This window comes from Bradyrhizobium sp. 87 (assembly GCF_023073015.1).
Classification (GTDB): Bacteria; Pseudomonadota; Alphaproteobacteria; order Rhizobiales; family Xanthobacteraceae; genus Bradyrhizobium; species Bradyrhizobium canariense_D.
In genome coordinates this window covers 57,672-114,439 of the sequence record NZ_JADPIQ010000148.1, presented here as the reverse complement: position 1 = coordinate 114,439, position 56,768 = coordinate 57,672, and the positions used below count along the sequence as shown (strand labels likewise).

Genomic DNA, 56,768 nt, shown 5'->3' with positions numbered 1-56,768 from the left:
TCCACGCTGATCAAGGTCGTGACGGGCGTATTTCCGCGCGATGCCGGCATCGTCAGACTGGGCGGCGAAGAGGTCGCGCCGCGCTCGGCCAAGGCGGCGGTTCAGGCCGGCATTGCGACGGTCTACCAGGAAGTCAATTTGCTGCCGAATCTCTCGGTGGCGCAGAACCTGTTCCTGGACCGGCAGCCGACGCGCTTCGGCGTCGTGCGCGAGGGCGAGATGCGACGGCGCGCGAAGTCGCTGCTCGCGGATTTCGGTCTCGACATCGACGTATCAGCGCCGCTTGGCAATTACTCGGTGGCGATCCAGCATGTCACCGCGATCGCGCGCGCCGTCGATCTCTCCGCGCGCGTGCTGATCCTGGACGAGCCGACCGCGAGCCTCGACCGCCATGAGGTCGAGATCCTCTTTCGCATCATGCGTCAGCTTGCCAAGCGCGGCATTGGCATCGTCTTCGTCAGCCATTTCCTCGACCAGGTCTACGAGATCTCCGATCGAATCACCGTTTTGCGAAATGGTCGCCTTGTCGGCGAGCGCGAGACCGCGTCGCTGTCGCGGCTCGAGCTGATCCGGATGATGCTCGGCCGCGAACTGGCCGAGACCACCAGCGCGCGGGCCGCGACGCGCGACCATCAGGCCCGCGAAGTCTGCGCAAGCTTCGAGAATTATGGCAAATCAGGCTATGTCGCGCCGTTCAATCTCCAGCTGCGCCATGGCGAGGTCGTCGGCCTCGCCGGCCTGCTCGGTTCGGGCCGGACCGAGACGGCGCGGCTGGTGTTCGGCGCCGAGCGCGCCGATGGCGGGCAGGCGAGGGTGGAAGGCGCGCCTGTCCGGCTTCACTCGCCGCGCGACGGCGTGCGCCACGGCTTTGGCTATTGCCCTGAGGAGCGCAAGACCGACGGCATCGTCGCCGAGCTCACCGTGCGCGAGAACATCGTGCTCGCGCTCCAGGCCAAGCGCGGTCTACATCGGCCGCTGTCGCGACGCGAGCAGGACGAGATCGCAAGCCGTTACGTCAAGATGCTCGACGTTCGCCCGCCCGATCCGGAGCGTCCCGTTGGCCTGCTGTCCGGCGGCAATCAGCAGAAGGTCCTGCTGGCACGGTGGCTTGCGACCTCGCCACGGCTGCTCGTGCTGGACGAGCCGACCCGCGGCATCGACGTCGGCGCGCATGCCGAGATCATCCGCCTGATACGCGAGCTCTGCGACGACGGACTTGCGCTGCTCGTGATTTCCTCCGAGCTCGACGAGATCGTGACCTATTCCGACCGCGTGGTGGTGCTGCGCGACCGCGCTCATGTCGAGGAGCTCGCCGGCGAGGCCATCGACGTCGGCAGCATTCTCGCCGCGATCGCCGCCGATGGGGCCAGTGTCGCGCATGAGGGCAGGGCATGACCGCGCTGTTGCCGCGCCGCGGCCTTGCCCAGATCCTCGCGTTGATCGTCATCCTGGCGGTCGATCGCGTGGTATCGCCGCAATTCTTCGATCTGCGCCTCCAGGACGGCCGGCTGTTCGGCAGCCTGATCGACGTGCTCAACCGCGGCACGCCGGTGGCGCTGCTCTCGCTCGGCATGGTCCTGGTGATCGCGACGCGCGGCATCGATCTGTCAGTTGGCGCTGTGATGGCGATCTCGGGCGCGATCGCGGCGAGCCTCGCCGACAACCACAGTCTGGTCGTGGTGCTGGCGGCTGCGCTCGGCACCGGCCTGATCTGCGGGTTGTGGAACGGATTTCTCGTCGCGGTGCTCGGCATGCAGCCGATCGTGGCGACCCTTATCCTGATGGTTGCGGGGCGCGGCATCGCCCAGCTCATTACCGAGGGCCGCATCGTGACCTTCTCCTCGCCCGATCTGGTCTGGCTCGGCAACGGCTCCATCCTCGGCGTGCCGGTGCCGGTCGCGATTGCGCTGGGCATGCTGATCCTCACCGGCGCGGTGGTGCGCGGCTCGGCACTCGGATTGCTGATCGAGGCCACGGGCGGCAATGCGCGGGCAAGCGAACTCGCCGGCGTCGGCACGCGCGCGATGATTTTGGCGGTCTATGTCTGGTGCGGCGTTTGCGCTGCGCTTGCCGGCGTCATCGCGGCGGCCGACATCATGGGGGCGGATGCCAACAATGCCGGCCTCTGGCTCGAGCTCGACGCCATCCTCGCGGTGGTGATCGGCGGCACCTCGCTGTTCGGCGGCCGCTTCAGTCTCGTGCTGGCCGTACTTGGCGCGCTGATCATCCAGACCATGAACACCGGCATTCTGCTGTCGGGCTATCCGCCGGAGTTCAATTTGCTGGTCAAGGCGGTGGTGGTGCTCGCCGTGCTGCTGCTGCAATCGCCGAAGCTGTCCGGCTTTGCCGGCGTCGTGACGCGGCTGCGGAGGACCAAGGCATGAAAGGCCTGCCGCCCGTCCTCATTACCGCGGTCGTGCTCGTCGCGGGATTTGCGCTCTGCGCGATGCAGTTTCCCAACATCGCTTCCACTCGCGTGGTCGGCAATCTCCTGACCGACAATGCCTTCCTCGGCATCGTCGCGACCGGTATGACCTTCGTCATCATTTCCGGTGGCATCGATCTCTCCGTCGGCTCGGTAATCGGCTTCACCACGGTGTTCGTCGCGCTGGCGATCGAGCGCTGGGGAATGCCGCCCCTGGTCGCCTTCGTCGCTATTCTCGCGCTCTCGGCCGCCTTCGGAGCGGCGATGGGCGCGGTGATCCATGTCTTCGATTTGCCGCCTTTCATCGTGACGCTCGCCGGCATGTTCTTGGCCCGGGGTGCCAGCTTCCTGCTCTCGACGGAATCGGTGCCGATCACAGCACCTGTCTATTCCACCGTGTCGGACTTCGCACTGCGACTACCCGGCGGTGGACGGCTGACGGCGGTCGCGATCATCATGCTTGCGATCGTGATCGGCGGCGCATTGCTGCTGCAGCTCACCCGGTTCGGCGCCAATGTCTATGCGCTCGGCGGCAGCCGGGCGACCGCTAGCCTGATGGGGGTCGCCGTCGGCAAGATGACGGTGAAGATCTACATGCTGTCGAGCCTGCTCGCCGGCATCGCCGGCATCGTCTTCTCCTTCTACACCAGCGCCGGCTATTCGCTGTCCGCCGTCGGCGTCGAGCTTGACAGCATCGCGGCCGTCGTGATCGGCGGCACGCTGCTCACGGGCGGGCAGGGCTCGGTGATCGGCACCTTCCTGGGCGTGCTGATCCAGGGCATGATTCAGACCTATATCAATTTCGACGGAACACTGTCGAGCTGGTGGACCAAGATCGCGACCGGCGTGCTGCTGTTCGCCTTCATCGCCTTGCAACAGGGGTTGGTCGCGCTCGCGCGCCGACCCGTGGCAAAGCGCCTGGGAGCAGTCTCATGACCACCTCGCGCATCCTCGTCATCCCGACGCGCCGGGCGCACTCCAATCACGCGGAGGTGGCCCGCTCGATCGGCGTTGACATCATCGCCGGTCGCTACGCGGAGGGAACGCGCCTGCCTGGCGATGCCGAAATGATCGCGATGTTCGGGGTGTCGCGGCCGGTACTACGGGAGAGCGTCAAGACGCTGGTCGCCAAGGGCCTGCTCACCACCAAGGCCCGCGTCGGCACCGTCGTGCGCGAACGCGTCGCCTGGAATATGTTCGACGCCGACGTGCTGGCCTGGCACCTGGACGCCGGGATCGACAAGCGTTTCCTCAACGACCTGGCCGAGATCCGCCTCGCGGTCGAGCCGCGCGCGGCGATGTTGGCGGCGGCGCAGCGGTCGGAGCAGGATCTATCCGAGCTTCGGCGCTGCATGGAGCGGATGCGACTTGAAGCCTCCGACTCCGTTGGCTTCGCCGATGCCGACCTCGCGCTCCACGTCGCCGTAGCGCGCGCCTCCGGAAATCTGTTCATGCGCTCGATCGGGCACGTCATCGAGGCTGCGTTGCGCGCCTCATTCCTGCTCAGCGCACCGGTCGAACCGGAGGACCGCGACACCGTTCTGCTCTGGCATCAGAAGATCGTCGATGCCATCGCCGCCGGTGATGCCACGACTGCGTCGGAGGCGATGGTCTACGTCATTCACAACGGCATGCGCCGCCACGAGGGTACAGTGATCGAGACTGTACCGGCCGAAGCGCTGCCGTCCGCGGAAGCTGGAGAAACATCGTGACTGAACTTCGCATCGCCATCGTCGGCTTCGGCAAGATCGCGCGCGACCAGCATGTCGGCGCCATTGCAGCGGTTCCCGGCGCGACGCTGGCCGCCGTCGCCAGCCGCAATGCCTCGTTGCCGGATCTGCCGCATTTCGCGACCATCGAGGAGCTGCTGGAAAAAGGTCCGCCGATCGACGCGGTGTCGCTCTGCACGCCGCCTCAAGTGCGCCGCGCCCAGGCGGTCGCAGCGCTGAGGGCCGGCAAGCACGTCATGCTGGAGAAGCCGCCCGGCGCCGGCGTTGCCGAGCTCGATCCGCTGATCGCGATGGCGGGTGAGACCAAGCGAACGCTGTTTGCGACCTGGCATTCGCGCCATGCGCCGGCAGTCGAGCCGGCGCGCGAGTGGCTCGCCGCGCGCCGCATCCGTTCCGTGCACGTCAACTGGAAAGAGGACGTCCGCGTCTGGCATCCCGGGCAGGCATGGATCTGGGAGCCGGGCGGGCTCGGGGTGTTCGATCCCGGCATCAATGCGCTGTCGATCCTGACCAGGATCCTGCCGAAGCCCGTGTTCGTCAACGCGGCCGAGCTCGCCTTCCCCGCCAATTGCCAGGCGCCGATCGCCGCGAAGCTGACGCTGACCGACATCGACGGCCTACCTGTGACCGCCGAGTTCGACTTCCGCCAGACCGGGCCGCAGAGCTGGGATATCCTCGTCGAAACCGACCAGGGCCGGATGACGCTATCACGCGGCGGCCGGATCATGGCGATCGACGGCAAGACCGTTGCCGAGGCGCCCGATGAGGAATATCGGGAGCTTTACCGGCACTTCGTCGCGCTCGCCGCGACAGGCGCGAGCGACGTCGATTTGGCGCCGCTTCGTCTCGTCGCGGACGCCTTCCTGCTCGGCAGGCGCACGATCGTCGAACCGTTTGTGGGTTGATCATGGCTGGATCGAAAACAGAAAGAGACGTGTTCGGAACGCTGCCGGACGGCCGCAAGGTGGACCGCATCGTGCTGCGCGGCGAGGGCGGGTTCGAGGCGCGCATCATCACCCATGGTGCAGTCTTGCAGGCCTTGATCGCGCCGGACGGCAAGGGCGGCCACGACGACGTCGTGCTCGGCCATGATGGGTTTGCCGGCTATCTCGCCGAACGAAAGTTCTTCGGCGCCACCGTCGGCCGCTACGCCAATCGCATCGCCAACGGACAATTTTCGCTGGACGGCGAGACGGTGCAGCTTCCCGTCAACAACGGTCCGAATGCGCTGCATGGCGGCCTCGACGGCTTCGACCGCAAGCTCTGGGACATTGCGGAGGTCGACGATGGCGCCGAGCCCGCGGTCACGCTGACCTACACGAGCTCGCATGGCGAGGAAAACTATCCCGGTCGGCTCGATGTGCGCCTGACCTATCGTGTTACCGGCCCGGCTGAGCTATCCCTGATCATGGAGGCGCGGACCGACCGGCCGACCATCGTCAACCTGACCAACCACAGCTTCTTCAATCTGGAGGGCGCGACATCAGGCACGCCCATACTCGATCACAAGCTGACGGTCGCGGCCGGGCATTTCCTCGCGATCGACCCCACGGCCATTCCGTTGCCGGAGCCGCCGCGCAGCGTTGCCGGCACGCCGTTCGATTTCCGGGAGCCTCGGCCGATCGGCGAGCGCGTCCGCGAGAGCGACCAGCAATTGCGCAACGGCAGGGGCTACGACCATACCTACTGTCTCGCGCGCGACGGTAAGCTCAGTCTCGCGGCGCGACTGGAGGCGCCGCGCTCGGGGCGCATCATGGAGCTGTTCACCGATCAGCCCGGTCTGCAGGTCTATTCGGGCAATTATCTCGACGGCACGATTTCGGGCAAGGGCGGCAAGCTCTACCGGCAGTCGGACGCGATGTGCCTGGAGCCGCATATCTGGCCGGACGCACCGAACCGGCCGGATTTCCCGAGCCCGCGCCTAGCGCCCGGCGAGGTCTATCGCCATCATACGGTCTATCGCTTTGCGGTGAGGACGTCCTGATGGAACAGGTGCCGACCTCGGTTCTTTCGGACGATCCTTGCCATCTCGGCGAGGGGCCGACCTATGACGTGACCACGGACACCGCCTGGTGGTTCGATATCCGGGAGGGGCGACTGTTCGAGGCGCAGCTCGGCAGCGGCAGCATTCGCGTTCATGCGCTGGGCCGGATGGCGAGCGCGCTTGGGCGGATCGATGCCGAAAGGCAGTTGATCGTCGCGGAAGACGGCCTCTATATCCGCAAAATTGCCGACGGCGCGATGAGGCTGCTCTGTCCGCTTGAAGCCGACAATCCCGCGACCCGCTCCAACGATGCCCGCGTGCATCCCTCCGGCACGTTCTGGATCGGCACTATGGGCCGGAAGGCGGAAGCAGGGGCAGGCGCGATCTACGCGTTCCATCACGGCGAGATATCGATGCTGTTTCCGCGCATCAGCATTCCCAACTCGATCTGCTTCTCGCCCGATGGCGCCACGGGCTACTTCGCCGACACGGCGCGCGCGGTGCTCTACGCGGTGCCGCTCAATCCCGTCACCGGCCTGCCGCGCGGCGAGCCGGAGGTGCTGCTGCGCCACACCGGCGTTGGCGGCCTCGACGGTTCGGTGTGCGATGCCGACGGGCAGATTTGGAACGCGTGCTGGGGCGCGAGCCGCATCGACGTCTACTCTCCGCAAGGCGAACGCCTGCGTTCGCTGAGCGTGCCGGCAAAGCAGGCGAGCTGCCCCGCTTTTGTCGGTCCTGGTCTGTCGCGTCTCCTCGTCACCTCGGCCTGGCAGGACATGGATGCGGCGGCGCGTGCCGCCGATCCGCAAGCCGGCTACACCTTCCTGTTGGAGGCCACCGCGCGCGGTCGCGCGGAGCCTGACGTCAAGCTCGCATAGGAGGCTAGAAGCCGCACACCAAATTTCTCGACGACACGAAAAAACAGTCTGACATCCAAGGGAGTGAAACATGTTGAAACTGAAGACCACCTTCCTCGCGCTGGCGCTGGCCGGCGCTGCGACGATGGCCGCGGGCGTCACCGCCTCGGCCCAGGACAAAGCAACAGTCGGCATCGCCATGCCGACCAAATCGTCGGCGCGCTGGATCGACGATGGCAACAATATGGTGAAGGTGCTGAAGGAGCGCGGCTACAACACCGACCTGCAATATGCCGAGGACGACATTCCGAACCAGCTCTCGCAGGTCGAGAACATGGTGACCAAAGGCGCGAAAGCGCTGGTAATCGCCGCGATCGACGGCACCACGCTCTCCGACGTGCTCAAGCAGGCGAAAGCAAAAGGCATCACCGTGATCGCCTATGACCGCCTGATCCGCGGCACGCCGAACGTCGACTATTACGCCACCTTCGACAATTTCCAGGTTGGCGTGCTCCAGGCCGAATCGATCGTGCAGGGCCTCGGTCTTAAGGACGGCAAGGGCCCGTTCAACATCGAGCTGTTCGGCGGCTCGCCCGACGACAACAACGCCTACTTCTTCTACAACGGCGCGATGAGCGTGCTGAAGCCGTACATCGACAGCGGCAAGCTCGTCGTCGTCTCCGGCCAGACGGGCATGGATAAGGTCGCGACCTTGCGCTGGGACGGCGCCACCGCGCAGGCCCGCATGGACAATCTGCTCAGTGCCTACTACGGCAACAAGAAGGTCAACGCGGTGCTGTCGCCGTATGACGGCCTGTCGATCGGCATCATCTCCTCACTGAAGGGCGTCGGTTATGGCAGCGCCGGCCAGCCGATGCCTATCATCTCGGGCCAGGATGCCGAGGTGCCCTCGATCAAGGCGATGCTGCGCGGCGACCAGTATTCGACCATCTTCAAGGACACCCGCGATCTCGCCAAGGTGACCGCCGACATGGTCGACGCTGCGCTTGCCGGCAAGCAGGTCACCGTGAACGACACCAAGACCTACGAGAACGGCGCCAAGACCGTGCCGTCCTATCTGCTCAAGCCGGTCGTGGTCTACAAGGACAATTGGGAGAAGGTCCTGGTCGACAGCGGCTACTACAAGAAGTCGCAGTTCCAGTAGGCTTCTTTTCTTTTCCCTCTCCCCGCTTGCGGGGAGAGGGTTAGGGTGAGGGGAAGCCTCCGCGAGGAAGGAAGCAGTGCGTCTCGCGGAGACTCCCCCTCACCGGATCGCATCGAACGATGCGATCCGACCTCTCGCCGCGAGCGGGGAGAGGTGATCTAACACTGATTGAGGGACGTGAAATCATGACCGCAATGCTGGAGATGCGTAACGTCAGCAAGAGCTTTTCCGGTGTGCAGGCGCTGCGTGATGTCAACTTCTCGGTTGAAGCCGGGCAGATCCACGCCCTCGTCGGCGAGAACGGTGCCGGCAAGTCCACGCTGATGAAGGTCCTCAGCGGCGTCTACCCGGCCGGCAGCTACGAGGGCACCATCATCTTCGATGGCGAGGAGCGCCGCTTCCGCGACATCAACGATTCCGAGGCGCTCGGCATCATCATCATTCATCAGGAGCTCGCGCTGATCCCGCTGATGTCGATTGCCGAAAACATCTTCCTGTCGCATCCGCCGTCAAAGCTTGGCGTCATCGACCGCGACGAGGTGTATCGGCGCACGCGCGACCTGCTCGCGCAGGTCGGCCTCAAGGAATCGCCGGATACGCTGATCACCGATCTCGGCGTCGGCAAGCAACAGCTGGTCGAGATCGCCAAGGCGCTGTCCAAGCGGGTGCGGATGCTGATCCTGGACGAGCCGACCGCGAGCCTCAACGAGGCCGACAGCGCCGCACTGCTGGAGCGGCTGATGGCGTTCCGCGCGCAGGGTATCGGCTCGATCCTGATCTCGCACAAGCTCAACGAGGTCGCCAAGGTCGCTGACCACATCACGGTGCTGCGCGACGGCCGCACCGTCGACAGCATCGATTGCCACGCCGAGCCGATCCAGGAAGACCGCATCATCCGCAGCATGGTCAACCGCGATCTCGCCCACCGCTTTCCGGAGCGCAGCGCAAAGATCGGCGAGCCCGTTCTCACCGTCGAGAGCTGGTCGGTCTACCATCCCATCCATCCCGAGCGGCAGGTGATCAAGAACGTCGATTTCAGCGTGAAGCGCGGCGAAGTCGTCGGTATTGCCGGATTGATGGGCGCCGGCCGCACCGAATTCGCCATGAGCCTGTTTGGCCGGTCGTGGGGCACCACGATCAGCGGTCGCATCCGGCTCGAGGATCATGAGATCGTGCTGCCCAACGTGGCGGCCGCGATCGACGCCGGCCTTGCCTATGTCACGGAGGACCGCAAGCAGCTGGGACTGATCCTCGCCGACGACGTCCGCAAGAACATCACGCTCGCAAGCCTCGACCAGGTCGCTCCTCGCCACGTCATCGACGACATCGCCGAGCTGAAGGTCGCCAGCGACTACCGCAACCGGATGCGCATCCGCTGCTCCGACGTCTATCAGGAGACCAGCCAGCTCTCCGGCGGCAACCAGCAAAAGGTCGTGCTGTCGAAATGGCTGATGACCGACCCCAAGGTCTTGATCCTGGACGAGCCGACCCGGGGCATCGACGTCGGTGCCAAATACGAGATCTACTGTATCATCAACGAGCTTGCAGAAGCCGGCCGTGGCGTGGTGGTGATCTCCTCGGAGATGCCCGAGCTACTCGGCATCTGCGACCGCATCTGTGTCATGAACGACGGCGCCTTCGTCGGCGAGTTCAAGGGACGTGATGCGACGCAGGAAAAGATCATGCGCGCCATCATGCGCAACGACAGAAATTATGGAAGCAGCGCCCTTGCGGGTGCGGAGATGGGAGGATCACAGCCATGACCGACAAGACGGTTTCGCTGCCCGAGGAGGGTCGGCACGGCAGCTTCATCAAGAACAATCTGCGCAATTACGGCATGCTGATGTCGCTGATCGCGATCATGCTGTTCTTTCAGGTCATGACTGGCGGCACGCTACTGCAGCCGCTCAACCTGACCAATCTGGTGCTCCAGAACAGCTACATCGTTATCATGGCGCTCGGCATGCTGCTCGTCATCGTCACCGGCCATATCGACCTCTCGGTCGGCTCGGTCGCGGGCTTCGTCGGCGCGGTGGCTGCCGTGCTCATGGTGACCTACAAGGTCGACTACACGCTCGCCTTTATCGCCTGCCTGCTGCTGGGCGCGGCAATCGGCGCCGCGCAGGGCTATTGGGTGGCCTATTTCAAGATACCGTCCTTCATCGTGACGCTGGCCGGCATGCTGGTGTTCAAGGGCCTCGCGCTTGCGGTATTGCAAGGCCAGTCACTAGGACCGTTCCCGGCCACCTTCCAGAAGCTGTCCTCCGGCTTCATTCCGGAGATGCTGCCCGAGGCCGGCACGCTGCATCCGACGTCGATGCTGGTCGGTGCGGTGCTCGCGCTCGGCCTCGTCTACGCCAGCTCCAAGGGGCGCTCGCGCGAGCAGCTGCACGGCATCGAGGTCGAGCCTTACGCGTTCTTCCTCGGCAAGAGCATTCTCCTGGCTTGCGCTGTGCTCTATTTCACCTATCTGATCGCCTCGCATCGCGGTCTGCCGAACGTGCTGGTCATCATGACCGCGCTGATCGCGCTGTACGGTTTCGTCACCCGCCGCACCGTCATCGGTCGGCAGGTCTACGCGGTTGGCGGCAATGCGAAAGCGGCAAGCCTGTCGGGCATCAAGACGGAACGGTTGACCTTCCTCACCTTCGTCAACATGGGCGTGCTCGCTGCGCTCGCCGGCCTCGTTTTCGCCGCGCGCCTCAACACAGCAACGCCGAAGGCGGGCCTCGGCTTCGAGCTCGACGTCATCGCGGCCTGCTTCATCGGCGGCGCCTCGGCCTATGGCGGTGTCGGCCGCGTCGGTGGCGCCGTGGTCGGCGCCATGATCATGGGCGTGATGAACAACGGCATGTCCATCCTCGGCATCGGCATCGACTATCAGCAGGTCATCAAGGGCCTGGTCCTGCTCGGGGCGGTGTGCATCGACGTTTATAATCAGCGGAGATGAGGCCGCCGACTACGATCGGCTTCAGTGAGCTATTGCTCAACAGGTGAGCATATGATCGAATGGCCGGATGGATCCTGGTCAGTTCGATCTCATTATCTTCGATTGCGACGGTGTGCTCGTCGACAGCGAGCTGTTGAGCTGTCAATGCCTGTCGGACGAGCTGTCCGAATCCGGGATATCGCTGACACTTGCACAAGCGCTGGAGCTGTTCCTTGGACGAAGCACGAGCGCAATTACTCGGCATTATCGCGAGCTCGGCCACGCAATGCCGGTCGATTTTCCGTCCCGGCTGAAGTCGCGCGTGTTGATGGCGTTCGAAAAGGCGCTTCATCCGGTTTCTGATGTCGATATGATCTTGTCGGGCCTGCGGGCACCATTCTGCGTGGCTTCCTCCAGCGACATCGACCGTGTCGCGCTCTCCCTTGACGTCACCGGCCTGCGGGCGCATTTCGGCGACCGGATCTACACCGCGCAGATGGTCAGGCACGGCAAGCCGGCGCCCGATCTCTTTCTCTACGCGGCCGAGCAGATGGGCGCGAAACCTGCGCGCACGCTGGTGATCGAGGATAGTGCGAGCGGCGTGCAGGCGGGCAAGGCGGCCGGCATGACGGTCTGGGGATTTGCCGGCGGCAGCCATTATCGCGGACGCGACGGGCAGGCTATATTGTCGGGTGCGGGGGCCGACCGGGTCTTCGCGCGCATGATCGATTTCTGGAAGGATGACTGACGCCTGCCATGGCCGCCGAGAACGAAAAGTCCAGGCTCGACGACGCCGCGCGTGCCGGCTGGCTCTATTTCATTGCCGGTCACACCCAGGACGAGATCGCGAAGATGCTCCAGGTGTCGCGCGCGTCGGCGCAGCGGCTGGTGTCGCTATGTCTCGCCGAACGGCTCATCACCTTCCGGCTCGAACACCCCATCGCCGCGTGCATGGAATTGGCGGCGCGTCTGAAGGAGCGTTTCGAGCTTACCTATTGCGAGGTGGTGCCGGCTGATCCCGCCGCGCCGCAGGCCACAGCGGGCATAGCCGAACGCTGCGCCAACCTGCTCGATTCCACTCTGCGTTCGGAAACCCCCGTCATCGTCGCGCTCGGGACGGGACGCGCCGTGCGCGCCGCGGTCGAGCGCGTCACGCCGATCGACCGGCCCAATCACCAGATCGTCTCGCTCGTCGGCAACATCTCCGCCGACGGTTCTGCGAGCTTCTACGATACCGTCGGCCGGCTCGCCGATCGCACCGGCGCACGGCATTACCCGATGCCGCTACCGTTCCTGATGTCGTCCGAGGACGAGCGCAACAAGATGGTCCGGATCGAGCCGATCGCGAAGGTGAAGGCCGTCGCGGCCAAGGCGGATTTGCGCCTCGTCGGCATCGGCCAGATGGACCAGAAGGCGCAGGTCCATGTCGACGGCTTCGTCACCCGCGACGAATTGTTCGAGATGATGCGGCAAGGGGCGATCGGCGAGATCACGGGCTGGGCCTATGATTCCAAGGGCCGCCTGCTGAAGGCCGGCACCAACAAACGGTTGACCAGCATTCCGCCGGAGGTCCCGGCGAAGACCACGACGATCGGCGCCGCCGTCGGCGCAGCCAAGGTGCCGGCGATCGCGGCGGCGCTGAATGGGCGGCTGATCAACGGTCTGATTACGGACGAGGCGACCGCAAGGGCGATTCTGGAGCGCTGAGGCGGTTCGTCGTTTCCGCGCGGGGCGCGAGGCAGGGATTTCGCCACCCACGCCGCTGTCGTCGTCCGCGACCCGGCTACGCCAAGGCTTCGCCGGGGTTGAGGTCTGGGGGCGCCGAAGGTTTAGCGAAGGCGGCAGGCGGACGATCCAGGACGCCGCAGCGCCGCTGAGGCAAACCGACAGACGGCACGGAGTACTGGATGCCCCTTCGCGGGGCATGACGGGGAGGGCGACGCACGAGCTCCCCCGCGTCGCAGCACTCATAAGTTGCCGAAACGTCCGCGCGCCTGCTTGACAACGGCCCGCCCTCAGCCGAACATACGCCCAACGCGTGGGCATATGCTCAAAAGCGCGAGCTTAGGGAGGTCACCGTGAAACACGTCCTCGGCGCCGTCTGTGGCGCGTCTGTCCTGCTGGCTGTCCCCGCGATGGCCGAAACGACCCTGACGATTGCCACCGTGAACAACGGCGACATGATCCGCATGCAGGGGCTGACGGGTGAATTCACCAAGAAGAACCCCGATATCAGCGTCAAATGGGTGACGCTGGAAGAGAACGTGCTGCGCCAGCGCGTCACAACCGACATCGCCACCAAGGGCGGCCAGTTCGACGTCCTCACCATCGGCACCTACGAGGTGCCGATCTGGGCCAAGAAGGGTTGGCTGGTGCCGCTCGCCAATCTCGGCGCCGACTACGACGTCGCCGACCTCCTGCCCAAGATCAAGGATGCGGTCTCGGTCGACGGCAAGCTCTACGCCGCGCCATTCTACGGCGAGAGCTCGATGGTGATGTACCGCACCGACCTGTTCGACAAGGCCGGCCTCAAGATGCCGGAAAGCCCCACCTGGGATTTCGTCGTCGACGCCGCCAAGAAGCTCACCGACAAGAGCGCCGGCGTCTACGGCATCTGCCTGCGCGGCAAGGCCGGCTGGGGCGAGAACATGGCGTTCCTCTCCGCCATGGCCAATTCCTACGGCGCGCGCTGGTTCGACGAGAAGTGGCAGCCGCAGTTCAACACGCCGGAATGGAAGGCGACGCTCACGACCTATGTCGACCTGATGAAGCAGGCCGGCCCTCCCGGTGCGAGCTCGAACGGCTTCAACGAGAACCTCGCGCTGTTCAATGCCGGCAAGTGCGCAATGTGGATCGATGCCACCGTCGCGGCGTCGTTCGTCACCAACCCGAAGGACTCCAAGGTCGCCGACAAGGTCGGCTTCGCGCTGGCGCCCAACACCGGGCTCGGCAAGAACGCCAACTGGCTGTGGGCCTGGAGCCTCGCAATTCCCGCCGGCTCGAAGAAGGCCGAAGCCGCCGAGAAGTTCATCGCCTGGGCCACCAGCAAGGATTACACCAAGGTCGTGGCTGCGAAGGAGGGCTGGGCGAACGTGCCGCCGGGCACCCGAACCTCGCTCTACCAAAACCCTGATTATCTGAAGGTCGCCCCGTTCGCCAAGCTGACGCTGGCCTCGATCGATGCCGCCGATCCGAACAAGCCGACGGTGAAGCCGGTGCCCTACGTCGGCGTGCAATATGCGGCCATCCCCGAATTCCAGGGCATCGGTACGCAGGTGGGCCAGCAATTCTCGGCCGCGCTTGCGGGATCGATGACGGTCGATGCCGCGCTCACCGCGGCGCAATCTTCAACCGAGCGCGAGATGAAGCGCGCGGGTTACATCAAGTGAGCTCGAGCTCTCCCTCCTGAGCTCAGACTTGCGGCCATCCACCGCTCCAGGTGGATGGCCGCCTTCTTCCCGCAAGCGGAGAAGCCAAGAATGGCAACCCGGCAGACGCAGCTTCTCGCACGGACGCTCCTGACGCCGGCCGTCGGGCTGCTGTTCATCTGGATGATCGTCCCGCTCGCGTTGACGATCTATTTCTCGACGCTGCATTACAGCTTACTCGATCCCGGCTCGGAAGCGTTCGTCGGGCTGGAAAACTTCCGCTACTTCCTCACCGACCCCGCGTTCCTCGCCTCGCTACAGAACACGCTGGTGCTGGTCGGCTCGGTGCTGGCGCTGACCGTCCTGCTCGGAATTCCGCTGGCGCTATTGCTCGACCAGCCGGTGATCGGCCTCAACATCGTGCGGTTGATGGTGATCGCGCCGTTCTTCGTGATGCCGACGGTGAGCGCGCTGGTCTGGAAGAACCTGCTGATGCATCCTGTGTCCGGGCTGTTTGCCTGGATCGCCTCGCTGTTCGGGTTGACGCCGATTGACTGGTTTACCGACGCGCCGCTGCTCGCCGTGATCCTGATCGTGTCCTGGCAATGGCTGCCGTTCGCGACCCTGATTTTGCTCACCGCGATGCAGTCGCTCGACGAGGAGCAGAAGGAAGCCGCTGAAATGGACGGTGCCAGCGCGGTCTCGACCTTCATCTACATCACGCTGCCGCACCTCGCGCGCCCCATCACGGTGGTGATCCTGATCGAGACGATCTTCCTGCTCACCGTCTTTGCCGAGATCTACGTCACCACGGGCGGCGGCCCGGGACTCTCGACCACCAACATCGCCTTCCTGATCTATTCGCAGGCACTGATCCAGTACGATGTCGGTACTGCCTCGGCAGGCGGCCTCGTCGCTGTCGTGATCGCCAACGTTGTTGCCTTTTTCCTCGTCCGTATCGTCGGTCGCAACCTGGAGGCATAAGACATGGCGCGTACGGCGACGAGGCAGCGGGTGGTGGTCTCGACCATCGGGGCGTGGTTCTTCGGCTTCCTGATCTTCTTCCCGATCCTCTGGATGGTATTGGCGAGCTTCAAGACCGAGCTCGAGGCTTTCGCGATCCCGCCGTCCTTCCTGTTCTTCCACTGGACCACGGAAAACTACGCGACGGTGCAGGAGCGCAGCGATTATGTCCTCCACGCGATGAACTCGATCATCATCGCCGGCGGCTCGACCTTGATCGCGCTTTTGATCGCGATCCCCGCGGCCTGGTCGATGGCGTTCTCGCCGACCAAGCGCACCAAGGACATCCTGCTCTGGATGCTCTCGACCAAGATGATGCCGCCGGTCGGCGTGCTGGTGCCGATCTACCTGATCTACAAGTCATTCGGCCTGCTCGATTCCCGCATCGGCCTCGTCTTCATCCTGTGTCTCGGAAACTTGCCGATCGTGATCTGGATGCTGTTCACATATTTCAAGGAGATTCCGCGCGACATCCTGGAAGCCGCGCGCATGGACGGCGCCACCATCGGCCGCGAGCTGATCTACGTGCTGACGCCGATGGCGATCCCGGGGCTCGCATCGACCATGCTGCTGAACCTGATCCTGGCCTGGAACGAGGCGTTCTGGACGCTCAATCTGTCGACCTCGAACGCTGCGCCGCTCACCACGTTCATCGCGTCCTATTCGAGCCCGGAAGGGCTGTTCTGGGCAAAGCTGTCGGCGGCTTCCACGTTGGCGATCGCGCCCATTCTCGTCCTCGGTTGGTTCAGCCAGAAGCAGCTCGTGCGCGGGCTCACCTTTGGCGCGGTAAAGTAGGAAGGGCTGCCGGATCATGGGTCAGATCACACTTCAGGACGTGCAGAAATCCTTCGGCCCCGTGCACATCATCAAGGGCGCGGACCTGGAGATCGCCGATGGGTCGTTCGTGGTGTTCGTGGGGCCGTCGGGCTGCGGCAAGACCACGCTCTTGCGGCTGATCGCGGGGCTCGAGGACGTCTCCGGCGGCAAGATCCTGATCGACGGCAAGAACGTGGTCGACACGCCGCCGGCCAAGCGCGGGCTCTCGATGGTGTTCCAGTCCTATGCGCTCTATCCGCATATGAGCGTGCGCGGCAACATCGGCTTCGGCCTGAAGATGGCGGGGCTGGCCAAGGACGAGATCAACCGTAAGGTCGAGGCCGCCGCCGCAACGCTGAACCTCACGCCCTATCTCGATCGCAAGCCGCGCGAGCTCTCCGGCGGCCAGCGCCAGCGCGTCGCGATCGGGCGTGCCATCGTCCGCGAGCCCAAGGCGTTTTTGTTCGACGAGCCGCTCTCCAACCTCGACGCGGCGCTGCGCGTGCAGATGCGGATCGAGGTGACGCGGCTCCAGAAGCAGCTCGGCACCACCGCGATCTATGTCACCCACGACCAGGTCGAGGCCATGACCATGGCCGACAAGATCGTGGTGCTCAACGGCGGCAAGATCGAGCAATACGGCTCGCCGCTGGAGCTCTACGAGAAGCCGGCCAACCTCTTCGTCGCCGGCTTCATCGGCTCGCCCAAGATGAACTTCGTGACCGGCGAGCACGCCTTGCAGAAGAGCGCAGCAACGATCGGCGTACGGCCTGAGCATCTCAAGATCGAGCGCGACGGTGCCGGCGGCTGGCAGGGAACGATCGCGGTGGCCGAGCACCTCGGCAGCGACACCTTCCTTTATGTCGATGCCGGTCAGCTCGGCATGCTGACGGCGCGCTACATCGGTGAGTTGAGCCTGCACGCCGGCGACCATGTATCGCTGCTGCCGGAGCCCGCGCGCATCCATCGCTTCGACGCAAGCGGCAGCGCCATCCGGGGCTGACAAGAAACGGCAAGAATCGGAAAAAGCAACATGTACCTGGAAAAATTCAAGCTGAACGGCAAGACCGCTTTCATCACCGGCGGCGGGCAAGGCATCGGCTTCGCCTGCGCCGAAGCGCTGGCTGAAGCCGGCGCCAGGGTCGTCATCGGCGATCGCGACAGTAAGGTCGCCGACAGTGCAAAAGCCAGCCTGAAGGCGAAGGGGTATGACGCCGAGACGGCGATCATGGACGTCACCGATACCAAGCGCGTGGCGGAAGTGGCCAACGACGTCGTTGCCCGGCACGGCAAGGTGGACATCCTCGTCAACAACGCCGGCATCGCCCGCAGCGAGACGCCGGCGGAGACCGTGACCGACGAGCACTGGCTCAATGTGATCGACGTCAATCTCAACGGCACCTTCTGGTGCTGCCGCGAGTTCGGCAAGCACATGCTCAAGGCGAAGAGCGGCGCCATCGTCAATGTCGGCTCGATGTCCGGCTTCATCGTCAACAAGCCGCAGGAGCAGTGCTTCTACAATGCGTCCAAGGCCGGCGTGCACCATCTGACGAAATCGCTCGCCGCCGAATGGGGCGCGCGCGGCATCCGCGTCAACGCGGTGGCGCCGACCTATATCGAGACGCCGCTCAACGCCTTCGTGAAGAGCAATCCGAGAATGTACGACGCCTGGATCGGTGGAACCCCGATGGCGCGGATGGGGCAGGTCGAGGAGATCGCCTCCGTGGTGCTCTTTCTCTCGTCCGAGGCCGCGAGCCTGATGACCGGCAGCATCGTGCTGGTGGATGGCGGCTACACTTGCTGGTAGGCTTGCGTCAAAACTGACGAGAGCTTCCGGGGGCGACAATGCCGCGAGCGTATATCGGCGTCGATGTAGGGACCACAAGCACGCGGGCAGGGGTGTTCGACGAGGCGGGCACCTTGCTGGCTATCGCACGGCATCCGATCAGGATATGGCCCGAGGCCGGTGACATCGTCGAACAGTCGTCCCAGGATATCTGGGACGCTTGCACGGCGTCGGTGCGGGCCGTGATGGCGGAAGCTGCAATCGCGCCCGACAGCGTCGGCGGTATCGGTTTCGACGCCACCTGCTCCCTCGTGGTGCTCGACCGGCAAGGCGAGCCGCTCACCATCAGCGCCTCCGGCGACCGGCAGCGCAACGTCATCGTCTGGATGGATCACCGCGCCACGGCCGAGGCGCGGCTGATCAACGAAACCGGTGATGCCGTGCTGCGCTATGTCGGCGGCTCGATCTCGCCCGAGATGGAGATGCCGAAACTGCTGTGGCTGAAGCGGCACATGCGCACGAGCTTCGACGCCGCAGGGCACTTCTTCGATCTGGCGGATTACCTGACCTGGCGCGCCACCGGCTCGTTGCAACGCTCGACCTGCACGGTCACTTGCAAATGGAACTACCTCGCGCATGACGGCGGTGGCTGGAGCGCGCCATTCTTCAAGCGCATCGGCCTGTCGGACTTCGTCAACGAGAAATACGCCCGCATCGGCACCGAGATCGTCGCGCCTGGCACGCGGCTCGGCGCCGGTCTAACCGGTACGGCAGCTGCCGATCTCGGCTTGTCACCGGGCACGCCGGTCGGAGCGTCCCTGATCGATGCCCATGCCGGCGGCATCGGCGCCATCGGCGGCCGCGATGAATCGGAGGGCGCGACAGATGTCTGCGACCGCCTCGCCTACATCATGGGAACGTCGGCCTGCATCATGGCGACGACGAAAGAACCGTGCTTCGTACCGGGCGTGTGGGGTCCTTACTATTCGGGCATGGTACCAAATTTCTGGCTCAACGAGGGCGGGCAGTCGGCTGCGGGCGCTGCGATCGACCATCTTCTCAAGTCGCATCCCGGCCACGCCGAGGCGAGCGTGGCGGCGCGCAGCGAGGGCCTCGACCTCATCGAGTTTCTCGAGCGCCGCATCATCGCGCGCGCAGGCGGCGCCAGCCGCGCCGTGCTGCTGGCCCGCAACGTCCATGTGCTTCCTGAGTTCATCGGCAACCGCTCGCCCTATGCCGACCCTGACACGCGCGCGGTGATCGCGGGCCTCGATCTCGACACCGACATCGCCTCGATGGAACGGCTGTTCGTCGCCGGTCTGTGCGGGCTCGCCTATGGGCTTGCCGAGGTGATCGAGGCCTTTACCGCGCATGGCGTCCATTCCAGCATCATGATCATGGGCGGCGGCGCCAGCCGCAGTCCGCTGGTGCGGCAGATCATGGCGGATACGACTGGCCTCACCGTGGCGCTGCCGCAGACCAGGGAGCCCGTGCTGCTCGGCGCCGCGATGCTCGGCGCAGTCGCCGGCGGCGCCTATGCCTCGATCGGCGAAACCATGGCCAAGATGTCGGCGTTGGGACGGAAGAGCGAGCCCACTACGCCCGACATTGCCGCCTTTCACGCCCGCAAGCGCGAGGTCTACAAGTTGCTGCGCGAGGTCGATCGCGGCAGCCGCGCGGCGATGCGTGGAATGGCCGGAGGTTGAAACGGATGTTGATTTCCTGCGGCGACGCGCTGATCGATTTTGTCCCGACGCGAAATACCGACGGGCGCGAAGCGGTGATGCCGGCGGTCGGCGGCTCCTGCCTCAACGTCGCAATCGGCATGGCGCGGCTCGGCGCGCCGACCGGCTTTGTCGGCGGGATCTCGACGGACATGTTCGGGCGCATGATCGCCGACCACGCCGCTGTATCCAATGTCGAGCTCGGTCTCGCCACAAGCAGCGATCACCAGACCACGCTCGCCTTCGTGCGTATCGTTGCGGGAGAGTCGCATTATGCTTTCTACGACGCCGAGACCGCGACGCGGAATTGGACCTACCGGCGCGGCTCTATTCCCTTCGATACGGTCGAAGTTCTCCATGTCGGCTCGACCACGCTGGTCAATGACCAGGGCGCGAGCGAGACCATGGCCCTGATCGTGGACGCACGAGCGTCCTCGACAATCTCCTTTGATCCGAACTGCCGGCCCAACCTCGTGAAGGACAAGCCGGCTTATCTCGCCCGCATGGCCGAGTTTGCCGGCTGTGCCGATCTCATCAAGATGTCAGACGTCGATTTTACCTATCTGTTCGCCGACGAGCCGTATCACCAGCGTGCGAGCACGCTGCTTGCACGCGGCGCGAGCCTCGTCGTCATCACCCGTGGCGACAACGGTGCGATCGCGTGGCATGCGGGGGCAGGACAGATCGAGGTCGCCGCCCCCAAGGTCGTGGTCGCCGACACCATCGGCGCGGGTGACAGTTTTCAGGCGGCGTTGTTGTTCGCCCTGCACAAGCAGGGACGCCTCGCCCGACAGCAACTGAAGGATATCGGCGCGGACGAGCTTCGCGGTGCACTATCCTTTGCTGCCAATTGCGCCGGTCTCACCTGCACCCGTCCCGGTGCCGATCCGCCGTGGAGTCACGAGATTATCTGGAGCTTGTAGCGTCGCGTCACAGCGGTGCCACGACCTTCTCGGCGCATTTGAGGAAGGTCCGGATCAGCGGGCTGTGAGAATCCCGCCGCCAGCAGACCGCGATGTCGATGGAATCGGTCGCATCCCGCAACGGCCGGAACACGATGCCGCGCGGCGCCCCGAGCTGGGCGCAGGCGGGCAGGATGGCGAGGCCTTCACCGGCGAGAACCAGGTTCATCGCCGAATGCACTGTCTCTACCCGGCTCGCAATCGGCATCACGATCTGATGCCGCCGCAGCAGGGCCGCGACCGCGGAGGAGGAGGGGTCGCGCTCCGGCGGCGGCAACGCGATCAGCGGACGGCCTTGTAGTCGTGTCATTGACACCGCGCTCAGGCGCGCAAGCGGCGAACGGTTTCGCACCGCCAGCACGAACGGCTGCGCGCCGATTCGGGCCACCTGGATCTCGGGATGGTGGATCGCCGGCATGCACAGCGCGACCGTGACGCTACGGTCGAGCAGACGCGGCTCGCGCGTCGTGGCACTGAGCTCGGCGAAATCGAGATCGACGCCGGGAACGGATCGCCGCAACTCGGGGATGAGACGCGGCAGCATCGCGTTCGCCAGTACGAACATGTAGCCGACGGACAGCCGACCACGGCTGCCGGCCGCGACCGCGCGCGCGGCCTCGATGCCGTCGGCCGCCAGCGCCAGCGCCTCGCCGGCGCGCGCCAGCAGCGCCTGGCCCGCTTCGGTCAAATCCATGCCGCGCGTGCCGCGGCGGAACAGCGGCGCGCCGACCTCGGCCTCCAGCTTGCGGATTTGGACCGAGAGCGGCGGCTGCGCCATCCGCAGCCGCTCGGCCGCCTTGCCGACGCTGCGCGCCTCGGCGACGGCAACGAAATAGCGGAGCCGGCGAAGATCCATTGGCATACCGAAATCGTATGGGTTGGTGCTCAAAATCGTATTGGACGGCGAGTTAACAAAACTGTCATCCTGGCTGTCAATGCTATCGGCCAACGGCGGCCCGCTTCGGAGCGATGTGACGATGAACGGCGATCCTTGCCTGCTATCCGCAACCGTGCTGCGCGGTCTCATCGCGACAAAGCAGATCTCGCCCGTCGAGCTCACCCGCGCGGTGCTCGCCCGCGCCGAAGCGCTCCAGCCTGAGCTGAACTGCTTCATCACGATCTGCGGCGACGAGGCGCTTGCCGCCGCGCGCGAAGCCGAGCGCAAGCTGATGGCGGGCGAGCCGCTCGGCCTGCTGCACGGCATCCCCGCAACCGTCAAGGACATCGTCAACACCAGGGGTGTCACGACCAGTTTCGGCGCCATTCCCTACAAGGATAATGTTCCGAACGAGGATGCCGTCGCGGTTGCAAGGCTGCGTGCGGAAGGCGCCATTCTGATCGGCAAGACCACGACGCCCGAATTCGGCAGCAAATGCCTGACCGACTCGCCGCTGTTCGGCCGCACCCGCAATGCGTGGAGCGCCGAGCGCTCGTCGGGCGGCTCCAGTGGCGGCGCGGCGGTGGCGGTGGCGAGCGGCATCGCGCCGCTTGCGATCGCAACCGATGGCGGCGGCTCGACGCGGATTCCCGCCGCTTGCAACGGCGTGGTCGGGCTGAAGCAGAGCAATGGCGTCATCCCGCATAGCCAGGCGCTGGACGTGTTCGGCAACCAGACCTATGTCACGCCGATGACGCGGTCCGTCCCCGACACCGCGCTGATGATGCAGGCGATGGCCGGCGAGGATTCTTGCGATCCCTGGTCGATCGGCGTTCCCGTGCCCGACTTCATCGGCACGGCCGCCCCGCGTGGCGATCTGCGTGGGCAGAAAATCCTGTATTGCCTGTCGCCACCCGGACGCCCGGTATCTGTCGACGTCGAGGCCGGCTTCAAGGCGAGCCTCGATCGACTTGCGGGCCTAGGTGCCGAGCTCGAGGAGTTTTCGGGCGAGGGGTTCGACATCGAGCCGATCTGGCGCGCCATCAATCACACGGTCTGGCGGACGCGCTTTGCAAAATTCGCGGCCGAGCATGGGGACGCGCTGAGCGAGGCCTTCCTCAGGCAGCTTGCGCTCGCCACCGACTTCAGTGGCGTTGCCTATCAGGAGGCGATGTTCGCGCGCACGGCGCTGTTCCGCCGGGTGCAGTCCCTGCTTGCGCATGGGCATCTGCTGGCGATGCCGACCCTCACCCGCACCGCCCTGCCGATCGATCAGGACCTGTTCGGCACCATCGAGATCGACGGCAAGCAGTTTGACAGCGTCCGGCCGCACTGGTTCCCCTGGACCATGCCGTTCAACATGACCGGACACCCCGCGCTCAGTCTGCCCTGCGGCTTCGGCCGCGACGGCCTGCCGATCGGCTTGCAACTCGTCGGCCGCTTCCGCGCTGATGCGGACTTGCTGCGCGTGAGCGCGCTGTTCGAGGCGTCGCATGACCTCCTGTCCCGCTGGCCCGGCTGAGGTGAGGCACATGCCGCAAGGGACTTGTTTGCAAAGCACTTGCCTCCGATGCTCGGACATGTTGATCGTGCTGCGGATGAGCCCTGAATCCGAGCGCGCATGAGCGTATTTGTCCTCCGACGTGTGCTGACCCTGCTGGCGACGCTGGTCGGCGCGTCCGTGATCATTTTCCTGGTGCTGGATGCGCTTCCGGGCAACGCCGCGCAGATGCTGATGGGCGCCGACGCCTCGCCAGATGCGGTCCGCGCGCTCACCGTCAAGCTCGGGCTCGACCAGCCGCTGGCGGTTCGCTATCTGCATTGGATCAAAGGGCTGCTCGTCGGCGATCTCGGCAACTCCTATGTCTACGGCACACCGGTCGCCAGCCTGATCGTGGAGCGGCTGGTGTTGACCATTCCGCTCGCGATGATGTCCATGCTGATCACGGTGACGCTGGCGCTCTCGGCCGGCATCTACACCGCCGCCAACCACAACAAGCTCGGCGACGTCGGCGTGATGTCGCTGACGCAGATCGGCATCGCGCTGCCGAATTTCTGGTTCGCAATCCTGCTGGTGCTACTGTTCTCGGTACGGCTGCAATGGCTCTCCGCGGGCGGCTTTCCCGGTTGGGAGGACGGCGTCTGGCTCGGCATCAAGTCGCTGCTGCTGCCGGCGGTGTCGCTTGCGGTCGTGCAGGCCGCGATCCTCGCACGCGTCACGCGCTCGGCTGTGCTGGAAGTGCTGCGCGAAGACTTCGTCCGCACGGCGCGCGCGAAGGGCCTCGGCAAGCGCGAGGTACTGTGGAGTCATGTGCTGCGCAACGCCATGATCCCTGTGATGACGGTCATGGGCCTGCAATTCGCCAATCTGCTCGCCGGCACCATCGTGATCGAGAACGTGTTCTATCTGCCGGGGCTCGGCCGCCTGATCTTTCAGTCGATCGCCAACCGCGACCTCATCGTGGTGCGCAACTGCGTGATGCTGCTCGCGACCATGGTGGTCATCGTCAATTTCGTGGTCGACGTGCTCTATGCCTTCGTCGATCCCCGCATCAAGGTCCACGATCTGTGAGCGCGCCGTTGACCACCCTCGTCGACGCGCCGGCCGTAGCGCGCCCTCTGCCGGCCCGGACCTTCTGGCGCCGCGCGCTGCGTCATCGCAGCTTCGTGCTCGGTGGCGCGCTGAGCCTGCTGGTTCTCGCCTCGGCGCTGCTGTCGCTGGTGTGGACGCCCTGGTCGCCCTATGAGATCGACATCGCGTCAAAGCTCCGGCCGCCCTCGGCCGCGCACTGGCTCGGCACCGACGTCTTCGGCCGCGACATCGTTTCGCTGCTGCTCGCCGGCGCCCGCTCCACCATCATGGTCGGCATCATCGCGGTCAGCATCGGCCTCACCTTCGGCGTCTGTCTCGGCCTCATCGCGTCGGCCAGGCGCGGCTGGACCGAAGAGATCATCATGCGCTTCTCCGATTTCACCTTCGCCTTTCCGGCCGTGCTCTCGGCGATCATGCTCGCCGCGGTCGTCGGGCCCGGCATGGTGACCTCGATCGTCGCCATCGGCATCTTCCAGATCCCGACGCTGATCCGGCTGACGCGCGGCTCGGCCAACGCGATCTGGGCGCGCGAATTCGTGCTGGCCGCGCGCGCCGCGGGGAAAGGGCGCTTTCGCATCACCATCGAGCACGTGCTGCCCAACATCATGTCGATTCTGATCGTACAGGCGACGATCCAGTTTGCGCTCGCGATCCTTGCCGAAGCCGCCTTGTCGTATCTCGGTCTCGGCACGCAGCCGCCGCAGCCGTCCTGGGGACGGATGCTGAACGACGCGCAGTCGCTGCTGTTCCAGTCGCCGATGCTCGCCGTCTACCCGGGTGCTGCGATTGCAATCGCGGTGCTCGGCCTCAATCTGCTCGGCGACGGACTGCGCGATCTGCTCGACCCTCGACTGGCGCGGGAGCGATGATGATGAGCGAGCGCTCGTCCATGCCGTTGATCGAGGTTGTCAATCTCGGCGTGCGCCTCAACACCAGCCGCGGGCCGGCGCAGGCCGTGCGCGGCGTCAGCTTTGCGCTGAAGCGCGGCGAGACGCTCGGGCTCGTCGGCGAATCCGGCTGCGGCAAGTCGGTCACCGCGTTGTCGCTGATGGGGCTGCTGCCGGATAGCGCGTCCGTCACCGGCAGCATCAAGCTGGATGGCGGCGAACTCGCTGGTTTGTCGGACGCGGAATATTGTCGGCTGCGCGGCAATCGCATCAGCATGATCTTCCAGGAGCCGATGACCGCGCTCAATCCGATGCACACGATCGGCAACCAGGTCGCCGAGCCGCTGCGGCGTCACAGGAAATTTTCGGCATCGCAGGCGCGGCGAGAGGCGATCGCCTTGCTCGACCGCGTCGGGTTGCCTGATCCGGCCAGGCGCGTCGACGCTTATCCGCACCAGTTTTCCGGCGGCCAGCGTCAGCGCGTCACGATCGCGATGGCGCTCGCCTGCGAGCCCGACCTTCTGATCGCGGACGAGCCGACCACGGCGCTCGACGTCACCATCCAGGGCCAGATCCTCGACCTCATCGCCGATCTCGTCGAGGAGCGCGGCATGTCGATGATCCTGATCTCGCACGATCTCGGCGTCATCGCCGAGAACGTGCAGCGCATGATGGTGATGTACGGCGGCACGATCATCGAGAGCGGACCGACCGACGAGGTGTTCCGCCGGATGGGCCATCCCTACACGCAGGGCCTGTTCCGCGCCCGACCGAAACTCGGCGCACGCAAGGGGACGCGGCTGACGACGATATCGGGCACGGTGCCGGAGCTCGCCGATCTGCCTTCCGGTTGCACCTTCGCCGATCGGTGTCCGCTCGTGATCGAGCAGTGCCGGGCTGCGCTTCCAGCAATGGTGGACGTCGGACCGGGCCATTTCGTGCGCTGCATCCGGACGGACGTGTCGATGGCCGAACGCGTCGGAGCGCTGACCGTATGAGCACGGCGCCTCTTCTCGACGTGAAGGATCTCGAGCAGCGCTACACGTTGCCGCGCGAAAGCGTGTTCCGCCCGCCCGGGCAGGTGCGCGCGCTCAACGGTGTCAGCGTGCGGGTCGACGCCGGCAAGAGCCTCGGCATCGTCGGCGAATCCGGCTCCGGGAAGTCGACATTCGCGCGGGTGGTGATGGCGCTGGAGCGGCCGACATCGGGGCAGGTCGCGCTGCTCGGCCGCGACCTCAACCGCATCTCCGCCGACGAGTTGCGCCGCGCCCGCCGCGATTTCCAGATGGTGTTCCAGGATCCCTACGGATCGCTCGACCCGCGCCAGACCATCGCGCGCATCGTCGCCGAACCGCTCACCGTGCTGGAGGGGATTGATCGCACGACGCTACGTGCCCGCGTCTCCGCAGTGCTACGGCAGGTGGGTCTGCGCGATGCCGACATGGAGAAATATCCACACGAGTTCTCCGGCGGCCAGCGCCAGCGCATCGCCATTGCGCGCGCGCTGATCACCCAGCCGAAGCTGATCGTCGCCGACGAGCCGGTCTCCGCGCTCGACGTTTCCGTGCAGGCGCAAGTCTTGAACCTGATGCAGGACCTCCAGGAGCAGTTCGGCCTCAGTTACGTCCTGATCAGCCACGACCTGGCCGTCGTCGACTATCTCTGCGACGAGGTCGCGGTGATGTATCTGGGCCGGATCGTCGAACAGGGCAGGCCTGAGGATTTGTTCGAGCGTTGCGCCCATCCCTATACGCGAGCGCTGCTGGAGGCCGTGCCGCGGGTGCGCGCCGGCGGAGGCCGGCGGCGGCGCGGAGCCCAGGCGATCGCCTCGCAATCGGCGGCCGCGACCGGCTGCCCCTATGTCTCGCGGTGCGCGCTAGCCGACCAGCATTGCCGCGAGGTTCTGCCTGAGCTACGCAAGGTGGGCGAGACGCATCTGGCCGCTTGCCACAAGGCGGAAGCCGTGATGGCGTTGCCGCAATTGCCCGTGGAAGGTTAGCGTCCGCGGCAGGATTGGCGTAGGCTTGAGACAAGACAAGGCCGGGGAGTTACGCATGTTCAGGAAACTATCGATCGTCGCATTCGCCGCCGCACTTGCCGCTGCTCCGTTGCCGGTGCTGGCTCAGAGCAAGAAGGACAGCGTCGTCATGGCGATGGCGCTGGAACCGCCGGGGCTCGATCCCACCAACGCCGCCGCCGCCGCGATCGCCGAGGTCACGCTCTACAACATCTATGAGACCCTGACCAAGATCAACGAGGACGGCACCACCTCGCCCCTGCTGGCGGAGAGCTGGACTGCAGCGCCCGATCTGAAGACCTATACGTTCAAGCTGCGCAAGGGCGTCAAGTTCCACAACGGCGAGCCGTTTGACTCCGCAGCCGTGAAGTTCTCGTTCGAGCGCAACGCGGTCCCCACCAGCACCAACAAGGACAAGAGCCTGTTCCAGAGCTTCGAGAAGGTCGATGCGCCCGACGCCGACACGGTCGTGATCAGCCTGAAAAATTCCGAGCCGAACCTGCCGTTCCTGCTGGGGCAGGCGAGCGGCTCGATCGTCGAGCCGAAGAGCGCTGCCACCAATATCACGCAGCCGGTCGGGACCGGGCCCTATCAGCTGGGCGCCTGGGCCAAGGGCTCCTCGATGACCCTGACCAAATGGGCTGACTATCGCAACGCCGCCGCGATCAAGCTCGCGAAGGTGACGATCCGCTTCATCTCCGATCCGTCCGCACAGACGGCGGCGCTGCTGTCGGGCGACGTCGACGCGTTTCCCCGGGTGTCGGCCCAGCGCACCATCGCGCAGTTCAAGGCGGATCCGCGCTTCAACGTTATGGTCGGCGGCTCCAGGGCCAAGACCATCGTCGGTATCAACCATCGCAAAAAGCCGCTCGACGATGTTCGCGTGCGCCGTGCCATCCTCGCCGCGATCGATCGCAAGGCGATGATCGACGGTGCGGTCGACGGTTTCGGCACGCCGATCGGAAGCTTCTACGTGCCGGGCGCGCTCGGCTATGTCGACACGACAGGCATCAACCCCTACGATCCCGAGAAGGCCAAGAAGCTGCTGGCCGAAGCCGGCGTTACCACCCCGCTCGAGCTGTCGTTGAAGCTGCCGCCGCCGTCCTATGCGCGCCAGGGCGGCGAGGTCCTCGCGGCCCAGCTTGCCAAGGTCGGCATCATCGCCAAGATCGAGAACGTCGAATGGGCGCAATGGCTGTCGCAGGTGTTTGCCGGCAATGGTCCGCATAATTTCGACCTCACCATCGTCAGCCATGTCGAGCCGTTCGATCTCGTCAAGATCACCGAGCCGGACTACTATCTCGGCTACAACAACGACGCCTTCAATGCGCTCTACAAGCAGATCGTGTCGACGCCGGATGAAGCCGCCCGTGCCAAGCTTCTCGGCGACGCCCAGCGCATGCTGGCCACCGATGCAGTCTCGGGCTATTTGTACCAGCCGCAGCTGATCACCATCACCAACAAGAAGCTGAAGGGCGTCTGGAAGGACGTACCCCAATACGAGAACGATTTCTCGACATGGGCGTGGGAGTAGGGCGCGCATGTCGATTGCGCGATGTCGGTGACGATCTCTCCCAACGGAAGAGATCGTCACGAGACCGGTCCAAACAAAAAACCTGAAGAACAACCCCATGCACAGTAGCCGAGGGTAGTGATTTCAATGACTTGCGCGCGACGCGATTGATGAGTTGCGCGTCGCGCGATGCCGTTGACGCGTCGGGCAAAACACTGGCATGATGGCATCATCGAAGAAGGCCGCGCCCGCTTGGTTTGATTGGGCCGCTCGATGCTCCCCCGACTTTGAACGTTCGGAACCCTCATGCGTTAGCTCGGCGCAGGATGGCCGCAGGCCGTGCGATCCGGCGCGAGGGTATGCGGAGTTCGGTTCTTGCTCAAACTATACAGGTGGCCATCCGACGACTGGCAGAAGATCGGCGCGGAGATGCCCTCCGAGATCATCTGGGCTGATCTATTGGACGCAACCGCGGAGGAAAAGCAGTTCGTCGAACGATTGCTCGGGATACGCGTTCCGTCCGAGGATTCGCTCAGCGAGATCGAAGCGTCGAGCCGCCTGATCCTCGACAACGGCACGCTCTATCTCAGCTCGCCGGCGGTCCGGCTCAACGAGAACAACGAGGCCGAGATCACGCCGGTGGGATTCGTCATCGGACCGCACGTGCTGGTGACGGTGCGTTTCGCGCAGCTGCCGATCTTCGAGCACATCGGCAAGCGCATCGGTTCCGATGACAGCCTGGAGAACGGCATGTGCGTGTTCACCAGCCTGATCGAGGCCATGGTCGACCGCGGCGCCGATGTCCTTGAGCATCTCGGCGCGAAGGTCGACAGGCTCTCGCGGGACGTCTTCAAGGGCGGGCTCGTTCGCAGCAAGCGGCCGGTCCGCTCCAGCCGGCGGATGCGCGAGGCGCTGGAAAACATCGGCGAGTTGGCGGATCGGCTCGCCAAGGCGCGCGATGTCCTGCTTGGCGTTGGCCGCATCGCTTCATTCGCCGGCGATGTCGGGGGTGAATGGATCACCGCCGCGTCGAAGAAGCGGCTCGAAGCCGTCTCCAAGGATGTCGCTTCGCTCGGCGATTACGAGACGCGATTGTCGGACAAGATCCAGCTTCTGCTCGATGCCGTGCTCGGCTTCATCAACATCCAGCAGAACGAGCTGTTCAAGATCTTGACGATCGTCTCGGTCGTCGGCGTGCCGCCCACGATTCTGGTCGGCATCTGGGGCATGAACTTCAAGCACATGCCGGAGCTGGACTGGACCTTCGGCTATCCGCTGGCGTGGCTCGCCATCATTGCCAGCGGCGTGCTGCCGCTGATCTGGTTCAAGCGGCGCGGCTGGTTCGAATGAAGCCGCGGCGCACCGTTCGAAATCGATGCGCCGCTTCTTCTGTCAGGCGACTTCGGCGGCGAATTTGCCGATCCAGTCGCGGGCAAGCGTCAAATCGGCCTGCGATAATTGATGGCCCGCCGGCAGGACCTTGTGACCGACCTGCGCGCCCGCTTCGGAAAGCAGTGATGCGAGCCGGGCCGAATTGCTCGCCGGCACGATCGGATCAGCCTGCCCGGACAACAGCAGGATCGGCTTGCCTGCGAGGTTGACCTTGGGCGGATCCGACAGCGGCACCATGGCGCGGAGCAGGATCGCACCAGCAAGCGCGTCCGGCTTCAGCAACAACAGCGCGGCTGCGATGTTGGCGCCGTTGGAGAAGCCGACCGCGACCGGCGCGGCGAGGCCATATCGCTGCCGCGCTTCCGCAACGAAGTCGCCGAGCTCAAGGGCGCGGCGGCGCACGTCGTCCTCGTCGAACACGCCCTCAGTGAGGCGGCGGAAGAAGCGCGGCATGCCGTGTTCGAGCACGCGGCCGCGCGGCGATAGCAGGGCCGAGCCGGGCGAGATCATCTTGCCGAGCCCGAGCAGGTCGTTCTCGTCGCCGCCGGTGCCGTGCAGCAGCAGGAGAGGAGGAGAGCCCGCGTCACGCGCGGGCTCGAAACGATGGATGAATGAACTCTCGGTCACGACACCCTCTCTTCCAGGTTCGGCAACACGCCCTCGATCTGCTTGCGCTGTGCTTCGAGGAAGCTCGGCAGCTTCAGGTCGTGTCCCAGCGTTGCCACGGGCTCGTCGACGGCGAAGCCTGGGATGTCGGTCGCGATCTCGAACAGCACGCCGCCGGGCTCGCGGAAGTAGATCGAGCGGAAGTAGTTGCGGTCGCGCTGTTCGGTCGGGTGCAGGCCGTGATTGCTCACGAGCCTTTGCGCCATCTTGCCCTGCTCGGCGTCATCGGCCGCGCGGAAGGCGATGTGATGCACGGAGCCGCCACCTTGGTGTCCGCGCAGGAAGCCCTTGGCTTCGTAGATGTCGACGACGCTGCCTTCGGCATCGCCCGGTGCCTTGAAGCGGATCACCGAGCCTTCGCGCGCCGTCTCCTTGAAGCCGAACACGTCGGTGAGGACGGCAGCCGTTTTTGCCGCGCTGTCGAGCAGCAAGGTCACGCCATGGAAGCCGCGGATCGCATGCTCGGCCGGCACCTCGCCATTGCTCCAGCCGGGCTCGCTCTCGGCGCCGGGGATACCGACGAGCGCGAGCGCCATGCCATCAGGGTCTGTGAACGGCAGCACGGACTCGCCAAAACGCTTCTCCAGCGCCTCATAAGCGATGCCCTTCTCGACGAAGCGTTGCGTCCAATAGCCGAGCGAGCTTTGCGGCACGCGGAAGGCGGTCTGGTGCGTCTCGCCGACGCCGCGGCGCCCGGCCGGCACGCCGGCCCAAGGAAAGAACGTCAGGATGGTGCCGGGGCGGCCGGTCTCGTCGCCATAATAGAAGTGATAGGTGCCGGGATCGTCGAAATTGACCGTCTTCTTGACGAAGCGCAGACCGAGATCACGGGTGTAAAAGCCGAAATTCCTGATGGGGTCGCCCGCGATCGCGGTCACATGGTGCAGTCCAGACATTGTCGGTCCTCCAAAGCTCGGGGAGCGGTCTTGCTCTGCAGGGAAATATCGTTCCGCTTTGGATTGGAGACAATCCATGCAAATATGACGGCTATGTCTACGATTTGGAAACAATCGCCGGCGCCAGCCCGTGGATAAGGTCGCCAGCCTGCGAGCCTTCGTAAAGGTGGTCGAAAGCGGCAGTTTTGCCGAGGCGGGCCGGCAGTTGCGGCTGTCACGCTCGGCGATCAGCAAATACATCGCCGACCTCGAAGAAAGCCTCGGCGTGCAGCTCCTGAACCGGACCACGCGCCATGCGAGCCCGACCGAGAACGGCCAGCGCTATTTCGAGCGCGCGGTCGTGATCCTGTCGGAGATCGAGGCGGCCGACCAGGCCGTGGCGCAAGCGCAATCGGCGCCGCGCGGCCTGTTGCGCGTCAACGCGCCGATGTCGTTCGGCACCCTGCGGCTCGGGCCGGTGCTTGCCGATTTCATGGCGCGATATCCGGAGCTGCAGCTCCAGCTCGTGCTCAGCGACGACCTGCTCGATCCCGTGCAGGACGGTTTTGACGTGACCTTGCGCATCGCGGAATTGGAATCGTCGAGTTTGATCGCGCGAAAGATCATCCCGGTGGCGCGCATGATCTGCGCTTCGCCCGATTATCTGGCGCGTCACGGCACCCCAAAACATCCGCAGGATCTGCGCGAACATGTCTCGCTGACCTACGGCTTCCTGCTCACTGGCAATCAGTGGAAGCTCACGGGAGCGGGCGGCGACCACTGGATCCAGCCGGCCTGGTCGCTCTGCGTCAACAATGCCGAGGTGCTGCGCGATGTCGCGATCAAGGGCAGGGGGCTCGCGCTGCTCCCGGAGTTCATCGCCGCCGACGCCTTGAGGACAGGCGAGCTGCGGACGGTGCTGGACAAGTATTCTGCGCCGCCGCTTGCGCTCTATGCGGTGTATCCGCCGACCCGACATCTGTCGGTGAAAGTGCGGCTGTTCATTGATTTCCTGGTCGAGCGCTTTGGCCGGGAGGGCGAGGCGTCAACCCGATCAAAATGACCCGCGCGGAAGGGCTGAGCCGAGATATGTCGGCTCCGCGCGGCTCGCTGCTCTATTTTTTGGTATCGAGGAATTGGCGTAACGCCTTCACGGTCACCGCCGGTTGCTCTTCCATCAGCCAATGACCGGCGTCCGGAATGACCAATTCGGTGACGTCAGTCGCGGCGTTTCGCATCACGACGGCCTCTGTCGCACCGAAGGATTTTTCGCCCCCGACAGCCAGCACGGGAATGGTCAACTTGGTCGCGATCGCCTTCTTGTTGTCCTCGGCGTCGGTTCGGATCGACCTGAACTGGGCGAACGCAGCACGCATGGCGCCCGGCCGCGCATAGAGCGCTGCGTAATGACGGCGTGTTGCGTCCGCGATCCTGGAAGGCGTCCCCGCGAAGTCATTCCAGAAGCGGTCGAGGTAGATGCGCTCGCGGCCCTTGACCAGCCGCTCCATGTCCGGGCCTCCGAGATCAAAATGCCAAAGCTGCGGGCTGCGAACCACCTCGTCCCATGGCGGCACCCCAGGCACCGGGGCATCCATCACGATCAGCTTCTCGGCCAGGTCGCGATAACGGGCCGCGTAGGCATAGGCCACCATGGTTCCGATGTCGTGGCCGACGACGACGGCCTTTTCGATGCCGAGCGCTGCGAGAACGGCCCGCATGTCGGCAGCCTGGGTCCATTTGTCGTAGCCATTGTCGGGCTTGCTCGAGAGGCCCATACCGCGAAGATCGGGCACGACAACGGTGTGGTCGCGCGCGATATCAGCGGCGAGCTTGACCCACATGTCGCCGGTATCACCAAAACCGTGGATCAGGATCACGACAGGCCCCTGACCGCCGACGCGAACATGAATCTGCGTGCCGTTGGCCGCGATGGTTTTGGTCTTGAAGCCGGACGGAAACTGTTCGACCTCGGCGCGCGCGGCAGGGGCGAGCAGCATGAGAAGAATGGCGAGACATCTTGCGCGCACCGGCGCCTCCGATCATCTTGTATTTCAGTCCAGTGACCGAACGCTGTTAGGCCGGCCGGAGCAGATCGTCCAGCGCGCTCATCGAGGCCTCTCGAAGCGCGGCGAGTTCGCGGGCGGCTCTCTCGCATTCGGGCCGGGACATCGTGACTGCCGCCAGCTCGACCTCACGGCAGAATTCGAAAAGGCGGACGAGGCCGAGCGCACTCGCGCCGCTGCCGAGCTGGTGCGCGCAGCGCGCGAGCTGCGCGGGATCGTCAGTCGCCGCAGCCTTGGCAATCTCCTCGACCAGCTTTTCGCTCGTCAGTTCCAGCAGGTCGTGGAGTTTTGCGATCTGCGCCGCGCCCAGCAGCTCCTTCTGGTCATCAAGGAAATGCCGGTCGATCAATGCGCCTGCGGCGAGTTGCGGCGCGGCCGGCTGGTTCTGGGCATCGTCCTCGATCGCCTCGCGCAGCGCATTGATCAGGATCGGCTTGCTGACGATCCTGGCAATGCCTGCCCCCGCGAGCCGCTCGCGGGCGCGGCCCGACATGTCCGCGGTTACCGCGATGATGCGCGGCATGGTCGGCAGACCGAGCTTGCGGATCCGCGATGCCGCCTCGACGCCGTCCATGTCGGGCATGTGCAGATCCATCAGGATGATGTCGAACGCCTGATCGCGGGGGAGCGCGACGGCCGACGCGCCGTTCGTGGCGATGGTGGCGCGGTGGCCGAGCCTCTTCAACATCGCTTCACCGACCTCGCAATTGACGGGGTCGTCGTCGACCAGCAGCACGCGAAGCTGCCGCGATGGCGGCTGAACCGCGCCTTGCGCGATGTCGGTGGTGGCGAGGCCAAGCGGTACCTCAAGCATGAAGGAGCTGCCCGTACCCGGCGTGCTCGCCACCGTCAGCTCGCCGCGCATCAGGCGGGTGAGGCGCCGCGCGATCGCCAGTCCAAGGCCGGTGCCGCCGAACCGCCGCGCGATACTGTCGTCAGCCTGGACGAAATCCTCGAAAATCCGCTCGTGCATGTCGGGCGCGATGCCGATGCCGGTATCGCGCACGGTGATGCGCAGCAGGACATGATCGTCATGTCTCTCGGCGGCCGCGCTCAAGCCGATGCCGCCGCGCGGGGTGAACTTGATCGCGTTGCCGATCAGATTGAGCAGGATGCGATTGAGCCGCACCGGATCGCCGTGCACGGAGGTATTGACCGTCGCATCGCAGGCGAGATCGAAAGTCAGGCCCTTGTCAGAGGCCTGCGGACGCATCAGATCGGCGGCCGTCTCGATGAGCTGGTCGAGGCGGAAATCGCGGGTCTCCAGAGTCTCGGCGCTGGCCTCCAGGCGCGCATATTCGAGGATGCCGTCGACCAGCGCGATCAGCGTTTCGCCCGACGCGGCCGCGGTCGTGAGGTGGCGCCGCTGCGCTTCGCCGAGACTGCCGTCGTCGAGCAGTTGCAGCACGCCCATGACGCCGTTCAGCGGCGTGCGCAGCTCGTGGCTGACGACCGCGAGAAAGCGCGATTTGGTCTCGTTGGCCGCGACCGCCGCGCTGCGCGCACGCTCGGCGGCATCGTGCTCGGCAAGGGTCTGGTCGCGGGTCTTTTCCAGTTCGGAGGTGCGCTCGATCACCTTGCGCTCGAGCGTCGCATAGGATTCGCGCAAGTGAGCGGCCATCCGGTTGAATTGATCGCCGAGCGCCTCCAGCTCGTCGCCGGTCTTGATCGCGAGCCGCAGGCTGAGGTCGCCGCTGCCGATCCGCCGCGCGCCCTGCGTCAGGATCTGGATCGGCACGGTCATGCGCCGGCTCAGAAAGAGAGAGACCAGCACCGCACATGCCAGCAGGATGACCAGGAGAAAAGTCGAGCGCCCGATCGACGCATAGATCGGCGCATAGGCCTCGGTGAGCGGCAGCTCGACGAACACCAGCCAGCCCAACGAGGGGACCGTCGCATAGGTCGACAGCACGCGTTGACCGGACAGATCCTCCTTGACCAAGCCGCCGGAGGGCGGCCCGATGCCATCGAGCGCGGCCCGGACGTCGGGATGGCCGGAGAGATCGCTGCGGCGCAGCGCCCGCCACAAATCGGGATGCGCGATCAGGATACCCATGCGATCGACCACATAGGCCTTCCCGGTGTTGCCGACCCTGATTCCGGCGACGAGGTCCCAGATGAAGCGAAGATTGACCTCGGCGACAATCACATCCGGCGCCAGGCCCGTTCCGCGCGTGGCGAGTGTCATGAACGGCTCGGTGTCGCCGAGGAAGTAGACCGGCCCGTAATATGCGCGGCTTTCGTTGGCGCCGCGGAAGGCCTGCGAGGCGGAGAGGTCGGTCTTGCTGCCGATCCTGTCCGCGACACGGCGCGACACGCGCACCTGCTCGCGGCCTTGGGCGTCGAGCTCGGCGATGTCCGCAATCGCAGGCGAGAGGCGCAGGAGGCGGATGGCGTTCAGGCGCTGGTCCTCGTTCGTGGACAGCTCCGGGGGCAGGCGCGAGAGCCATCTGATCTGGTTTTCGATCTGGCCAATGAACTGGCCGATCTGGACGGCGGCGCTTGCTGCCTGCTCGCGCTGGGTCGCCGCCAGGAGTTGCTTCTGCTCGCGATAGGAGAACCAGACGTCGAAGCCGGTGTTGATGGCGAGCGCGGCGAAAGCGAGCGCGACGATCGAGTAGAGGTATTTGCGGAACAGCCGGCCGGGAGGTGGCCGCAAATCTCCCTGGTCGATCGTCTCGTTCACTCGCGGATCTCGTCGGCGCGCGCCAGCAGCGTGAATGGTATCGTCAAATCCAGCGTGCGGGCGACCGTGCGGTTGATCAGGAGTTCGTATTTCCGTGGCGATTGCACCGGCAGATCGCCGGCCTTGGTGCCGCGCAGGATGAGATCGACATAGTCGGCCGAGCGCACTTCGAGCGTCGGCCCGTAGCTCATCAGCCCGCCCGCATCCATGAAATAATAGAACGGGTAAATCGCAGGGACGCGATATTTGGCCGCCGCCGCCACCGCCGCCTGCCGGTGGACCACCAGGAAGCTGTCGACCAGCGCAATCATTGCCGCCTTGGGGGGAGCGGAAAAGGGCCTGACGGCTTCGTCGATCTCCGTTGGCGCGCTGACGGGGGCGGGGATCACGGACACGCCGGCCAGTGCTGCCTCTTGCTCGATGGAATCGAGGAAGAAACGGCCGCCGCGAGGAGTGGTCGCCGGGTTGTACAGGATACCGACGCGCGCAAGATCCGGCACGGCCTCGCGGATGAGCTGAAGCCATTTGCCGCCCATCTCGGCGCTGCTGTTGGTGAAGCCGGTCACGTTGCCGCCGGGATGGGCGAGGCTTTCGACGAAGCCATTGCCGACGGGATCGTTGGCCGTCGCGAATACGATCGGAATGGTTTTGGTGGCTTCCAGGACTGCTGCGGTTTCTATCGTCGAGCCGGTCAGGATCACATCCGGCTTGAGCGCCAGCAATTCCTGAACCGCGGTCTTCAGTCTATCCGGCGCGCCGAAGGTCGAACGGAGCTCAAGGCGGAAATTGACGCCTTCGACCCAGCCTCGCTGCCTCAAGCCCACGATGAGGCCACCCAGGCGGGAGGTCGGGCTGTCGATCATGCTCCTTCTGGTCAGTTCGTCGTCGAGCGGCAATGCCGTCAGCGATCCCACGACCCGTACGCGATCAGATGTTGCGCCGAGCGCCAGCCACCCCGCGGCGGTCGTGCTGGCAAGGCGAATGAACCCGCGGCGATCGACCGCGAGAGCGGAAGGCCGTTCGGTCATGACATTCTTTGCATGGTGGCTAGCCCCAGGCGCATGCTTAGCGCGAACGGCCGGCATCCACAATTGACGAAAAAATGCGTTTGTGACTGCTCATTCGCAGCGTTTGGCAGTCCGATACCGTATTCCTACGTCGGCAGTCGCTCGCAACACAGAAGATGGATCTCCGGCGTGGCCTGATTAACGCTGCAGCGTGAATTCCTCTGCCCCCCGCCGCTGCTCCCACTTCGCCTGTTCCAGCTCGGGCCGGTCGCATTCGACTTCCGGATAGCCGATACAGAGATAGGCGATGAATTTCCAGGTGTCGGGCACGTCGAGAATGGCGTGGATGCGATCCGGATGGAGGATCGATACCCAGCCAAGCCCGATGCCCTCGGCGCGCGCGGCCAGCCACATCGCGGTGATCGCCGCAACCACGGAATATTCCGTCGTCTCCGGCATCGTCGCGCGGCCGAGGCCGTGACCGGTGTCGCTGGCCTTGTCCGCGAACACGGCGAGGTGGCCGGGGGCCTGTTCGAGACCCGACAGTTTCAGCGTGGCATAGCGTGCTGCGCGCTCACCGGCATAGGAATTCAGCGCGTCCGCGTTGCACGCTTTGAAGTCGTCGATCACGGCGCGACGCCGTGCGGCGTCATCGACGATGACGAAGCGCCAGGGCTGGCTGAGGCCGACCGAGGGCGAGAGACAGGCCGTCTCGATCAGGCGATCGATGGCGCCGTCCGGCAACGGATCGGCGCGAAAGCGGCGCACGTCGCGGCGCCACACGAACAGCTCGCGCAAGTGCTGGCGAAAGGTGTCGTCGAACTCGACCATCACGTCAGCCTCCGATCTGGACAGCTGCGGCAACCAGCAGGATCAGGATCTCGCCGGTCTGCTCGAACGCGCCAAGGATGTCGCCGGTCTGCCCGCCGATCTGGCGGATGGCAAGTCGCGCCAGCATCAGGCCGGAGAGGGCGAGCAGGATCAGGCTCACCAGCGCCTTGCCCGGCCCAAGCGCGAGCACGAGCGCGAGGATTCCAACAGCGAATGCGATCGCAACGCTTCGACTCGGCGGTGATCCGGCGCTCGCCGACAGGCCGTCAGGTCGCGCAGGCGCGACCTGCGACATGAAGGCCGGCAAGCCCGCGCGGGCCGCAGTGTGCGCAGCGCACAGTGCGAGCGCGACGGCCCACGGATTGGCGATCGTCGCGAGCGCGCTCCAGCGCAGGCCGAACGACAGGATCAGCGCGCAGACGCCATAGGTGCCGATCCGGCTGTCGCGCATGATCTCGAGCTTGCGCTCGCGGGTGCGGCCGCCGCCGAGCCCGTCGGCGGTATCGGCAAGGCCGTCCTCGTGCAGCGCGCCGGTGACGAGGGCGGTCGCGGCCAGCGCGAGCAGGGCGGCAAGGTTCGGCGACAGACCCAACAGGCTCGCGACCTTGTAGACCAAGGCGCCGGCAAGGCCGACCAGCAGTCCCGCGACTGGAAGAGCCCAGGTCGCGCGTGCGACGGCGCCGTCAGCTGCGGGCTTCGACAATGCGACGGGGAGGATTGTCACGAACGATGCCGCCATCCTGAGATCGGCGATGACGTCTCGCAAAAATTGGTCGCGCGGCATCATTTCAGTTTCATCGGCAGGCCGGCGACGACGAACTCGGCCTCGTCCGCAACGGCGGCGATGGCCTGGTTCATGAAGCCGGCGGCGTCGCGGAAGCTCCGCGCCAGCGCATTGTCGGGGACGATGCCGAGGCCGACTTCGTTGGTGACGAAGACGACGGGGCTCTTCTGGCCGCGCAGGAAGAGGGCGAGCTTCATGACTTCGTGATCCCAGTTGCGCTGCGCAAGCATCATGTTGGAGAGCCACAGGGTCAGGCAGTCCACCAGTCTAGGCCCGCCGCCATCGGTCTCGATCAGCGCCTGCAGAAGATCGAGCGGTACCTCCCGCTCGATCCAATCGGTTGAGCGGCGTCTGCGATGCTTTTCGATGCGTGCTTCCATTTCCGCGTCGAGCGCCTCGGCCGTAGCGATGTAGACGGGTCGGCCCGGAAAGCTGCGTGCGCGTTTTTCCGCATGGGCGCTCTTGCCCGATCGCGCTCCGCCCGTGATCAAGATGACGGCCATAAAAATCTCCTGTGGGTCTGACTAATCACCAAACGCGGCCAAAAACAAAGCCGAAATCCGCCAGCCGGGGGCTTGCGCTCCGGCCGTCGTTTGCGCAACAGGGGCGGGACAGGAGGCGGGTGTGGGTTTTGCGGGTGCGATGGCGGTGGCGATGGTGGTGGATGCCCTGTTGGGCTGGCCGTTGTGGTTGTTCGCGCGGATCGGCCATCCCGTCACCTGGCTGGGCGGGCTGATCTCTGCCATCGACACCTCGTGGAATCGACCGTCCGATCCGCCGGCATTTCGCCGCGCCGCGGGTCTTGCCGGAGCACTCGTCGTGATCGCGCTCGCTGTCGCGCTCGGCTGGGTGCTGCAGTCTCTGCTTCCCTTGGGATTGATCCAGCTCGTGCTGGTCGGGGTTCTGGCCTGGCCGCTGATCGCCTTGCGCTCGTTGCACGACCACGTTGCTGCCGTCGCAAATCCCATGCGGGCCGGTGATATCGCCGCCGCACGCGAGGCGGTCTCGCGCATCGTCGGCCGCGATCCCGCCGCGCTTGACGAGGCCGGGATCGCGCGCGCTGCGATCGAGAGCCTCGCCGAGAATGCGTCCGACGGCATCGTCGCACCGGTGTTCTGGGGCGCGCTGTTCGGTCTGCCCGGCATTTTGGGCTACAAGGCGATCAACACGCTGGACTCCATGATCGGCCATCGCTCTGAACGCCACGAAGCCTTCGGCTGGGCCGCGGCGCGCATCGACGATGTCGCCAATTTCATTCCGGCGCGGCTGACCGGACTTCTGTTCGTGCTGCTGGCGCCACGGCGATCAGAGGCGCTGTCGTGCATGACGCGGGATGCACGCCGTCACCGTTCGCCCAATGCCGGCTGGCCGGAAGCGGCCATGGCGGGCGCGCTTAGTGTGCGGCTCAGCGGTCCGCGGATCTATCACGGCAGCATCACGAACGAGCCATGGCTGAATGAAGCTGCGCGCGATCCGCTTGCCGCCGACATCGATCGAGGCTTGACGGTTTACCGCCGCACCATGCTGCTGCTCGCCGGCATCCTTGCGATCCTGGCCTTCGCGTGAAAGAACAGCGCATGCGCGAGCACGGTGGAAATCTCGATCAGGCCCAGCAGCGCTTCGGCGGTCGCGCGGAGGACTGGATCGATCTGTCGACCGGTATCAACCGCCTGCCTTATCCCGTGGGCGAGGTGAGTTCGCGCGCGTGGAGCGCGTTGCCGTCGCGCGCCGAGATCGAGGCGCTGCATCAGGCGGCGCGGCACGCTTACCGCACGAGCGCGGCGGTTGTCGCGCTTGGCGGCGCACAGGCGGCGATTCAACTGCTGCCGCAACTTGCGCCGCCCGGCCGCGCGCGCATCCTCGCGCCGACCTACAACGAATATGCGGGTGTGCTCTCGGCCGCGGGCTGGGAGGTGGAAGAGGTCAGCGCGCTCGACGCGCTCGCGGGCGCCGACCTCGCCATTGTCGTCAATCCCAACAATCCCGACGGCCGATGTCATACGCCAAAGGATTTGCTGGCGCTGCTGCCGCGCGTCGGCCGTCTCGTCGTCGACGAGAGTTTTGCCGATGTGGCCCCGCAGCTATCGCTTGCATCCGAGGATCGGCCGGGGCTGCTGATCCTGCGCTCCTTCGGAAAGTTTTACGGCCTTGCCGGCCTGCGGCTCGGTTTCGCGCTCGGCAATTCGTCCGATATCGCTAGGCTTGCGGCGATGTCGGGACCTTGGCCCGTCTCGGGAGCGGCAATCGCGATCGGTTGCCGCGCTTTGGGTGACGATGCCTGGGCCGAGGCCACCTCCGCGCGGCTCGCGCGAGACTGCGGTCGCCTCGATCGCATTGTTCAGTCGCAAGGCTGGACGCTCGTTGGCGGGACGCAGCTGTTTCGTCTCTACGAGACGCCCGACGCCCTTGCCGCGCAGGAGAAGCTGGCGCGTCGCCATATCTGGTCGCGCGTATTCGCGCGGGAGCCGACATGGCTGCGCCTCGGGCTTCCGGGCGGCGAACCCGAATGGTCGCGCCTGGCCGAGGCTCTAGCGCGCTAGCGCGAGCAGGCCGCCGACGTCGAGATGTCGCTCGATGTGATCGGCGAGCGCGTCGAGCGCACTCTCGACCCTGGCGTGATAGGGCTCGTCGCCGGCGGGAATGTCGAGCTTCGCCAAAAAGGCCTTGCGGAAATCATCCGACGTGAACAGGCCGTGCAGATAGCTGCCCTGCACGCGTCCGTCGCGCGAGATCGCGCCTTCCGGTTCGCCATTCAGCCTTGCGAATGGCCGCGCGCGATCCGGCCCATCAGTGCGGCCGATGTGGATTTCATAAGCCTCGATCGGCTGATTGGTGGCGGCATGCAGCGCCGCGACGCGTGTCAACGTCTTCTCCGAGCTCATCACCGTTTCCACATCCAGAAGTCCGAGACCCGGTGTGTCGCCGGCGGGGCCCTCGATCCCCTCGGGATCAGCGACGCTGCGTCCGAGCATCTGATAGCCGCCGCAGAGGCCGAGCACATGGCCGCCTCTGCGGTAATGCGCCAGGAGATCGATGTCCCAGCCCTGCGCGCGCAGAAAGGCGAGGTCGCCGCGGGTGGATTTCGAGCCGGGAATGATGACGAGGCGCACGTCGCCGGGAATGGCCTCGCCCGGCCGCACCATCACGAGATCGACGCCAGGCTCGAGCTTGAGCGGATCGAGATCGTCGAAATTGGCGATTCGCGACAGCGCGAGACAGGCGATCTTGCATTGGCCCGGTTTGCGCGCATCGCTCAGGCCCAGCGCATCCTCGGCCGGCAGCTCGCCGGCGCGCGCGAACCAGGGCAGCACGCCGAGGCCGCGCCAGGCGGTCTTTTCTTCGATCAGTCTGTAGCCGTCGTCGAACAATGTGGGATCGCCGCGGAACTTGTTGATGACAAATCCCTGGATCATCGCGGCATCGTCCGGGTCGATCACCGTCTTGATGCCGACGAGTTGCGCGATGACCCCGCCGCGGTCGATGTCGCCAACCAGCACGACCGGCACATCGGCCTTGCGCGCAAAACCCATATTGGCGATGTCGGCCTTGCGCAGGTTCACTTCGGCCGGACTGCCGGCACCCTCCACCAGAACGAGATCGGCGCGCGCCTTCAGCCGCTCGAAGCTCTCCAGCACGGCGCCCATCAATGACGGTTTCATCGCCGCATATTCACGCGCGCGCGCGGTCGCGATGCGTTTTCCTTGCACGATCACCTGCGCGCCGACATCGGTCTCGGGCTTGAGCAGCACCGGGTTCATGTCGGTGTGCGGCTCGACGCCGGCGGCGAGCGCCTGGAGTGCCTGGGCGCGGCCGATCTCGCCGCCGTCAACGGTGACGGCTGCATTGTTCGACATGTTCTGCGGCTTGAACGGGACCACGCGCAGGCCGCGTCGCACAAAGGCGCGTGCGAGGCCGGCAACGATGAGCGACTTGCCCACGTCCGAGCCGGCTCCCTGGATCATCAATGCGCGCGCCATCGCGAGTTTCTTAGAACTCGACGCCGGCTTGCGCCTTGATGCCCGAGCGGAAGGGATGCTTGACCAGCGTCATCTCGGTGACGAGATCGGCGATCTCGATCAGCTCGTCCTTGGCGTTGCGGCCGGTGAGCACGACATGCGTCATCGGCGGCTTCTGCGTCGTGAGGAATTCGACGACCTCCGCGATGTCAAGATAGTCGTAGCGCAGCGCGATGTTGATCTCGTCGAGCACGACCATGCGGAGATTCTGGTCGAGGATCAGCTCCTTGGCCTTCTCCCAGCCGGCGCGCGCGGCGGCGATGTCGCGGGCGCGGTCCTGCGTCTCCCAGGTAAAACCCTCGCCCATGGCGTGGAATTGGCAGAGGTCGCCGAAATGGCCGGTCAGCATGCGGCGCTCGCCGGTGTCCCAGGCGCCCTTGATGAACTGCACGACCGCGCAGGGGAAGCCATGGGCGACGCAGCGGACGATCATGCCGAAGGCCGAAGAGGACTTGCCCTTGCCGGCCCCGGTGTGGATGATGATCAGGCCCTTTTCGCCGCTCTTGGTCGCCATGATCTTGTCGCGGGCGACCTTCTTCTTCGCCATTTTTGAGGCGTGGCGGGCGTCGGTTTCGTCGGCCGTCTGGGTATCCGGTTCTGACGTCATCGGACGGGATCCTTCGGCTTGACAAGAGGCGGTCGGGGGCAAATGGTGGCCCGGCGTTGGTTCCTGTCCTACGACAGGCGAAGAGGGAATGCGATAGGGTCCGAATCGGCAAGATTTGGTTCCAAAATGCAGCCGCCCCCGCGACCGTGACCGGAGAGATGCCCGAAGCCACTGATCCCCTGGGGATCGGGAAGGCGGGGATCGAAGGGGAAACCCTGCTCCGCAAGCCGGGAGACCTGCCAACGCGGACGATTTTGGACCGGCGGACGGGGTGTTCCGCGACGGGGAAACGGGCCTTCGCAAGAACGGTTCGTGGGCCTCATCGCTTCCCGCTGTTTATTCTGGAAGAAGCGATGACCGTCACACTTCATGTCTGCATTACCTGCCGCGCCGGCGAGACACTTGGCGAAGGCGAGACGACGCCCGGCAAGCGCCTGCATGGCGCGATCCTCGAGGCCGGCGTGCCCGACGGCGTCAGCGTGGTTCCCGTCGAATGCCTGTCTGCATGCAACCAGGGTTGCTCCGTCGCGCTCAGCGCGCCCGGCCGCTGGTCCTATGTCTATGGCCGTCTGTCGGATGCGAATGCGAGCGATGTGGTCGCGGGCGCCGCGGCCTATGCGGCCGCGCCCGACGGCCTCGTGCCCTGGCGCAGCCGCCCGGAGATATTCCGCAAGCAATCGCTTGCCCGCATTCCCCCCATTTCCCCCTTGGCCGTCGTGCCGGAGGCCGCCGAATGAATTCGCTCGCAAAAGTCCCGGTCACGGTCGTCACGGGCTTTCTCGGCTCCGGCAAGACCACGCTGATCCAGCATCTGCTTGCCAATGCCAATGGCAAGAAGCTCGCGGTGCTCGTCAACGAGTTCGGCAGCGAGGGCGTCGATGGCGAGATTCTGAAATCCTGCGCCGATGCGAATTGCCCGGAAGAGAACATCATCGAGCTCGCCAATGGCTGCATCTGCTGCACCGTCGCCGACGATTTTATTCCGACCATGGAGAAGCTGCTGTCGCGGGCCGTCAAGCCCGATCACATCCTGATCGAGACCTCGGGCCTGGCGCTGCCCAAGCCGTTGCTCAAGGCGTTCGATTGGCCGGAGATCCGTTCGCGCATCACGGTCGACGGCGTGATCGCGCTGGCCGACGCCGAAGCTGTCGCCGCCGGCCGTTTTGCGCCCGACCCTGACGCCGTCGAAGCGCAGCGCGCGGCGGACGGCAATCTCGACCATGAGACGCCGCTGTCCGAAGTGTTCGAAGACCAGATCGCCTGCGCCGACATCGTGCTGCTGACCAAGGCCGATCTTGCGGGCGCGGCAGGCCTCGAAGCAGCCAAGGCGGCGATCACCGCCGAGATGTCGCGCCGCGTGCCGATGCTGGCGATCACCGACGGCGCGATCGACGCGCGCCTCATCCTCGGCCTCGGTGCTGCCGCCGAGAACGATCTCGCCGCGCGTCCCTCGCATCACGACGGCGAAGAGGATCACGAGCACGACGATTTTGCGTCCGTCGTGATCGATCTTCCTGAGGTCACCGATATCGAAGCGCTGGTTGCATCCGTTCAGCGTCTGGCGCGCGAGCAGAATGTGCTGCGCGTCAAGGGTTACATCGCGGTGCAAGGCAAGCCGATGCGCCTCTTGCTGCAAGCGGTGGGCGAGCGCGTGCGCCACCAGTTCGACAAGCCCTGGGGCGCGGGCGCGAGGCAGTCAAAGCTGGTCGTGATCGGCGAGCACGGCGATATCGACGAGGCCGCGATCAAGGCGGGACTCGGTCTTTCAGGATCCGGTATCTGATGCACGTCGTCTTCCGCGAGAGCCGCGGTCTCGAGGAGACCGCGATACCAAGGGACATTGGCCAGGACCCGGCCGATCTCGTGGTGCTCTCGTATTCGGATTCCGATCTTGCCGCGTTCGCGGCCGGCTGGCGCCGTGGCCGCGACAGCCTGCCGTCGCTGCGGCTCGTCAATCTCGCAGAACTTCGTCATCCGCTCTCGGTCGACACCTATGTCGAACGCACGCTTGCGCACGCGCGCGGCATTCTCGTGCGTTTGATCGGCGGGGAATCCTATTGGCCGTATGGGCTCGCGGCCCTGCAGCAGCTGGCGAAGGAGCGCGGCATCGTGCTGGCCGTGCTGCCGGCCGACGGCCGCGACGATACGCGGCTGGACGCGTATTCGACCCTGCCGGTCTCGACGTTGCGGCGGCTCAAGGTGCTCTGCGACACCGGCGGCCCCGTCGCGGCGCAAGCCGCGATCGCGCAGCTTGCGCTGGCCTCCGGACTCTATGCGGGGCCAGTTATCGGCGAGATGACAGTGCCCGAGATGGGCTTTTACGACCCCGCGCGCGGCGTCGTCGCCGCGCCGACGTCGGGTGAGGGCAGGCCGCGCGCGCTCGTGACCTTCTATCGCTCCTATCTCACCGCTGCCGACACCGGCCCGGTCGATGCCCTGATCGCCGCATTGCGCGAGAAGGGATTCGACGTGTTTGGTGTGTTCGTCACCTCGCTGAAAGCCGCGGGGGTCGCGGATTGGTTGCGGGTGCATCTTGCGCAAAATCCTCCGGCCGCGATCGTCAATGCGACGGCGTTCTCGGCGATGGGCGACGACGGCACGACGCCGTTCGATGCCGCATCCTGCCCCGTGTTCCAGGTCGCGCTCTCCACGGCCCGCCGCGAGGACTGGGCGAGCTCGCTCCGCGGCCTGTCGCCCGGCGACCTCGCGATGCATGTGGTGCTGCCCGAGGTCGACGGCCGCCTGTTCGCGGGCGTGGTGAGCTTCAAGTCTGCCGCGATGCGCGATCCCGATTTGCAATTTTCGCATCTGGCACACAAGCCCGACGAGGAGCGCGTGAAGGCCGTGGCCGCGCGCGTTGCGGCCTGGCGGCGTCTTGCGGAGACGCCGGCCGCTGACAAGCGGATGGCACTCGTGCTCTCCAACTATCCGGGCCGTCCGCATCAGATCGCGCACGCGGTGGGTCTCGATGCGCTGGCGTCGGTCGAGGCCCTGGTGTCCGATCTCGCGGAGGCCGGCTTCGATCTCGATCCGGTCCATGCGCTCGGTGAGACGCTGCTCAAGCAGACCTTGAGCTGGAGCGTCGCCGATTACCGTGCTGCACTGTCGCGCCTTCCGCAAGTGTTGCAGGATGATCTCGCGCAAGCCTGGGGCGCGCTGGAGACCGATCCGGGTTGTCGCGACGGCGCGTTCCATTTCGCTGCGATTCAATGCGGCCGGTCGATCATCGCGGTTCAGCCGGAGCGTGGCGATGCGACCGCGCGCGATGCCGACTATCACGATCTCGCCCGCACGCCGCGCCATGCCTATGTCGCGTTCTATCTCTGGCTCCGCGAGCAGGGCTGTGATGCCGTCGTGCACATGGGCGCGCACGGCACGCTGGAATGGCTGCCCGGAAAATCCGTGGCGCTGTCGCAGGCGTGCTGGCCGGAAGCCCTGGTCGGCGATTTGCCCGTCATCTATCCCTTCATCGTCAACGATCCCGGCGAGGCCGCGCAGGCCAAGCGGCGCCTGGGTGCCGTCACGATCGGCCATCTGCCGCCGCAACTCGCCGCATCAGCGGTGCCGGACGGGCTGCGCAGGCTCGAACAGCTCCTCGACGAGTACTCGACGGCCGATGGCCTCGATCCCGCCCGCCGCCAGCGTCTGATCGCCGCGATCCGCGATGAGGCACGCGCGGCCGGCCTCGAAGACGATCTTGGCCTCGATGCAGCGGCCGCGCCGGCCGAAGCGATCCCGCGGATCGACCGTTTCGTTTGCGATCTCAAGGAAAGCCAGTTCGGCGACGGCCTGCACGTGTTCGGCCGCGGCGCCTGCGGCGACGCGGAACGCGACGCTTTGCGGGCCGCGCTTGCGGGCCGGCGCGTCGCGCCGGGGCCGTCAGGCTCACCCTATCGCGGCCGTCAGGACGTGCTGCCGACGGGTCGCAATCTCTTTGCCGTCGATCCACGCGCGGTGCCGACGCCGTCGGCGCACGTGCAAGGCATCAAGCTCGCCGAAGAACTGCTACGTCGTCATTTGCAGGATCATGGCGACTGGCCAAAGGGCCTTGTCGTCGATCTCTGGGGCTCGGCGACGATGCGCACCGCGGGCGAAGAGTTTGCCATGGCGCTGCATCTGGCTGGCCTCGCACCGCGCTGGGATCATGCTTCCGGCCGTGTGACCGGCTACGACATCATCGCGCCTGCGGAGCTTGGCCGGCCCCGCATCGACGTCACGCTGCGCGTCTCGGGCCTGTTCCGCGACGTCTTCTCAGGCCTTGCGCAATTGTTCGAGGCGGCAGCCGCGGCGCTGTCGGTCCGCGAGGACGAGGGCGACGAAAATCCATATCGCCATCGCACATCGCGCGTGTTCGCGCCGCGTCCCGGACAATACGGCGTGGGTCTCTCGGCAATCCCGGACGCCTTCACGCCCGAGACGCGCGAAGCCGCCGGCGAAGCGTGGCTCTCGGCATCGTCATGGGCGTTCTCGGCCGATGGCGAAATCAAGCTCGATCGTGCCGGTATCGAGAAGCGGATCGTATCGGCCGATGCTTTTGTTCACATGCAGGATTTGCCGGAAACCGATCTTCTGCTCGCGGCCGACTATGCCGCGCATGAGGCCGGCATTGCGGCTGCCGCGGCCCATCTCGGCGCGGCGGGACCATCGCTCTATCATCTCGATGCGACGCGCCCCGAGCAGCCGCATGCGCGTACGCTGACCGAGGAAATCTCCCGTGTCGTCCGCGCGCGCGCGGCCAACCCGGCCTGGATCGCGGGCATGATGCGCCACGGTTTTCGCGGGGCGGCCGAGATCACCGCGACGCTCGAGCACATGGCCGCCTTCGCGCATCTGGCCGGCGCCGTGCCGCCGCATCTGTTCGACCTCTACTACGATGCGACGCTCGGCCATGACGACGTCCACGCCTTCATGGCCCGCGAAAATCCGGCGGCACTCGCCGCGATGGAAACGTGTTTCACGCGCCTGCATGAAGCCTCGCTCTGGCGAACGCGCCGCAACTCGATTGCGGCTGCGCTGCGGGAGGCCTCATGAGTGCTTCCGTGGTCAAGGGCTGGTGTCCCGGCGCGCTGCGCCCGATGCAATCGGGCGACGGGCTGGTGGCCCGCGTGCGTCCGTTCGGCGGACGGCTCGACGCGGCGCAGATCTCCGGACTGGCTCATCTCGCCGAACGCCATGGCAATGGCCTGATCGACGTGACCAGCCGGGCCAATCTCCAGATCAGGGGCGTCAACGAGACCAGCCACAGGCTGCTGCTCGATGGCCTTTCCCAACTGGCGCTGCTCGACCCGGATGCGGAGACCGAATCCCGTCGCAACATTCTTGTGACGCCGTTCTGGCGTAGCGGGGACGAGACCCAATCGCTCGCCGCCGAGCTCGAGGAGGCGCTCGCCGACAGCCAGCTCGAACTTCCAACCAAGTTCGGCTTCGCCATCGACGACGGCACCTCACGCGTGCTTGCGGGCGATTCCGCCGACGTGCGGATCGAGCGCGATGGTTCCGGCGGACTGCTGGTACGGGCTGATGGCGACAAACTCGGCCGCTCGGTCCCACGTGGCGAGGCCGTGACCACCGCGCTCGCATTCGCCGGCTGGTTCGTGACCTCCGGCGGCGCGAGAGGCGGGCGAGGGCGGATGGCGGCGCATCTTGCAGCCGGTGCAATCTTGCCGGCGGCATTGCGCGGCGAGGCCGAGCCGGCGCCGATCATGGCCGCGGCGCGTCCCGGCCTCTATGCGCAAGGTGCGATGGTCGGGGTCGCCTTCGGACAGATGGCGCATGCAACGCTCAACCAGTTCGCCGGTTGCGGACATGCGCTGCGCATGACGCCGTGGCGGATGGTTTTGAGCGAAGCCAAGCGCGTGATGCCGAACGCGACCGGCCTGATCACCGAGGCCTACGACCCTGCGCTGCGCGTCATCGCCTGTAGCGGTGCGCCACGCTGTCGCGAGGCGCATGCCGATACCCGTGGCCTTGCCGCGGCCCTGGCGCCGAACATCGGCGCGGCCGCACGGCTACACGTCTCCGGCTGTGCCAAGGGCTGCGCCCATTCTGGTCCCGCCGCCATCACTCTGGTCGCGACCGGCGCAGGCTTCGATCTCGTGCGCGCCGGGTCGACGCGCGATGAGCCCATCCTGCGCGGGCTGAATCGCGACGACATCGTCAAAGATCCCTCCATCCTGATGGGAGGGCACTGATGCCGCACACGTACGAGACCGACGGCGCTGCGATCTACCGGCAGTCCTTTGCCACCATCCGGGCCGAAGCCGATCTTGCGCGCTTCACGCCGGACGAGGAGCAGGTGGTGGTGCGGATGATCCATGCCGCCGGCATGGTGGGCCTCGAAGCGCATATCCGCTTCACATCAGGCATGGCGGTCGCCGCACGCGCGGCCTTGCAGAAGGGCGCACCGATCCTGTGCGACGCGCGCATGGTCTCTGAAGGAATTACGCGGGCGCGGCTTCCCGCCGCCAACGCCGTCATCTGCACGCTGGGCGACGAGACCGTTCCCGCGCTCGCGCAGTCCATGCGCAACACCCGTTCGGCCGCGGCCCTGGAGCTGTGGCGGCCGCATCTCGACGGCGCGATCGTGGCGATCGGCAATGCGCCGACCGCGCTGTTCCATCTCCTCAACATGCTGGAGGACCGGGACTGCCCACGGCCCGCGGCAATCATCGGCTGTCCGGTCGGCTTCGTCGGCGCGGCCGAATCCAAGGCTGCGCTGATGGCCGTTTCCCCGGTGCCGGCGCTGACGGTCGAGGGCCGCCTTGGCGGTTCCGCGATCACGGTCGCCGCCGTGAACGCGCTGGCGAGCCGGAGCGAATAGCGATGGGACGCATCATCTGCTGCGGTCTCGGCCCCGGTGACCCTGATATGATGAGCGTGCGCGCCGATCGCACGGTGCGCGGCGCGAGGCATGTCGCCTATTTCCGCAAAAAGGGCCGGCCCGGCCAGGCGCGCCGCATCGTCGAGGGCATGCTGGCTGCCGACGTCACCGAATATCCGATGGAATATCCTGTTACGACCGAGATCGCCTTCGACACGCCTGAATATGTCCAGTTGCTTGCCGGCTTCTACGACGAATGGGCGGAGCGACTGGCGCGGCTGGCGCGCGCGGTCGACGTCGTCGTGCTCTGCGAGGGCGATCCTTACTTCTACGGCTCCTTCATGCATCTGCACATGCGCCTGCAGGGCCGCGTCGAGATCGAGGTGATCGCCGGCATTCCCGGCATGGTCGGCTGCTGGAATGGCGTGGGACAGCCGATTGCGCTCGGCGACGACGTGACGACGGTGCTCATGGGCACGCTCGCCGAGGACGAGCTCGAACGCCGCATGCGCGATTCCGATGCGCTCGTGATCATGAAGACTGGGCGCAATCTCGCGAAAGTGCGCCGCGCGCTCGCTGCCGCCGGACGGCTGGACGATGCGTGGCTGGTCGAGCGCGGCACCATGCCGGGCGAGCGCGTGGTGCGGCTTGCGGAGATCGACGCCGCCGACTGCCCCTATTTTGCGATCGTGCTCGTGCACGGCAAGGGCCGGCATCCGGACGCCGCCGAATGACGGGCACGCTGACCATCGCTGGCCTCGGCCCGGGCAGCGCTGCGCTGGTGACGCCCGAGGTCTCCGCCGCGCTTGCCGCCGCGACCGACATTCTGGGCTACGCGCCCTATGTCGCGCGCGTGCCAGCGCGGGCAGGGCTCACTTTGCATCCTTCCGACAATCGCGAAGAGCTGCAGCGCGCGAGCCAGGCGCTGCGGCTCGCGGCCGAAGGCGGCCAAGTCGTCATCGTGTCCTCCGGCGACCCCGGCGTCTTCGCGATGGCGTCCGCCGTGTTCGAGGCGCTCGAACAGGCGCCGCAATGGCAGGAGCTGCCGATCCGCGTGCTGCCCGGCGTCACTGCGATGCTGGCGGCTGCCGCGCGCGCCGGCGCACCGCTCGGCCATGATTTCTGCGCGATCAATCTCTCCGATAATCTCAAGCCGTGGGCGGTGATCGAGAAGCGCCTGCGGCTCGCCGCGGAAGCCGATTTTGCCATCGCGATGTACAATCCGCGCTCGGCGAGCCGGCCGGAAGGATTTGGCCGTGCGCTCGCGGTGCTGAACGAGGCCGGCTGTGGCGACCGTCTTGTGATTTTCGCGCGCGCGATCAGCGCCGCCGACGAAAAGATCGAGACCGTCAGGCTGAACGAAGCCCGGCCCGAGATGGCCGACATGCGCACGCTGGTGATCGTCGGCAACTCGCAGACACGCCGCGTCGGCCGCTGGGTCTATGCGCCGAGGCAGGCCCGATGACCGAGCCACTGCATGATCTCGGCCACGCTCTCGACCCGCAAGCGTTCCGGCAGTTGCGGCCGCGAGATCATGATCACGGGCAGGCCGAGCCTGCGGGCGGCGTCGATCTTGGCGCGCGCGCCGTCGCCGCCGGAATTGCGGGCGACGATCCGGGTGATGCCTCGCGCGCGCAGCATCTCCAGTTCGCCCTCAAGCGTAAACGGCCCACGCGACACGATGACGTCCGCGGCGAAGGGCAGCGGCGCATCGGGCGGATCGACGAATCTCAGCGTGTAGGCGTGCTGCGGCTTGGTCGCGAACGGCGCGATGTGCTGGCGGCCGATGGCGAGGAACACATTTGCCGGCACTTCAGGCAGTGCGGTGACCGCGGCGTCGACATCAGGTATTTCGATCCAGTTGTCGCCGGGCGCTTTGGTCCACGGCGCTCGCTCGAGAGCGATCAGCGGCGTGCCGGTTTCCGCACATGCCGCGACCGCATTGCGGCTCATCTCGGCGGCAAAGGGATGCGTCGCGTCGATTACATGCGTGATGTGTTCCCGACCAATGTAATCGACAAGTCCGCTTGCGCCGCCAAAACCGCCGATCCGCGTCGGCAACGGCTGACCGGCGGGCGCGCGGGTGCGGCCGCCATAGGAATACACGGCATCGACGCCGGCGCGCGCGATCTCCGCCGCGAGCAGGCTCGCGTCGGCCGTTCCGCCCAGAATGAGGGCGCGCGTCATGGCTGATCCCTGGCTGACCATCATCGGTATCGGCGAAGATGGCCTTGCCGGGCTGTCCGAGGCAAGCCGAAAGGCGCTCGATGATGCCGAAACTGTCTTTGGCGGTGAACGGCATCTTGCACTCGCCGGCATAACCGGGCGCGGCCGTCCATGGCCGGTGCCGTTCGATGCAGAAATCGTGTTGAGCTGCCGTGGTCGCCCGACGGCGGTGCTCGCCTCCGGCGATCCGTTCTGGCACGGGGCCGGCGCGAGCCTCGCCGAGAAGCTCCATGGCGACGAATGGATCGCGTATGCGGCTCCCTCGACATTCTCGCTCGTTGCTGCGCGGCTTGGCTGGCGTCTGGAATCCGTTGCCTGTCTCGGTCTCCACGCCGCGCCATTCGAGCGTCTCGTGCCACACCTGGCGCGAGGGGCACGCATCATTTGTCTCGTGCGCGACGCAAAGGCGGCAGGCGATCTCGCGAAATGGCTGACGGCGCGCGGATGGGGTGCCTCGGCATTCTGGACACTCGCTGCGCTTGGCGGGCCGCGCGAAAGGATCAACGCGCATCGCGCCGACAGCTTCGCAGGCGATCTTGCCGGAAATCTGGTCGCGGTAGCCGTTGAGGCGGCGGGCGCGCAGGGCATCCCCCACAGCTCGGGACTATCGGACGAACTCTTCGTCCATGACGGCCAGATCACCAAGCGTCCGGTCCGTGCGCTCGCGCTTTCGGCGCTGGCGCCGCGTCCCGGTGAACGGCTATGGGACATCGGTGCGGGCTCGGGCTCGATCTCGGTCGAGTGGACGCTGTGCGGGGGCACCGCGATCGCCGTCGAGGCGCGCGAGGATCGCGCAGCGAACATTCGCAGCAATGCGACGGCGTTCGGGTTGGCACATCGGATCACAGTCATCGCGGGAAAAGCGCCTGAAACCCTTGCTACGCTGGACGGGCCTGACGCCGTGTTCATCGGCGGCGGTCTCGACATCGCGATGTTCGACGCCATCTGGCCGCGGCTCTCGCCCGGTACGCGGCTGGTCGCGCATTCAGTAACGTTGGAGACGGAAGCGTTGCTCGGTGAGCTGCACCAGCGCCAGGGCGGCGAATTGATGCGGGTCGAGATTGCGCATGCCGCTTCGCTCGGCCGCTACCGGTCCTGGGAGGCCGTGCGGCCCGTGGTGCAATGGAGCGCGGTCCGATGAAGGTCGCCGGGCTCGGATTCAAGCGGGACGTCACGCTGGCCTCGCTGCGTGAGGCGCTTCTGGCGGCCGGTGGTCCCGAAGGCCTCGCAGCAGTGGCGACGGTCAGCGATAAGGCCGACGAGGAGGTGTTGAAGCAGCTCGCGCGCGAATGCGGCTTGCCGATCAAGGCGGTTGCCGCCGAAATGCTTGTTGGCATCGACACGCCGACGCAGTCAAAGCTCGTCGTGGAAAAGTTCGGGACGGGATCGGTTGCCGAGGCGGCGGCGCTCGCAGCGGCCGGACCTCGCGCGCGATTGATTGCGACGCGGGTGGTCTCGCAGGATCGCACCGCGACCGCGGCGATCGCGGAAGGAGACGGCGCATGACGGTGCATTTCATCGGGGCAGGGCCAGGCGCTCCTGACTTGCTGACGTTGCGCGGCCGCGATCTCATCGCCGCCTGTCCGGTCTGCCTCTATGCTGGCTCACTTGTGCCCGAGGGCGTCTTGGCGCATTGCCCGCCCGGGGCGCGGATCGTCAACACCGCGCCGCTGTCGCTCGATGAGATCGTCGCGGAGATCGCCGCCGCCCATGCCGATGGCAAGGACGTTGCGCGGCTGCATTCCGGTGATCTCTCGATCTGGTCGGCGATGGGCGAACAGCTCCGCCGCCTGCGCACGCTCGACATTCCCTACAGGGTCACGCCCGGCGTTCCCTCTTTCTCGGCCGCCGCGGCTGCGCTGGAGGCCGAGCTGACGCTGCCCGGCCTTGCCCAGACCGTGGTGCTGACGCGCACGCCGGGCCGCGCCAGCGCGATGCCCGAAGGCGAGAAGCTTGCCGCCTTCGCCGCCACCGGCGCGGTGCTCGCGATCCATCTGTCGATTCATCTGCTCGACAAGGTCGTCGCTGAGCTGACGCCGCATTATGGCGCGGATTGCCCGGTCGCGATCGTCTGGCGTGCGAGCTGGCCCGAGCAGCGCATCATCCGCGCCACGCTCGCAACACTCGACGCTGCGGTCGGGGGCGAGATGGAGCGCACCGCGTTGATCCTGGTCGGCAAGACGCTGGGCTCGGCGGATTTTTCCGAGAGCCGTCTCTATGCTGCCGACTATGACCGCCGCTATCGGCCGGTCGGCGCCGAGCCGCGCTTTCCGGAGGTGTCGTGATGGCGGCAGGGCTCGTTATCTCCGCGCCGGCCTCCGGCGTCGGCAAGACCACACTGACGCTGGCGCTTGCTCGCGCCTGGCGCAACAGCGGATTGCGGGTGCAGTGCTTCAAGAGCGGCCCCGATTACATCGATCCCGCGTTTCATGCCGCCGCGACGGGACGCGCCTCGGTCAATGTCGACAGTTGGGCGATGGATCGCGGGACAATCTCGCATCTCGTCAGTCGCGGCATTGACGCCGATGTCGTGCTGGCCGAAGGCTCGATGGGTCTGTTCGACGGCGTCGCCGCGCGTGGCGTCTGCGGCACCGGGGCGACCGCCGACATCGCGGAGATGCTGGACTGGCCGGTGCTGCTGGTGATCGATCCCTCAGGACAGGCACAAACGGCGGCCGCGATCGCGGCGGGCCTTCGCGACTACCGCCCCGGTGTGCGCCTTGCAGGCGTCGTGCTCAATCGCGTTGCCAGCCCGCGCCACGAAGCCCTCGTGCGGCGCGCGCTGCTGGATGCCGGCATCGCCGTATTCGGCGCGCTGCCGCGCCATGCCGAGATCAGCCTGCCGAAGCGGCATCTCGGACTGGTGCAGGCCGAGGAGCAGGCGGAAATCGGCAAGCTGATCGACGAGGCCGCGCGCTTCGTTGCCGAGCATGTCGATCTCGACGCGGTGCTGCGTTCGGCGGCCACCTGGTCGCCGCAACCTGCCGCAAGCGGCGTCAACGTGACGCCGCCCGGCCAGCGCATTGCGCTTGCCCGTGATGCCGCGTTCTCCTTCGTCTATCCGCACATGCTGGAAGCGTGGCGCGCGGCGGGTGCGGAGATCTCGACATTCTCGCCGCTCGCCGATGAAGCCCCTGATCCGGTCGCCGATGTGTGCTGGCTGCCTGGCGGCTATCCCGAGCTGCAGGCCGGCAGGATCGCTGCCAATGCGCGCTTCCGCAGCGGATTGCGCGCCTTCGCCGAGACGCGCCCGGTGCACGGCGAATGCGGGGGCTATATGGTGCTGGGCACCGCTTTGACCGACGCCGATGGCATCAGCCACGAGATGACGGGCCTGCTCGGCCTGGAGACGAGCTTTGCCAAGCGCCGCATGCATCTGGGCTATCGTCTGGCCGAGCTCGCCGCGCCGATGCCGGGTCATCAGGCGGGTGCACGCCTGCGTGGCCATGAATTCCACTATTCGACCATAGTCGCGCAGCCCGACACGGCGCTGGCGGTCGTGCACGACGCGACAGGTGCGGTCATTGCCGAGACCGGCTCGCGGCGGGGACAAGCCACCGGCACGTTCTTCCATCTGATCGCGGAGGACCGGTGAGCGGTTTTGTCTCCTTTGTCTCCGCCGGGCCCGGCGATCCCGAGCTGCTCACGCTCAAGGGTGCAGCGCGGCTGCGCGAGGCCGACGTTGTGCTCTATGACGATCTTGCTTCAGGCGCGATCCTCGATCTGGCCCGGCCCGGCGCCAATCTCGTCGCGGTGGGAAAGCGGGCAGGGCGGGCCTCGACCAAGCAGCACCATGTCAACCGCCTGCTGGTCGACTATGCCGTGACAGGCGCGCGCGTGGTCCGGTTGAAGTCGGGCGATGCCGGCATCTTTGGCCGGCTCGAGGAGGAGCTCGAGACGCTGCGTGAAGCGGGCATCGGCTACGAGATCATTCCCGGCGTCACCTCGGCCTGTGTCGCCGCCGCGCAAGCCGGCATTCCGCTGACCCGGCGTCACACCTCGCGCCGCGTGCAGTTCGTGACCGGGGCGGACGTCACCGGCGAGCTGCCGCCAGATCTCAATTGGGCGGCGCTGGCCGATCCGGAGGCGACGACCGTGGTCTATATGGGCCGGCGGACGTTTCCGGCGTTGGTCGTCAA

Annotated in this window: 53 protein-coding genes and 1 riboswitch (2 of these 54 cut by a window edge); of the genes, 41 read left to right on the top strand and 12 right to left on the bottom strand. The window is 65.9% G+C overall.

The genetic code is table 11. From position 1 onward, the window contains the following. The 19 genes from IVB50_RS39005 to IVB50_RS38915 all read left to right on the top strand — a co-directional run. Positions 1–1,395, top strand: partial view of a sugar ABC transporter ATP-binding protein gene (locus IVB50_RS39005; protein ID WP_085352337.1) — the 3' portion only. 150 nt of this gene lie to the left of the window's left edge; 1,395 of the gene's 1,545 nt are visible here — the last part of the coding sequence; the start codon falls outside the window, past its left edge; it ends in the stop codon at positions 1,393–1,395. Next, the gene (locus tag IVB50_RS39000) at positions 1,392–2,384 is read left to right on the top strand and encodes an ABC transporter permease (protein ID WP_018458619.1); all 993 of its coding nucleotides are present in this window, start codon (positions 1,392–1,394) and stop codon (positions 2,382–2,384) included. Before IVB50_RS39005 ends, IVB50_RS39000 begins: the two co-directional genes overlap by 4 nt. Beyond that, positions 2,381–3,361 (top strand): galactofuranose ABC transporter, permease protein YjfF, encoded by a 981-nt coding sequence (yjfF, locus tag IVB50_RS38995; protein WP_247300160.1) that lies wholly within the window; start codon positions 2,381–2,383, stop codon positions 3,359–3,361. Before IVB50_RS39000 ends, yjfF begins: the two co-directional genes overlap by 4 nt. Further along, entirely contained in the window at positions 3,358–4,137 is a 780-nt protein-coding gene (locus tag IVB50_RS38990) for a FadR/GntR family transcriptional regulator (protein ID WP_018458621.1), read from the top strand. Before yjfF ends, IVB50_RS38990 begins: the two co-directional genes overlap by 4 nt. Then, positions 4,134–5,060, top strand: coding sequence for a Gfo/Idh/MocA family oxidoreductase (locus IVB50_RS38985; RefSeq protein ID WP_018458622.1), 927 nt, complete (start codon positions 4,134–4,136; stop codon positions 5,058–5,060). Before IVB50_RS38990 ends, IVB50_RS38985 begins: the two co-directional genes overlap by 4 nt. 2 nt (positions 5,061–5,062) lie before the next feature. Continuing rightward, positions 5,063–6,139, top strand: coding sequence for an aldose epimerase family protein (locus tag IVB50_RS38980; RefSeq protein ID WP_026233622.1), 1,077 nt, complete (start codon positions 5,063–5,065; stop codon positions 6,137–6,139). Continuing rightward, positions 6,139–7,017 carry an SMP-30/gluconolactonase/LRE family protein gene (locus IVB50_RS38975; protein WP_018458624.1) on the top strand — a complete coding sequence of 293 codons (879 nt, stop codon included), beginning with the start codon at positions 6,139–6,141 and terminating at the stop codon, positions 7,015–7,017. The genes IVB50_RS38980 and IVB50_RS38975 overlap by 1 nt, the downstream gene beginning before the upstream one ends. Positions 7,018–7,087: 70 nt before the next feature. Beyond that, positions 7,088–8,161, top strand: a complete 1,074-nt coding sequence (gene chvE, locus IVB50_RS38970; protein ID WP_018458625.1) for a multiple monosaccharide ABC transporter substrate-binding protein — start codon at positions 7,088–7,090, stop codon at positions 8,159–8,161. A 185-nt stretch (positions 8,162–8,346) separates the two neighbouring features. Beyond that, entirely contained in the window at positions 8,347–9,924 is a 1,578-nt protein-coding gene (mmsA, locus tag IVB50_RS38965) for a multiple monosaccharide ABC transporter ATP-binding protein (RefSeq protein ID WP_018458626.1), read from the top strand. Beyond that, entirely contained in the window at positions 9,921–11,111 is a 1,191-nt protein-coding gene (mmsB, locus tag IVB50_RS38960; RefSeq protein ID WP_018458627.1) for a multiple monosaccharide ABC transporter permease, read from the top strand. The genes mmsA and mmsB overlap by 4 nt, the downstream gene beginning before the upstream one ends. A 67-nt stretch (positions 11,112–11,178) precedes the next feature. Next, positions 11,179–11,838, top strand: a complete 660-nt coding sequence (locus tag IVB50_RS38955; RefSeq protein WP_018458628.1) for an HAD family hydrolase — start codon at positions 11,179–11,181, stop codon at positions 11,836–11,838. Between the two features lie 8 nt (positions 11,839–11,846). After that, the gene (locus tag IVB50_RS38950; RefSeq protein WP_247300158.1) at positions 11,847–12,797 is read left to right on the top strand and encodes a sugar-binding domain-containing protein; all 951 of its coding nucleotides are present in this window, start codon (positions 11,847–11,849) and stop codon (positions 12,795–12,797) included. Positions 12,798–13,168: 371 nt separating this feature from the next. Continuing rightward, on the top strand, positions 13,169–14,479 hold the full coding sequence (locus tag IVB50_RS38945) for a sugar ABC transporter substrate-binding protein (protein WP_026233623.1): 1,311 nt from the start codon (positions 13,169–13,171) through the stop codon (positions 14,477–14,479). A gap of 90 nt (positions 14,480–14,569) precedes the next feature. Beyond that, positions 14,570–15,442 (top strand): sugar ABC transporter permease, encoded by an 873-nt coding sequence (locus IVB50_RS38940; RefSeq protein WP_026233624.1) that lies wholly within the window; start codon positions 14,570–14,572, stop codon positions 15,440–15,442. 3 nt (positions 15,443–15,445) lie between these two features. Then, positions 15,446–16,276 carry a carbohydrate ABC transporter permease gene (locus IVB50_RS38935; RefSeq protein ID WP_026233625.1) on the top strand — a complete coding sequence of 277 codons (831 nt, stop codon included), beginning with the start codon at positions 15,446–15,448 and terminating at the stop codon, positions 16,274–16,276. Between the two features lie 16 nt (positions 16,277–16,292). Continuing rightward, entirely contained in the window at positions 16,293–17,300 is a 1,008-nt protein-coding gene (locus tag IVB50_RS38930) for an ABC transporter ATP-binding protein (RefSeq protein WP_018458633.1), read from the top strand. 30 nt (positions 17,301–17,330) lie between these two features. Then, positions 17,331–18,104: an SDR family oxidoreductase gene (locus tag IVB50_RS38925; RefSeq protein WP_018458634.1), complete on the top strand. Its 774-nt coding sequence runs from the start codon at positions 17,331–17,333 to the stop codon at positions 18,102–18,104. Between the two features lie 38 nt (positions 18,105–18,142). Then, on the top strand, positions 18,143–19,789 hold the full coding sequence (locus tag IVB50_RS38920) for an FGGY-family carbohydrate kinase (protein ID WP_026233626.1): 1,647 nt from the start codon (positions 18,143–18,145) through the stop codon (positions 19,787–19,789). Positions 19,790–19,794: 5 nt separating this feature from the next. Then, complete coding sequence (locus IVB50_RS38915) at positions 19,795–20,730, top strand: carbohydrate kinase (RefSeq protein ID WP_018458636.1); 936 nt, start codon at positions 19,795–19,797, stop codon at positions 20,728–20,730. Positions 20,731–20,737: 7 nt separating this feature from the next. Here IVB50_RS38915 and IVB50_RS38910 read toward each other — a convergent pair whose 3' ends face one another. Next, on the bottom strand, positions 20,738–21,625 hold the full coding sequence (locus IVB50_RS38910) for a LysR substrate-binding domain-containing protein (protein WP_018458637.1): 888 nt from the start codon (positions 21,623–21,625) through the stop codon (positions 20,738–20,740). Positions 21,626–21,746: 121 nt separating this feature from the next. Between IVB50_RS38910 and IVB50_RS38905 the strand changes: the two genes are divergently transcribed. From IVB50_RS38905 to IVB50_RS38875, 7 genes are all read left to right on the top strand, one after another. Next, the gene (locus IVB50_RS38905) at positions 21,747–23,168 is read left to right on the top strand and encodes an amidase (protein WP_026233627.1); all 1,422 of its coding nucleotides are present in this window, start codon (positions 21,747–21,749) and stop codon (positions 23,166–23,168) included. Between the two features lie 99 nt (positions 23,169–23,267). Further along, on the top strand, positions 23,268–24,218 hold the full coding sequence (locus IVB50_RS38900; RefSeq protein ID WP_026233628.1) for an ABC transporter permease: 951 nt from the start codon (positions 23,268–23,270) through the stop codon (positions 24,216–24,218). Continuing rightward, a complete protein-coding gene (locus IVB50_RS38895) occupies positions 24,215–25,108 on the top strand; it encodes an ABC transporter permease (RefSeq protein WP_018458640.1) in 894 nt (297 codons plus the stop codon). Before IVB50_RS38900 ends, IVB50_RS38895 begins: the two co-directional genes overlap by 4 nt. A gap of 2 nt (positions 25,109–25,110) precedes the next feature. Continuing rightward, positions 25,111–26,124 carry an ABC transporter ATP-binding protein gene (locus tag IVB50_RS38890; protein WP_026233629.1) on the top strand — a complete coding sequence of 338 codons (1,014 nt, stop codon included), beginning with the start codon at positions 25,111–25,113 and terminating at the stop codon, positions 26,122–26,124. Next, complete coding sequence (locus IVB50_RS38885; protein ID WP_018458642.1) at positions 26,121–27,125, top strand: oligopeptide/dipeptide ABC transporter ATP-binding protein; 1,005 nt, start codon at positions 26,121–26,123, stop codon at positions 27,123–27,125. Before IVB50_RS38890 ends, IVB50_RS38885 begins: the two co-directional genes overlap by 4 nt. Positions 27,126–27,180: 55 nt before the next feature. Next, a complete protein-coding gene (locus IVB50_RS38880) occupies positions 27,181–28,677 on the top strand; it encodes an ABC transporter substrate-binding protein (RefSeq protein ID WP_018458643.1) in 1,497 nt (498 codons plus the stop codon). A gap of 354 nt (positions 28,678–29,031) precedes the next feature. Then, positions 29,032–30,006, top strand: coding sequence for a magnesium transporter CorA family protein (locus IVB50_RS38875; RefSeq protein ID WP_018458644.1), 975 nt, complete (start codon positions 29,032–29,034; stop codon positions 30,004–30,006). Between the two features lie 42 nt (positions 30,007–30,048). On the opposite strand, the gene IVB50_RS38870 is transcribed toward IVB50_RS38875, so the two are convergent. Both IVB50_RS38870 and IVB50_RS38865 read right to left on the bottom strand, forming a co-directional pair. Then, positions 30,049–30,675, bottom strand: a complete 627-nt coding sequence (locus IVB50_RS38870; protein ID WP_018458645.1) for an alpha/beta hydrolase — start codon at positions 30,673–30,675, stop codon at positions 30,049–30,051. Further along, the gene (locus IVB50_RS38865; protein ID WP_018458646.1) at positions 30,672–31,610 is read right to left on the bottom strand and encodes a ring-cleaving dioxygenase; all 939 of its coding nucleotides are present in this window, start codon (positions 31,608–31,610) and stop codon (positions 30,672–30,674) included. Before IVB50_RS38865 ends, IVB50_RS38870 begins: the two co-directional genes overlap by 4 nt. 130 nt (positions 31,611–31,740) lie before the next feature. On the opposite strand from IVB50_RS38865, the gene IVB50_RS38860 reads away from it, so the two are divergent. Next, the gene (locus tag IVB50_RS38860) at positions 31,741–32,652 is read left to right on the top strand and encodes a LysR family transcriptional regulator (RefSeq protein ID WP_018458647.1); all 912 of its coding nucleotides are present in this window, start codon (positions 31,741–31,743) and stop codon (positions 32,650–32,652) included. Between the two features lie 52 nt (positions 32,653–32,704). Here IVB50_RS38860 and IVB50_RS38855 read toward each other — a convergent pair whose 3' ends face one another. The 6 genes from IVB50_RS38855 to cobU form a co-directional block, all read right to left on the bottom strand. After that, positions 32,705–33,616, bottom strand: coding sequence for an alpha/beta hydrolase (locus IVB50_RS38855; protein WP_245288510.1), 912 nt, complete (start codon positions 33,614–33,616; stop codon positions 32,705–32,707). Positions 33,617–33,662: 46 nt separating this feature from the next. Then, positions 33,663–36,338, bottom strand: coding sequence for a hybrid sensor histidine kinase/response regulator (locus IVB50_RS38850; RefSeq protein WP_018458649.1), 2,676 nt, complete (start codon positions 36,336–36,338; stop codon positions 33,663–33,665). Then, complete coding sequence (locus tag IVB50_RS38845) at positions 36,335–37,366, bottom strand: ABC transporter substrate-binding protein (RefSeq protein ID WP_018458650.1); 1,032 nt, start codon at positions 37,364–37,366, stop codon at positions 36,335–36,337. The genes IVB50_RS38850 and IVB50_RS38845 overlap by 4 nt, the downstream gene beginning before the upstream one ends. A gap of 177 nt (positions 37,367–37,543) precedes the next feature. Further along, on the bottom strand, positions 37,544–38,176 hold the full coding sequence (bluB, locus tag IVB50_RS38840; RefSeq protein WP_026233630.1) for a 5,6-dimethylbenzimidazole synthase: 633 nt from the start codon (positions 38,174–38,176) through the stop codon (positions 37,544–37,546). 4 nt (positions 38,177–38,180) lie between these two features. After that, the gene (cobS, locus tag IVB50_RS38835; RefSeq protein ID WP_018458652.1) at positions 38,181–38,963 is read right to left on the bottom strand and encodes an adenosylcobinamide-GDP ribazoletransferase; all 783 of its coding nucleotides are present in this window, start codon (positions 38,961–38,963) and stop codon (positions 38,181–38,183) included. Next, a complete protein-coding gene (gene cobU / locus IVB50_RS38830; RefSeq protein WP_018458653.1) occupies positions 38,960–39,463 on the bottom strand; it encodes a bifunctional adenosylcobinamide kinase/adenosylcobinamide-phosphate guanylyltransferase in 504 nt (167 codons plus the stop codon). Before cobU ends, cobS begins: the two co-directional genes overlap by 4 nt. Positions 39,464–39,584: 121 nt before the next feature. On the opposite strand from cobU, the gene cbiB reads away from it, so the two are divergent. Together cbiB and cobD are read left to right on the top strand one after the other, a co-directional pair. Beyond that, positions 39,585–40,526 (top strand): adenosylcobinamide-phosphate synthase CbiB, encoded by a 942-nt coding sequence (gene cbiB / locus IVB50_RS38825; protein ID WP_026233631.1) that lies wholly within the window; start codon positions 39,585–39,587, stop codon positions 40,524–40,526. 11 nt (positions 40,527–40,537) lie between these two features. Beyond that, complete coding sequence (gene cobD, locus IVB50_RS38820) at positions 40,538–41,500, top strand: threonine-phosphate decarboxylase CobD (protein ID WP_018458655.1); 963 nt, start codon at positions 40,538–40,540, stop codon at positions 41,498–41,500. Here cobD and IVB50_RS38815 read toward each other — a convergent pair. Together IVB50_RS38815 and cobO are read right to left on the bottom strand one after the other, a co-directional pair. After that, a complete protein-coding gene (locus IVB50_RS38815) occupies positions 41,489–42,937 on the bottom strand; it encodes a cobyric acid synthase (RefSeq protein WP_018458656.1) in 1,449 nt (482 codons plus the stop codon). The two genes, cobD and IVB50_RS38815, sit on opposite strands and share 12 nt — an antisense overlap. A gap of 10 nt (positions 42,938–42,947) precedes the next feature. Then, entirely contained in the window at positions 42,948–43,583 is a 636-nt protein-coding gene (gene cobO / locus IVB50_RS38810) for a cob(I)yrinic acid a,c-diamide adenosyltransferase (protein ID WP_026233632.1), read from the bottom strand. Positions 43,584–43,623: 40 nt separating this feature from the next. Then, positions 43,624–43,842, top strand: a riboswitch (cobalamin riboswitch). A gap of 94 nt (positions 43,843–43,936) precedes the next feature. Here cobO and IVB50_RS38805 point away from each other — a divergent pair. From IVB50_RS38805 to cobJ, 7 genes are read left to right on the top strand one after another with little or no spacing between them, the layout of a single operon-like run. Then, positions 43,937–44,320, top strand: a complete 384-nt coding sequence (locus IVB50_RS38805) for a DUF1636 domain-containing protein (RefSeq protein WP_018458658.1) — start codon at positions 43,937–43,939, stop codon at positions 44,318–44,320. Then, a complete protein-coding gene (cobW, locus tag IVB50_RS38800; RefSeq protein WP_018458659.1) occupies positions 44,317–45,366 on the top strand; it encodes a cobalamin biosynthesis protein CobW in 1,050 nt (349 codons plus the stop codon). The genes IVB50_RS38805 and cobW overlap by 4 nt, the downstream gene beginning before the upstream one ends. Further along, positions 45,366–48,614: a cobaltochelatase subunit CobN gene (gene cobN, locus IVB50_RS38795; RefSeq protein ID WP_018458660.1), complete on the top strand. Its 3,249-nt coding sequence runs from the start codon at positions 45,366–45,368 to the stop codon at positions 48,612–48,614. The genes cobW and cobN overlap by 1 nt, the downstream gene beginning before the upstream one ends. Continuing rightward, positions 48,611–49,774, top strand: a complete 1,164-nt coding sequence (cobG, locus tag IVB50_RS38790; RefSeq protein WP_018458661.1) for a precorrin-3B synthase — start codon at positions 48,611–48,613, stop codon at positions 49,772–49,774. The genes cobN and cobG overlap by 4 nt, the downstream gene beginning before the upstream one ends. Continuing rightward, positions 49,774–50,403 (top strand): precorrin-8X methylmutase, encoded by a 630-nt coding sequence (locus IVB50_RS38785; protein ID WP_018458662.1) that lies wholly within the window; start codon positions 49,774–49,776, stop codon positions 50,401–50,403. The genes cobG and IVB50_RS38785 overlap by 1 nt, the downstream gene beginning before the upstream one ends. Positions 50,404–50,405: 2 nt before the next feature. Further along, the gene (locus tag IVB50_RS38780) at positions 50,406–51,137 is read left to right on the top strand and encodes a precorrin-2 C(20)-methyltransferase (RefSeq protein ID WP_026233633.1); all 732 of its coding nucleotides are present in this window, start codon (positions 50,406–50,408) and stop codon (positions 51,135–51,137) included. Continuing rightward, positions 51,134–51,868, top strand: a complete 735-nt coding sequence (gene cobJ, locus IVB50_RS38775) for a precorrin-3B C(17)-methyltransferase (RefSeq protein ID WP_247300155.1) — start codon at positions 51,134–51,136, stop codon at positions 51,866–51,868. The genes IVB50_RS38780 and cobJ overlap by 4 nt, the downstream gene beginning before the upstream one ends. Here cobJ and IVB50_RS38770 read toward each other — a convergent pair. Continuing rightward, positions 51,844–52,590 carry a cobalt-precorrin-6A reductase gene (locus IVB50_RS38770; protein WP_018458665.1) on the bottom strand — a complete coding sequence of 249 codons (747 nt, stop codon included), beginning with the start codon at positions 52,588–52,590 and terminating at the stop codon, positions 51,844–51,846. The two genes, cobJ and IVB50_RS38770, sit on opposite strands and share 25 nt — an antisense overlap. Between IVB50_RS38770 and IVB50_RS38765 the strand changes: the two genes are divergently transcribed. The 5 genes in view from IVB50_RS38765 to cobA are tightly spaced (each overlapping or abutting the next) and all read left to right on the top strand, a layout consistent with a single transcriptional unit that may run on beyond the window. After that, positions 52,589–53,770, top strand: coding sequence for a bifunctional cobalt-precorrin-7 (C(5))-methyltransferase/cobalt-precorrin-6B (C(15))-methyltransferase (locus IVB50_RS38765; RefSeq protein ID WP_018458666.1), 1,182 nt, complete (start codon positions 52,589–52,591; stop codon positions 53,768–53,770). The genes IVB50_RS38770 and IVB50_RS38765 overlap by 2 nt on opposite strands. Further along, on the top strand, positions 53,767–54,135 hold the full coding sequence (locus IVB50_RS38760) for a cobalamin biosynthesis protein (RefSeq protein ID WP_018458667.1): 369 nt from the start codon (positions 53,767–53,769) through the stop codon (positions 54,133–54,135). The genes IVB50_RS38765 and IVB50_RS38760 overlap by 4 nt, the downstream gene beginning before the upstream one ends. Beyond that, positions 54,132–54,914: a precorrin-4 C(11)-methyltransferase gene (gene cobM, locus IVB50_RS38755; RefSeq protein ID WP_247300153.1), complete on the top strand. Its 783-nt coding sequence runs from the start codon at positions 54,132–54,134 to the stop codon at positions 54,912–54,914. The genes IVB50_RS38760 and cobM overlap by 4 nt, the downstream gene beginning before the upstream one ends. Beyond that, positions 54,914–56,224, top strand: coding sequence for a cobyrinate a,c-diamide synthase (locus tag IVB50_RS38750; protein ID WP_018458669.1), 1,311 nt, complete (start codon positions 54,914–54,916; stop codon positions 56,222–56,224). The genes cobM and IVB50_RS38750 overlap by 1 nt, the downstream gene beginning before the upstream one ends. Beyond that, positions 56,221–56,768, top strand: partial view of a uroporphyrinogen-III C-methyltransferase gene (cobA, locus tag IVB50_RS38745; protein WP_018458670.1) — the 5' portion only. Its footprint extends 184 nt past the window's final position; only the first 548 of its 732 coding nucleotides appear in the window; its start codon is at positions 56,221–56,223; its stop codon lies off the right edge, out of view. The genes IVB50_RS38750 and cobA overlap by 4 nt, the downstream gene beginning before the upstream one ends.

Bases quoted from the DNA above. Each gene is read 5' to 3' on its own strand.
- IVB50_RS39000 (WP_018458619.1), top strand. From the start codon at position 1,392: ATGACCGCGCTGTTGCCGCGCCGCGGCCTTGCCCAGATCCTCGCGTTG.
- yjfF (WP_247300160.1), top strand. From the start codon at position 2,381: ATGAAAGGCCTGCCGCCCGTCCTCATTACCGCGGTCGTGCTCGTCGCG.
- IVB50_RS38990 (WP_018458621.1), top strand. From the start codon at position 3,358: ATGACCACCTCGCGCATCCTCGTCATCCCGACGCGCCGGGCGCACTCC.
- IVB50_RS38980 (WP_026233622.1), top strand. From the start codon at position 5,063: ATGGCTGGATCGAAAACAGAAAGAGACGTGTTCGGAACGCTGCCGGAC.
- IVB50_RS38975 (WP_018458624.1), top strand. From the start codon at position 6,139: ATGGAACAGGTGCCGACCTCGGTTCTTTCGGACGATCCTTGCCATCTC.
- chvE (WP_018458625.1), top strand. From the start codon at position 7,088: ATGTTGAAACTGAAGACCACCTTCCTCGCGCTGGCGCTGGCCGGCGCT.
- mmsA (WP_018458626.1), top strand. From the start codon at position 8,347: ATGACCGCAATGCTGGAGATGCGTAACGTCAGCAAGAGCTTTTCCGGT.
- mmsB (WP_018458627.1), top strand. From the start codon at position 9,921: ATGACCGACAAGACGGTTTCGCTGCCCGAGGAGGGTCGGCACGGCAGC.
- IVB50_RS38955 (WP_018458628.1), top strand. From the start codon at position 11,179: ATGGATCCTGGTCAGTTCGATCTCATTATCTTCGATTGCGACGGTGTG.
- IVB50_RS38950 (WP_247300158.1), top strand. From the start codon at position 11,847: ATGGCCGCCGAGAACGAAAAGTCCAGGCTCGACGACGCCGCGCGTGCC.
- IVB50_RS38940 (WP_026233624.1), top strand. From the start codon at position 14,570: ATGGCAACCCGGCAGACGCAGCTTCTCGCACGGACGCTCCTGACGCCG.
- IVB50_RS38935 (WP_026233625.1), top strand. From the start codon at position 15,446: ATGGCGCGTACGGCGACGAGGCAGCGGGTGGTGGTCTCGACCATCGGG.
- IVB50_RS38930 (WP_018458633.1), top strand. From the start codon at position 16,293: ATGGGTCAGATCACACTTCAGGACGTGCAGAAATCCTTCGGCCCCGTG.
- IVB50_RS38925 (WP_018458634.1), top strand. From the start codon at position 17,331: ATGTACCTGGAAAAATTCAAGCTGAACGGCAAGACCGCTTTCATCACC.
- IVB50_RS38920 (WP_026233626.1), top strand. From the start codon at position 18,143: ATGCCGCGAGCGTATATCGGCGTCGATGTAGGGACCACAAGCACGCGG.
- IVB50_RS38915 (WP_018458636.1), top strand. From the start codon at position 19,795: ATGTTGATTTCCTGCGGCGACGCGCTGATCGATTTTGTCCCGACGCGA.
- IVB50_RS38910 (WP_018458637.1), bottom strand. From the start codon at position 21,625: ATGGATCTTCGCCGGCTCCGCTATTTCGTTGCCGTCGCCGAGGCGCGC.
- IVB50_RS38905 (WP_026233627.1), top strand. From the start codon at position 21,747: ATGAACGGCGATCCTTGCCTGCTATCCGCAACCGTGCTGCGCGGTCTC.
- IVB50_RS38900 (WP_026233628.1), top strand. From the start codon at position 23,268: ATGAGCGTATTTGTCCTCCGACGTGTGCTGACCCTGCTGGCGACGCTG.
- IVB50_RS38890 (WP_026233629.1), top strand. From the start codon at position 25,111: ATGAGCGAGCGCTCGTCCATGCCGTTGATCGAGGTTGTCAATCTCGGC.
- IVB50_RS38885 (WP_018458642.1), top strand. From the start codon at position 26,121: ATGAGCACGGCGCCTCTTCTCGACGTGAAGGATCTCGAGCAGCGCTAC.
- IVB50_RS38880 (WP_018458643.1), top strand. From the start codon at position 27,181: ATGTTCAGGAAACTATCGATCGTCGCATTCGCCGCCGCACTTGCCGCT.
- IVB50_RS38865 (WP_018458646.1), bottom strand. From the start codon at position 31,610: ATGTCTGGACTGCACCATGTGACCGCGATCGCGGGCGACCCCATCAGG.
- IVB50_RS38845 (WP_018458650.1), bottom strand. From the start codon at position 37,366: ATGACCGAACGGCCTTCCGCTCTCGCGGTCGATCGCCGCGGGTTCATT.
- bluB (WP_026233630.1), bottom strand. From the start codon at position 38,176: ATGGTCGAGTTCGACGACACCTTTCGCCAGCACTTGCGCGAGCTGTTC.
- cobS (WP_018458652.1), bottom strand. From the start codon at position 38,963: ATGATGCCGCGCGACCAATTTTTGCGAGACGTCATCGCCGATCTCAGG.
- cobU (WP_018458653.1), bottom strand. From the start codon at position 39,463: ATGGCCGTCATCTTGATCACGGGCGGAGCGCGATCGGGCAAGAGCGCC.
- cobD (WP_018458655.1), top strand. From the start codon at position 40,538: ATGCGCGAGCACGGTGGAAATCTCGATCAGGCCCAGCAGCGCTTCGGC.
- IVB50_RS38815 (WP_018458656.1), bottom strand. From the start codon at position 42,937: ATGGCGCGCGCATTGATGATCCAGGGAGCCGGCTCGGACGTGGGCAAG.
- cobO (WP_026233632.1), bottom strand. From the start codon at position 43,583: ATGACGTCAGAACCGGATACCCAGACGGCCGACGAAACCGACGCCCGC.
- IVB50_RS38805 (WP_018458658.1), top strand. From the start codon at position 43,937: ATGACCGTCACACTTCATGTCTGCATTACCTGCCGCGCCGGCGAGACA.
- cobW (WP_018458659.1), top strand. From the start codon at position 44,317: ATGAATTCGCTCGCAAAAGTCCCGGTCACGGTCGTCACGGGCTTTCTC.
- cobN (WP_018458660.1), top strand. From the start codon at position 45,366: ATGCACGTCGTCTTCCGCGAGAGCCGCGGTCTCGAGGAGACCGCGATA.
- cobG (WP_018458661.1), top strand. From the start codon at position 48,611: ATGAGTGCTTCCGTGGTCAAGGGCTGGTGTCCCGGCGCGCTGCGCCCG.
- IVB50_RS38785 (WP_018458662.1), top strand. From the start codon at position 49,774: ATGCCGCACACGTACGAGACCGACGGCGCTGCGATCTACCGGCAGTCC.
- IVB50_RS38780 (WP_026233633.1), top strand. From the start codon at position 50,406: ATGGGACGCATCATCTGCTGCGGTCTCGGCCCCGGTGACCCTGATATG.
- cobJ (WP_247300155.1), top strand. From the start codon at position 51,134: ATGACGGGCACGCTGACCATCGCTGGCCTCGGCCCGGGCAGCGCTGCG.
- IVB50_RS38765 (WP_018458666.1), top strand. From the start codon at position 52,589: ATGGCTGATCCCTGGCTGACCATCATCGGTATCGGCGAAGATGGCCTT.
- IVB50_RS38770 (WP_018458665.1), bottom strand. From the start codon at position 52,590: ATGACGCGCGCCCTCATTCTGGGCGGAACGGCCGACGCGAGCCTGCTC.
- IVB50_RS38760 (WP_018458667.1), top strand. From the start codon at position 53,767: ATGAAGGTCGCCGGGCTCGGATTCAAGCGGGACGTCACGCTGGCCTCG.
- cobM (WP_247300153.1), top strand. From the start codon at position 54,132: ATGACGGTGCATTTCATCGGGGCAGGGCCAGGCGCTCCTGACTTGCTG.
- IVB50_RS38750 (WP_018458669.1), top strand. From the start codon at position 54,914: ATGGCGGCAGGGCTCGTTATCTCCGCGCCGGCCTCCGGCGTCGGCAAG.